This is a genomic window from Bordetella genomosp. 5, from assembly GCF_002261475.1.
Classification (GTDB): Bacteria; Pseudomonadota; Gammaproteobacteria; order Burkholderiales; family Burkholderiaceae_B; genus Bordetella.
The window spans coordinates 683,512-739,720 of sequence record NZ_NEVN01000004.1 but is presented as its reverse complement, the minus strand read 5'-3'; the positions used below and the strand labels follow the sequence as shown (position 1 = coordinate 739,720).

Here is a 56,209-nt window from a genome sequence, read left to right as displayed (position 1 = left end):
GGCGGGGATCGTGTTGACGTAGGCGGTGTTGGCCGAATACGGGATGTGCGCACCGGAGCGGCGAGCCTCGTCGATCAGGCGCTCGAGCAGGTAGTGAGCGCGTTGCGGGCCCTCGCGATCGAGGACTGCCGCCAAGGCTTCCAGCCACTCCTGAGTCTCTTGGGAGTCTTCGTCGTTGGCAGCCAGAAGGCCGCCGGCCTGGTCGATAGAGGACATCGTGTGTCTCCTGATGGGGTTTTCGGTACCACACCCCGGCTTGTGAGGTAGCGGGGTTTGATATGCGGACGCGGTCCGTCGATGCCTGCTCCCACGCGGTGGCGGCTCTGACGGACTGCTGAAGCCCGCATTCTAAGAAACAAGAATCGCCCGCCGCAAGCGATATTTCATGTTGCGATACGGCATTTCATAATATGAAAATAGCCGCATCAGAAGCGATCTGCCCGCGAGAATGCTGCGTATTGCCCGGGAAACGGCCGCTATCGTGCACGGCCAGGCAGGCACAGGCAGCCTCAACCGTGCCACAACCGGCCCCTCCCTGCCAAGCGCGGCAAGGTGACAACCGGCCCCGGCTCCAGGCGTGGCGCGGGTTTCCGGGCAGTTCCCCGAAAGAATGCGAGCAGCCATCCTTCTATACTGCAGCGCAGCATCGATAGTTGGGAGGGGCGCCGCCGACTGAGGCGCCGCCCGCGCCACGCACCGTGGCGGCCGCCCTGCCCCGCGCCGCCGCAATTCCGGCGTCGTGCACCCGGCTTTGCCCGTAAAATAGGCGGTCTAACGGCCCGAAGTCCATGTCCAGCCCGCACAAGTCCAACATTCCGAACTCGTTTCACGACCACGCCCGCCTGCGCCGGCGTGGGCTGTACTGGGTGACCCCGGCGCTCGTGCTCATCCTCTATATATGTGTGATGGGCATGTTCTTCTGGCTGCAGCGCATCCACGATGACAGCGTGATGTTCGTCACGATCGATCAGGAGCTGCGCCAGCAACGCCTGATCTGGGTCGTGCTCGCGCTCTCGTGCGTGATCATCATCAGCCTGCTGATGCTGTGGCGCTACACCCGCTTCCGGTCCGAGGCCGAGGCCGCGCTGATCGCCGAGACCGGTTTTCGCCGCGCCATGGAAAACTCCATGTCCACCGGCATGCGCGTGCTCGACATGGAAGGCCGCATCGCCTACGTCAATCCCGCCTTCTGTCGCATGATCGGCTGGAACGAAGCCGATCTGATCGGCCGCAGCCCGCCGTTCCCGTATTGGGTGCCCGGCCGCCACGAGCAGCATCAGCACACGCTCGATGTGCTGATGTCCGGCAAGACGCCCTCCAGCGGCCTGGAGGTCGAGGCGCAGCGCCGCGACGGCTCGCGCTTCACGGCGCGCATGTATGTGTCGCCGCTGCTCGACCCTAACGGCAACCAGATCGGCTGGATGACCTCCATGACCGACATCACCGAGCCCAAGCGCATCCGCGAGGCGCTCACCGCCGCCCATGAGCGCTTCATGACGGTGCTCGAAGGCCTGGACGACGCGATCTCGGTCACCGCCGACACCCACGATGGCCTCGAGCTGCTGTTCGCCAACCGCACCTACCGCCGCGTGTTCGGCGCGCAGACCGGCGGCCACGACGAGCTCCTGGCCGGACGCCGCGGCCGCTTCACCGACGAATCCGTCGAAGTGTTCGCCCCCTCGGTGCAGCGCTGGTTCGAAGTGCATCACCGCATGCTGGCCTGGACCGACGGCCGCCGGGTGCGGATGCAGGTGGCGCGCGACATCACCGAGCGCCGCAGCCACGAAGAGGCCTCGCGCGTACAGCAGGAAAAGATCCAGCTCACCAGCCGTCTCACCACGATGGGCGAGATGGCCTCGTCGCTGGCGCACGAGCTCAACCAGCCGCTAACGGCCATCGCCAACTACAGCATGGGCGCGGTGGCGCTGGTCAAGGCCGGCCACACCAGCCCCAACATGCTACTGCCCGCGCTCGAGAAGGCCGCGTCACAGGCCGAGCGCGCCGGCAAGATCATCAGCCGCATCCGCGAATTCGTGAAGCGCAGCGAGCCGCGCCGTCAGCGCGTGGCCATCGGCCGCATCGTCGAAAACGCGATCGGCTTCGCCGAGATCGACGCACGCAAGCGCCGCATCCGCATCGACAGCTTCGTGCCGTCCAATGCGCCCGATGTGCTGGCCGATCCGATCCTGATCGAACAGGTGCTGCTCAATCTGCTCAAGAACGGCCTCGAGGCCATGGAAAAGAGCGAGTCCGACGAGCTCAAGGTGGCGGTGATCCCGCACGAGCAGCAGATCGAGGTCGCCGTGGTCGACCGCGGCCACGGTCTCGCCGAACCCGAGCGACTGTTCGAACCGTTCTTCAGCACCAAGTCTCAGGGCCTGGGCATGGGGCTGAATATTTGCCGTACCATTATTGAGTCTCACCACGGGCGCCTGTGGGCCGACCCGAATCCCGCCGGCGGTACTATCTTCCGCTTTACCCTGCCCTGCGCCGCGCCCCAGGCCAACGCGCAGAATGATCAGTCCGAGGAGTTGCACGCATGAACACCCCCCACCTGTCGAGCACGGTATTCATTGTCGACGACGACGAAGCCGTGCGTGATTCGTTGCGCTGGTTGCTCGAGGCCAATGGCTATCGCGTGCGGGCGTTCTCGAGTGGCGAATCCTTCCTCGACGAATACGATGCCTCGCAGGTCGGCGTGCTGATCGCCGACGTGCGCATGCCCGGCATGAGCGGCCTCGAACTGCAGGAACAGCTGATCGCGCGCAACGCGCCGTTGCCCATCGTGTTCATCACCGGCCACGGCGACGTGCCCATGGCGGTGTCCACCATGAAGAAGGGTGCGATCGACTTCCTCGAGAAGCCGTTCAACGAGTCCGATCTGCGCGAGATCGTGGCGCGCATGCTCGAGCAGGCGGTGCAGCGCGTGAGCAAGCACCAGGCCCAGAAAGACCACGAAGCCATGCTGGCGCGCCTGACCGCGCGCGAGCAGCAGGTGCTGGAGCGCATCGTCGCCGGCCGCTTGAACAAGCAGATCGCCGACGACCTGGGCATCAGCATCAAGACCGTCGAGGCGCACCGCGCCAACATCATGGAAAAACTTGAAGTGACCACCGTAGCAGATCTGATGAAGGTTGCTCTGGCCAAGCCGGAGACCCAGGCATGACCCAGGCAGTGAATTTCGCGGCCGCCCCGGAGGCCTCGCAACAATGACCGCAAGCATCATCGACGGCGCCGCCCTGTCGCAGCGCATCCGCACCGAAGTCGCCGAACGCGTCGCCGCCCTGGCCGAGCGCGGCCATCGTCCCGGCCTGGCCGTGGTGCTGGTGGGCGAAGATCCCGCCTCGCAGGTCTATGTGCGCAACAAGGTCGCCGCCTGCGAAAAGGCCGGCCTGCACTCGGTCAAGGAGCAGTACCCGGCCGACATGAGCGAGGCCGAGCTGCTCGCCCGCATCGATACGCTGAACCGCGATCCGTCCATCCACGGCATTCTGGTGCAGCTGCCGCTGCCCAAGCACATCGACGCCCACAAGGTGATCGAGGCCATCGCCGCCGAGAAGGACGTCGACGGTTTCCACATCAGCAACGCCGGCCTGCTCATGACCGGCCAGCCGCTGTTCCGTCCGTGCACGCCGTACGGCGTCATGAAGATGCTCGAGTCCGAAGGCACCGTGCTGCGCGGCGCCGAGGCAGTGGTGGTGGGCGCGAGCAACATCGTCGGCAAGCCGATGGCCATGCTGCTGCTGGCCGCGGGCGCCACGGTCACGCTGTGCAACTCCAAGACGCGTGATCTCGGCGCGCAGACGCGCCGCGCCGACGTGCTCGTGGTGGCCACCGGCCGTGCCGGCATGGTAACCGGCGACATGATCAAGCCTGGCGCCGTCGTGATCGACGTGGGCATCAATCGCGGCGCCGACGGCAAGCTCTGCGGCGACGTCGACTTCGCCAGCGCCAGGGAAGTGGCCGGCGCGATCTCGCCCGTGCCGGGTGGCGTGGGCCCCATGACCATCGCCATGCTGTTGGTGAATACGGTCGAGGCCGCCGAACGCGCGGCGGATGCCGTTGCCGGCTCGGCTGCCTGATCGCCCACGGGGCGCCGCCGCAAGCGGCGCCCCGGGCCGCGGCGATTCGGCCGGCCGCACCCCGCCCCAGGGGCCGCGCGCCTTGTTTTCTCCCTTCCCGCCCTCATCTGATCTGCAAGCCTGCCCGCTTGCGGGTCGTTTATTGTTTTCTGGAATCGCGCGATGACCAATCCCCTGCTCGCACCCGTGGCCGACCTGGTCGACTATGCCGCCGTCAAACCCGCGCACATCGTGCCGGCGATCGAAGACCTGCTCGCGTCGGCGCGCAAGGCCGTCGAACACGCCGCCGATCCGTCGCTCGAGGCCAGCTGGGAAGCCGTCGTCGAGCCGCTCGACAGCGCCTCCGAGCGCCTGTGGCGCGCCTGGTCGGTGGCCGGCCATCTGAATGCGGTGGTCAACACGCCCGAGTTGCGCGAGGCCTATAACGCCGCGCTGCCGCTGGTCACCGAGTTCTCGACCTGGGTGGGCCTGCACGAAGGGCTGTACCGCCAGTATCAACGCCTCGCCGCCGCGCCCGACTTCGCCAGCTGGGATCCGGTGCGCCGCCGCGTGATCGAGCTGGCGCTGCGCGACTTCCGCCTGAGCGGCGTGGAGCTCGTGGGCCCCGCGCGCGAACGCTACGCCGAGATCTCCGATCGCGAGGCCCAGGTCTCGCAGAAGTTCTCCGAAAACGTGCTCGATTCGATCGATGCGTGGTCGATCGTGATCGAAGACGAAAAGCGGCTCGACGGCATTCCGGGCGACGTCATCGAAACCGCCCGCCAGGCCGCCGCCGAAGACGGCAAGCCGGGCTACAAGTTCACGCTCAAGATGCCGAGCTATCTGCCGGTGATGCAGTACGCCCGCGATCGCGGCCTGCGCGAAACGCTGTACCGCGCGTACGGCACCGTGGCGTCCGAGCAAGGCGCCAGTCAGTTCGACAACTCGCCGCTCATCGAAGAGCTGCTGGGGCTGCGCGCCGAAGAGGCCCGGCTGCTGTCGTACGCCAACTTCGCCGAGCTGCGCCTGCAGACGCGCATGGCGAGCAACGCCGGCGAGGTCACGGACTTCCTGCGCAACCTCGCGGCGCGCGCCAAGCCCTATGCGCAGCGCGACCTGAACGAGCTGCGCGAGTTCGCCGCGCGCGAGCTCGGCCTCGACACCCTCGAACCCTGGGACGTGGGCTTCGCCTCCGAGCGCCTGCGCGAATCGCGCTATGCGTATTCCGAAGACGAGATCAAACAGTACTTCACCGAGCCGCGCGTGCTCTCCGGCCTGTTCGAGGTGGTCGAGTCGCTGTTCGACGTGCGCCTGCGCGAGATGCCGGTGTCGTCCTGGCACGCCGACGTGCGCGGCGTGCAGGTGCAGGCGCCCGATGGCCGCCTGATCGGCCATCTCTATCTCGATCTGTATGCGCGCGCCGGCAAGCAGAGCGGCGCCTGGGTCGACAGCGAACGCAGCCGCCGCCGCACCGCCAAGGGCCTGCAGACGCCGGTGGTCTACCTCACCTGCAACTTCTCGCGCCCGGCCGGTGGCAAGGCCGCCCTGCTCACGCACGACGACGTCATCACGCTGTTCCACGAGGCGGGCCATGCGCTGCACGCGCTGCTCTCCGAAGTCGACGAGCCCGGCGTGGCCGCGTTCTCGAGCGTCGAGTGGGACGCCATCGAACTGCCTTCGCAATTCATGGAGAACTTCTGCTGGGAGTGGGCCGTGGTGCAGAAGCTCTCGGCCCATGTCGACAGCGGATCGCCGCTGCCGCGCGCGCTCTACGACCGCCTCGTCGCCGCGCGCAACTATCAAAGCGGCATGCAGGCCGTGCGCCAGATCGAGTTCGCGCTCTTCGACATGTTGATGCACGACCGCGCCGAAGGCATGCCGATCGCCGACGTGCTCGCGCTGCTGCAGGACGTGCGCAAGGAAGTCGCCGTGCTGTTCCCGCCGGCCTGGCATCGCCTGCCGCATGCGTTCTCGCACCTGTTCGCCGGCGGCTATGGCGCGGGCTACTACAGCTACAAGTGGGCCGAAGTGCTGTCGGCCGATGCCTACGAGGCCTTCGAAGAAGCGGCCAGGGCGGCCGGCGAACAGGCCGACACGCTCGACACCGCCACCGGTCTGCGCTTTCGCAAGGAAGTGCTGGCGGTGGGTGGCGCCCGCCCCGCGGCCGACTCGTTCGCGGCCTTCCGCGGCCGCGCGCCCCGCATGGACGCCCTGCTGCGTCACAGCGGCATGAGCGACGCCCAGCCGGCCTGACGCGACGCCCGCCGGGATCGGGCGGGCTTGCTCCAGCGCAAGCGCCCGCCAGGCCGACGGCCGCGCAAGGCGGACGGGGTTGCTAGAATCGAGACAGCCCGTCCCCTTCACCGCGTTGCGCACCGTCGAGCCGATTTCATGTCCTTCGTGCCTGTTCCGCTGGTCCGTCCGTCTTCTTTCTCTCCCGCACGCCGGCGCGTGTTGCTCGGCGCCGCCGCGCTCGCCGCCGCCGGGATGCTGGCCGGGTGCAGCGAACGCTCGGCGGACTGGTCGCTCTACAACGTGCGCGGCCACCTGCCCGATCTCAAGTTTTCCTTGCAGGCGGCCAATGGCCAGACGGTGACGGCCGACGCGCTCGCCGGCAAGACCGTGCTGCTGTTCTTCGGCTATGCGAGCTGCCCCGACGTCTGTCCCACCACGATGGCGCAGCTCACGGCGGTGCTGGGCGAACTCGGCGACGCCGCACGCGATGTGCGCATCGTGTTCGTCAGCGTCGATCCCCATCGCGACACGCCCGAAATCCTGCAGGCCTATGTCAACGCCTTCAATCCCAACACGCTGGGCCTGACGGGCAATGAACGGCAGGTGGCCGATCTGGCGCGGCGCTATCGCGTCGCCTATCAGATCGAAAAGCCCAAGCCCGGCGACGACGCCGACACCTACGACGTCACGCACAGCCGCGGCGTATATATCTTCGACAACCGCGGCCGGGCACGGCTGCTCGCCTCCGACACGGACACCGTGGCGGCGATGGTCAAAGATTTGCGGCAATTGCTCGCGCAGACCGGTTGAGCCGCTGTCGCGGGCACGCTACGTGCGGAGGGAGCGCACCAGTTGTTACAACTGCCGCAACAAGGGGCTGAGTATCATGAGCTCACCCCTTCCCCACCGCACCAGGAGGTCGCATGAGCATCATCATCATGATCATCGTCGGGTTCATCGTGGGCTTGATCGCCCGCGCCATCATGCCGGGAGACCAGAGCATGGGCATCATCATGACCACGATCCTCGGGATCGTCGGTGCGGTGGTCGCCGGTTTCCTCGGTCAGTCGCTCGGCTGGTATCAGTCCGGCGAGCCGGCGGGCTGGATCGCCTCGGTCGTGGGCGCCATCATCGTGCTGTTCGTCGTGGGGCTCGTCACGCGCAAGCGCGCCTGACCCCGCCACGCTTCGGCACGAGAGCCCCGCGGTGTTCCGCGGGGCTTTTGCATTGGGCTGCGGGAATCGCCCGAATCGGGGCACGCAGGGTTGAGGGGCGACCAAGCGATGCCCATCCGGCGGGAGCCCTGCAAAGCGCAGGAACAGCGCTTGCGGATGAAGGCATGCGGCATCCGCACGCACCCCCCCATAGGAGATACGCCATGCATCTGAACCTCAATCGCAAACTGGCCATCGCCGCCCTCGCGGGCTTCGCCTTCACCGGCGCCGCCATGGCGCAAAGCGCCACCCCGGCCAGCCCGTCCAAGACGCCGAACGATTCGACCGCGGCACAGCCGAACCGTCCGCTGCCGGCCGGCCAGCAGGCTCCCGCCCCGGGCGAACCGTCCAAGACGACGACCACGCCCTCGCACAGCGGCACGATGTCGACCGACAAGGACAAGCGCATGGACCACAACAAGGGCATGGACGGCAAGAAGGGCATGGACGGCAAGACCATCCCCGCGCCCAATTCCAGCGCACCGCGTGACGTCAACCCGAACTCGCCGGGCACGAACTACCCGAACACCGGCGGCAAGTAATAGGTTCGGCTGATCCGGCCGCGCTCCTCGGGGCCGGGTCGGACGAGGGGCGTGTTCCATCGCGGAACACGCCCCTTTGTTCGTGCGCGAGGAATCACGCAACCGCGATCGCGGCCCTGCGACCCTCGCGTCTGCGGGATCCGCCCACGACGACTGGCGGAACTGGATACGGATCAGGCATATTTACCGGTCAGCCCGCCGTCCACCACGAGCTCGGTGCCGGTGATGTACGACGCGTCGTCGGAAGCCAGAAACGCCACGGCGTTGGCCACTTCCCATGGTGTGCCCATGCGGCCCATCGGCACCTGCCGATCCCGCGCGGCCTTGGCCGCCGCCAGATCATCGGGATCGAACATGCGCGCCACGTTCGCCGCCACGCGCGGCGTATCGATGAGGCCCGGAATTACCGTGTTCACCCGTATGCCGTCGGCCGCGTACTGCTGCGCCGCCATGCGCGCGAAGTGGATCACCGCCGCCTTGCTGACGCTATACGCCAGATGCGGATAGCCGGTGTAGCGGATGCCCGCGATCGACGAGACGGTAACAATGGCGCCGCCGCCCTGCGCACGCATGGGCGGCGCGATGAGCCGCGTGGCGATCAGCAGGCTGCTCACGTTCACGCGCTGAATCCGCTCCCAATCATCGAGCGAAATATCTTCCGGGCCACCGACCTTGCCGATGCCGGCGTTGGCCTGCCAGATGTCGATGCGCCCGTAATGCGCGAGCGCAGCCTGCACCGCCGCCTGCATGGCGTCGGGATCGGCCACGTCGGCGCGCACCGGCAACGCGCGGCCGCCCGCCGCTTCGACCTCGTGCGCCGCGTCTTCGGCGGCGGCCAGATCGGCGTCGAGCGCCACCACCGCTGCCCCATGGCGGGCGAGCGTGACGCAGCTCGCCTTGCCGATGCTCCATCCGGCCGCGGAAGCGCCGGCACCGGCCACCACCGCGATCTTGCCCGCGAGGCGGGGTTCCGTGGCGCCCGTCATGCCGCGTTCCCCAGACCGACCGTCATGCCGCCGCACACATACAGCACCTGTCCGGTGGTGAACCCGGCGCGGCTGTCGAGAAAGCCGGCCACGGCATGCGCCACTTCGGCGGGCGTGCCCATGCGGCGAACCGGAATGGTGTCGAGAATCTGGCGCGTCTGCGGCGCGTCGGGCGGATTCACGCGATCGAACAGCTCGGTGGCGATCGGGCCGGGGCCGATGGCGTTCACCGTGATGCCATGCGGCGCGGTTTCGAGGGCCCAGGTCCGCGTCAGGCCCAGCAGTCCGGCCTTGGTCGCGGCATAGGCACTGCGTCGCCCCTTGCCGAGCGCGGCACGGCTCGCGATGTTCACGACGCGGCCGAAGCGCGCCTCTCGCATGCCCGGCAGCAGCCCCTGCAACAGCAGCAGCGGCGCGGTGAGATTGAGCGCGCTGACCGCGGCGAGATCTTCGGGCGTGGTGTCTTCGAGCAGCGCGGGCTTCACGATGCCGGCGTTGTTGACCAGGCGCAGCACCCTGCCCCGGCCCGCCACCTCGCGCACCGCGTCGCGCAGCGCCTGGGCGTCGGTCAGGTCGACCGCGATATGCGTTTCGCCCGCGAGCGGCGCCTCGGGCGCGCGCAGATCCAGGTTGAAGACCGCATACCCGTCTTCGATCAGCCGCCCGGCGATCGCGCGGCCGATGCCCTGGCTTGCGCCGGTGACCAGCACATCGGACTTCATTCGCCCTCTCCCTGCGTCTGATGCGTGCGGCCCTTGCCCACATACGGGATCGCGTGGTCGATGGTCTCCCAGATGAAGCGCCCCGACGGATCGGTCTGCTCTTCGGCCACGTGCGACACCAGGCCGGCAGCGCGCGAAATCACCGCGAAGCCACGCATCAGCTCCGTGGGCACGCCGATCTCGCTCAGCAGGGCCGCCACCGCGCCGGTGGCGTTGATGGTGATGTGCTTGCCGTAGGTGCTGTCCACCGCCTCGGCGAGCAGGCGCAGCGCGCGCAGCGACTCGCCGCCCAGCTCCGGCTGTGCCTCGCCCAACGCGATCAGCTTGAGCGCGCGCGGATCGTCGGGCTTGTGCAGATGGTGGCCGAAGCCGGGCAAGGCGCGCCGGTTGGCGCGATGGTCCTGGGCAATGGCAAGGGCCTCGGCGCGCGGATCGCTGGCGTGGCGGATGCGGTCGAGCAGGCGCGAACAATTCTCCATGGTGCCGACAAACTGGCTGCCCACGGCCATCAGTCCCGATGCCACGGCACCCTGCAGGTTTTCCGGCGCGCTCATGTAGACGACCCGTGTCGCGATGGCGCTGGGCGTGAGGCCGTGCTCCATCAGCGTGACCAGCACCGCGTCCACGATGTGCACATCGACCGGACGCGCGTCGCGGCCAAGGATCTGCATGATCATCACTTCGGTGAAGCTCTTCTTGCCGATCAGGTCTTCGACCAGATCCACGTCGCGATACGACATGCCGGTCAGGTGGTGCGCGCACAGGCGCGTTTCAGGGGTCTTCATGATGTCTCCTCGCGGGCCGCGTCGCGCACGGCATTCTTGAGCACTTTGCCGACACTGGAACGCGGCAGGCTCTGATGGACATGGATGTGTTTGGGCGTGGCCACCGGCCCGAGCAGCGCGCGCACATGCGCCTTCAGCGCGTCGGCATCGGCCGACGCCTCGGGATGGAACTGCACGGCGGCATGCACCGCCTCGCCCCATTTGTCGTCGGGCAGGCCGAACACCGAGCATTCGTACACGGCGGGATGCGATGAGAGCGCGTTCTCGACATCGACCGGATACACGTTGAACCCGCCGGTGATGATCACATCGCGCAGCCGGTCTTTCAGAAACAGGTAGCCGCTCTCGTCGAGCAGGCCGGTATCGCCGGTGCGCAGCCAGCCGTCGACCAGGGTCTCGGCGGTCTTTTCGGGCAGGCGCCAATAGCCGGTCATGACCAGATCGCCACGCACCGCCACCTCACCGATCTCGCCGCGCGGCAGTTCGGTGCCGTCCGCGCCCAGGATGGCGACCTCCGACAGCCAGGTGAGACGCCCCACCGAACCGCGCCAGGCATCGCTCTCCAGCTCGGCGGGCCGCAGCGCCGTGACGATCTGCGGCGCCTCGGTCTGGCCGTAGGTCGTGCCGAGGACAGGCCCGAAGAAGGCGCGCGCCCGATCGATCTTCTCGACCGGCATGGGCGCCCCGCCGTAGATGAGATTGCGCAGGCGCGGAAAGTCCGCGCGCGTGACGCCCGGCTGCGCCATGATCATGTAGATCAGCGTGGGCGGCATGAAGCTCATCGTGCCGCCGCGTTCGCGAAAGGCCTCGGTCACCGCGGCCGGGCCCGCGCCATCGAGCAACAGAAGGCTGCCGCCCTGCGCGAGCACCGGCACCACGTAGGTGCCCGTGCCGTGCGTGATCGGCGCGGCCACCACATAGCGATCCTCCGGCGTGAGCGACCAGACGGCGATCTGATTCATGATGCCGGTGTTCCATGCGCGATAAGGCTGCATCACGCCCTTGGGCAGCCCGGTCGTGCCGCCCGTGAACTTGATCGCCTGAATCGCGTCGCGCGAGAGCGCGTGCCGCACCGGCGCCCGCCCGCTGAATCGCGCGAGCAGGTCGGACAAGGCCGAGACCGCGTCGGCCGCGCGGGCCGCCTCGTCCAGCGCCACACGGTGCACGCCCTGAGCAGACGGCAGCAAGGGATGGCCGAGCTCGTCGGCCACGACGATGCTCGGGGCGGTGGCCTCGATGATGCGGCCGAGTTCGGACACGGTGCTGCGGTAGTTCAGCGGCACCCAGATCTTGCCGCTCGCCAGCACGGCCAGAAAGGCCAGCACGTGCTCGGCGGTATTGCCCGCGCAGATGGCCACGCGGCTCTGCGGCTCGGGATCCAGCTCCTGCAAGGCCGCGGCCAGTGCCCGCACGTCGGCGGCCAGCTGCGCATAGCGGATCTGCCCCGCGGGACCATCGAGCGCCACCCGCTCGGGATGACGCTCGGCGGCCCGGAAAAAAAAGTCGATCGGGTACACCCTGGAACTCCTTGGACTAGTTTGCCTTGAGGCTGGCGCTCTTGACGACCGCGCCCCACTTATCGATCTCGCTCGCGATCTTGGTGGTGAAGGTGGCGGGCGTATTGGGCTGGGCCGGCAGGTAGAAGCCGCCCTGCTTGTACGAGGCCTGCAGCGCGGGGCTGGCCAGCGCATCGTTCAGGGCTTTGTTGAGGCGGTCGATGACCGGCTGCGGCGTGCCTTTGGGCGCGACCAGGCCGAACCACGACTCGACGTCGAAGCCGTCCAGGCCCGATTCGGCCAGCGTGGGCACGTCGGGCGTGGCCGGCAGGCGCTTGGGCGAGGTGACGCCGATGGGGCGCAGCTTGCCCGCCTGCACGTGCGGCAGCGAAGACGGCAGGTTGTCGAACATCGAATCGACCTGCCCGCCCAGCAGATCCGCCACGGCCGGCCCGCTGCCCCGATACGGCACGTGCAGGATGTCGGTGCCCGTGCGCATCTTGAACAGCTCGCAGGACAGATGGATCGACGAGCCGCTGCCCGACGAGGCGCAGGTGAGCTTGCCCGGGTTCGCCTTGGCATAGGCGATGTATTCCTGCACCGTCTTGACGGGCACCTTGGGATTCACGACCAGGATGTTCGGAATCGTGGCGATCATGCCGACCGGCGCGAAATCCTTGACGAAGTCGTAGTTCAGCTGGCTGTAGAGCGTGCGGTTGATCGTGTTGGCGATCGAGCCGACATAGAGCGTGTAGCCATCGGGCGCCGCCCGCGCCACGACCTCCGCGCCGATGTTGCTGTTGGCCCCGGTCTTGTTTTCCACCACGAAGGTCTGGCCCAGCGATTCGGACAGCGATTTGGCCATCAGCCGGGCCACGATGTCGGTGGCGCCGCCCGCGGCGTATCCCACCACCAGGGTCACCGGACGTTCGGGATAGGGTTTTGCGGCGGTGGCGGGCGCCCCGGCGAGCAAGGCGGCACTGAGCGCCGCCGCGGCGGATGCGATCCGCCCGGTCCATGCTTTCATTGTCTGTCTCCGTATTATTTGTCTAATATTTGGACAGCTCTTTGTCTGCCCGGTCCCATATTGGGCTGCCATGGCAAGACCGACAATCACGCTTGTCCAAAAAATGAACAACCCTGATTCCGACGCCTCCGGCCCGCGCATCCTGCGCCGAGGCCTGCGCATCCTGGGCGTGCTGCGCCAGGCGGGCGCCACGGGCCTGCATGTGGTCGACATCGCCCGCGAGGCCGGCATGCAGCGCTCGACGGTCTATCGGTATCTGGACGTGCTGGCCGACGAGGGCTATGCGGTGCGCGACGAAGGCGCGCCGCGCTGGCGCGTCGCCGAGGATGGCGCCGCGCCGGCGGCCGATCCTCATGCCGATGCGGTGCGGCAGTTGCGGCCGGTCCTGCGCGACATCAGCGACGTGACGGGCGACTCCGCCTTCCTGATCTGCCGCGCGGCCAACGACTCGCTGTGCCTGCATCGCGAGGTGGGCAACTATCCGGTGCAGGTGCTGGCGGTCACCATCGGCCATCGGCAGCCGCTGGGCGTGGGCGCGGCCGGGCTCGCCCTGCTGGCCGCGCTACCCGGAGACGAATGCGAGCAGATCGTGACGCAGAACGAGCGGGCGCTGCGGGCCTACGGCGGGATGACCGCCGAACAGATGCGGCGGCTGGTGCAGAACACCCGTCATCGCGGCTGGGCCGTGGTGGGCAACGCGGCCGTGCCGGGCGTGCTCGGCGTGGGTGTGCCGGTGCTGGATGCCGCCGGCTATCCGCGGCTGGCGGTCAGCGTCTCCAGCCTCATCGGGCGCATGCAGGCGCAGCGCCAGCGCACCGTCGCCGAGCTGATCCGCTCGCGGCTGGCGCGAGCGCAGACCGCGCGCTAGCGGCTCACGGCTCCGCCCGCCACGGTCTGCTCGGTCCAGCCGCCCCCGAGCGCCTTGTACAGATTGACCAGATTGGTCAGGCGCGCGAGACGCGTTTCGACCAGGGCCTGCTGCGAGGCGTACAGCGAGCGCTGCGAGTCGAGCACGCTCAGGTAGTTGTCGATGCCTTCACGAAAGCGTTGATCCGACACGGTGTAGGCGCGCTGGTTGGCATCCACCAGCAGGCGCTGCGCACGGATCTGCTCTTCGAGCGTGGCGCGGCCGGCCAGACCGTCGGCAACCTCGCGAAAGCCCGCCTGGATGGCTCGCTCGTACTGCGCGACCTCGATGCGCTGGCGCAGCTTGGACACGTCGAGCGCCGCCACCAGCGAGCCGCCCGCGAACAGCGGCACCGAGATCTGGGGCATGAAGCTCCAGGCGCCACTGCCGGCGTCGAACAGGCCGCCCAGGCTGTTGCTGGCCGTGCCGGCCGAACCGGTGAGCGTGATGGTCGGGAAGAAGGCCGCGCGCGCCGCGCCGATGTTGGCGTTCGCGCCGCGCAGCGTATGCTCGGCCGCGCGGATATCGGGACGACGTTCGATCAGGTCCGAGGGCAGGCCCGCGGGCAGATCGGCGATCAGCACCCGGTCGGGCAGCTGGGTCGCGCCATCGAGCTCGGCCTGCAACGGCGCGGGCAAGGATTGGCCCACCAGCAGCACGAGCGCGTTCTTGTCCTGGGCGGCCTGGCGTGTGTACTGCGACAGGTTGCGCTCGGCCGTGCGCAGCGACACCTCGGCCTGGCTGAGATCGAGCTCGGTGGCGACGCCCAGATCGTAGCTCTGCTTGGTCAGATCGAACGAATTCTGCTGGGCCACGAGCGTGTCGCGCGTGAGCTTGAGCAGCTCCTGGTCGGCGCGCAGCGTGAAATAGGCGATGGCCGTTTCCGCGACCAGCGACAACTGCGCCGCGTTGCGGGTTTCTTCCTGCGCGAAGTAGGTCTCGAGGGCTTGCTCCGACAGGCTGCGGATGCGGCCGAACAGATCGAGCTCCCACGAGGTGGTGGATGCGCCCACCTCGTAGCGACGCGAGATCGCGGACTCGCCCGTCGTCGTGAGCGAACCGGGCGTGCGCTGGACCGTGCCGGTGCCGCCCACGCCCACGCCGGGCAGCAGGTCGGCGCGCTGGATGCGGTACTGCGCGCGCGCCACTTCGACGTTGAGCGCGGCCACGCGCAGATCGCGGTTGTTGGCCAGGCTCAGCGTGATGAGCTGCTGCAACAGCGGATCGTTGAAGAAGTCGCGCCAGCCCAGATCGGCGGCCGACATGGCGTTGGGATCACCGGGCTGGCCGTAGGCCGGGCCGGTGGGATAGGCGGCGTCGATGGGCGCGGCCGGGCGCTCGTAGGTCGGTGCCAGCGAGCAGCCGGCCAGCGCGCCAGCCAGCGAAAGCGACAGCAGAGTTCTCATGAGTGTCATTGCGGCTTGCCTCCGTGCGAGGCATCCGATTCGGCCGCCAGCGCGGCGTCGTGGGCTTCTTCTTCGGCGCGCAGCTCGCTCTGGCGGCGCACCTTGAAGAGGCGCAGGACGATCACGAAGAAGGCCGGAACAAAGAAGATGGCGAGGAAGGTGCCCGACAGCATGCCGCCGATCACGCCCGTGCCGATGGCATGGCGGCCGCCCGAGCCCGCGCCCGTGGAGATCGCCAGCGGAACCACGCCCAGGATGAAGGCGAGCGAGGTCATCAGGATCGGCCGCAGGCGCTGGCGCGCGGCGTGCACCGCGGACTCCACCAGGCTGGCGCCGGACTCATAGTGCTCTTTGGCGAACTCGACGATCAGGATGGCGTTTTTGGCCGCCAGCCCGATCGTGGTGAGCAAGCCCACCTGGAAGAACACGTCGTTGGACAAGCCCCGGCCCAGCGTGGCGGCGAGCGCCCCCAGCACCCCGAGCGGCACGACCAGCATCACCGAGGTCGGGATGCTCCAGCTTTCGTACAGCGCGGCCAGGCACAGGAACACCACGATCAGCGAGATCGCGTAGAGCGCCGGCGCCTGAGCGCCCGACAGCCGCTCCTCGAACGACAGGCCGGTCCAGTCATAGCCGATACCGGCAGGCAGGGTACTGGCGATGCGCTCCATCTCGGCCATGGCGTCGCCCGAGCTGTAGCCGGGTGCGGCCTGGCCTTGAATGTTGAACGACGGCACACCGTTATAGCGGTTGAGCTTCTGCGGGCCGTAGGTCCATTCGGCCGACGAGAAGGCCGAGAACGGCACCATGTCGCCCGAGCTGTTGCGCACGTACCATTTGTCGAGGTCTTCGGGCAGCATGCGCGCCGAGGCCTCGCCCTGCACGAACACCTTCTTCACGCGGCCGCGGTCGATGAAGTCGTTCACGTACGACGAGCCCCACGCCGTGGCGAGCGTGCTGTTGATGTCGGCGATCGACACGCCCAGCGCACGCGCCTTTTCGCGGTCGATATCGAGCTCGTACTGCGGAGCGTCTTCGATGCCGTTGGGGCGCACGGCGGCCAGGATCGGGCTCTGGCGCGCCTCGCCGAGCAGCTGATTGCGCGCGGCCAGCAGCTGGTCATGGCCCAGACCGGCGCGGTCCACCAGCTGGAAGTCGAAGCCCGAGGCGTTACCCAGCTCCATCACGGACGGCGGCGCGAACACGGCCACCTGCGCATCGCGGATGTTTTTCGCGAAGAAGGCATTGGCGCGCTGCGCCACGGCGCCGGCCCGCAGGTCGTCGCCACCGCGATCACCCCAGTCGCGCAGTTTCACGAACAGGATGGCGGCATTCTGGCCCCGGCCACCGAAGGAGAAGCCCGACACGGCGAACACCGAGGTGACCGCGTCCTTCTCGTCTTCGAGCAGGTACTTGACCGCCTTGTCGATGCTTTCGCGGGTGCGCTCGGCGGTCGCGCCGGCCGGTGCCTGGACCTGGGCGAACAGGATGCCCTGGTCTTCTTCGGGCAGGAACGCGGTCGGGATGCGCGTGAACATCCAGACCATGGCGACCAGCAACGCGAGATAGATCACCAGCAGACGCTTGGTGCGGTTCATGCTGCGCGACACGGTGTTCGCATAGCGCTCGCTCGAGCGGTCGAACATGCGGTTGAACCAGCCGAAGAAGCCCTTCTTGGTGCCGTGATGGCCCTTCGGAATCGGCTTGAGCAGCGTGGCGCACAGGGCCGGCGTGAACACGATGGCCACGACCACGGACAGCACCATGGACGAGACGATGGTGATCGAGAACTGGCGATAGATCACGCCCGTGGAGCCGCCGAAGAAGGCCATGGGCACGAACACCGCCGACAGCACCATCGCGATACCGACCAGTGCGCCGGTGATCTGCCCCATGGATTTGCGGGTCGCCGCCTTGGGACTGAGCCCCTCCTCGGCCATCACCCGCTCGACGTTCTCGACCACCACGATGGCATCGTCCACCAGCAGGCCGATGGCCAGCACCATGCCGAACATGGTCAGGGTGTTGATCGAGTAGCCGAACGCGGCGAGCACGCCGAAGGTGCCGAGCAGCACCACCGGCACCGCCAGGGTGGGAATCAGCGTGGCCCGGAAGTTCTGCAGAAACAGATACATCACCAGGAACACGAGCAGCACCGCCTCGAACAGCGTGTGCACCACGCTCTCGATCGACAGGCTCACGAACGGCGTGGTGTCGTACGGATAGACGACCTCCATGCTGGGCGGGAAGAACGGCTTGAGGCTGTTGATCGTGTCGCGCACGGCCTGGGCGGTGTCGAGCGCGTTCGCGCCCGGCGCCAGCTTGATGGCCAGGCCGGCGGCCGGCTTGCCGTTGTAGTTACTGTCGATCGAGTAGGTCTGCGCGCCCAGTTCGATGCGCGCCACGTCGCGCAGGCGCACCTGCGAGCCGTTGGTGTCGACCTTGAGCAGGATCGCGCCGAAATCTTCCGGCGTCTGCAGGCGCGACGGGCCGATCACGGTGGCATTGAGCTGCTGGCCGCGCGCGGCCGGCAGGCCGCCCAGCTGACCGGCCGAGACCTGCACGTTCTGCTCGCGGATCGCGGCGGTGACATCCGCCGCGGTCAGGTTGAAATTGACGAGCTTGGACGGATCGAGCCAGATCCGCATGGCGTACGAGGCGCCGAAGAGCTGGAAGTCACCGACGCCCTTGGTGCGGCTGATCGGATCCTGCACGTACGAGGCCACGTAGTCGGCCAGGTCGGCGCGATCCAGCGAACCATCGGCGGAGACGAAGCCCGCCACGATCAGGAAGTTGCGCGTCGCCTTGGTGACCCGGATCCCCTGCTGCTGCACCTCTTGCGGCAGCAGCGGCTGCGCCACCGACAGCTTGTTCTGCACCTGCACCTGCGCCGTATCCGGATTGGTGCCCTGCGCGAACGTGAGCGTGATGCTCATGCTGCCGTCGGAGTTGCTCTCGGACGAGATGTATTGCAGGTTGTCGATGCCGTTCATCTGCTGCTCGATCACCTGCACCACCGTGTCCTGCACCGTCTGCGCGGAGGCGCCCGGGTAGGTCACGTTGATGGCGATCGAGGGCGGCGCGATGTTCGGATACTGCGCGACCGGCAAGCTCAGGATGGACAGCGCACCGGCCAGCATCAGCACGATGGCGATCACCCAGGCAAATACCGGCCTGTCGATAAAAAACTTTGCCATGCCTGGGTTTCCTTACTTTGCAGCCGTGTTTGCCGCTGCGTTTGCGCCGCCGGCGGCTTTGTCGGCGGCGGGCGCCGAGGCATCGGCCGGCGTGGCGTCCGCCGGCTTGGCTTCCGTCGCCGTCACTTCGACGCCGGGACGTGCGGACTGCAGACCTTCGACGATCACGCGGTCGCCCGCCTTCAGGCCATCGGTCACGAGCCATTGATCGCCGATGGCGCGGTCGGCGCTGATCTGACGCAGCTCGACCTTGTTTTCGGCATTGACCACCAGCGCCGTCGGCAGACCGCGCTGGCTGCGCGTCACGCCGCGCTGCGGCACGAGCAGGCCTTCGGCGGCCACGCCCTGCGCGAGCCGGGCGCGCACGAACATGCCCGGCAACAGCTGGCGATCGGGATTCGGGAACTCGGCGCGCAGGGTCACCGAGCCGGTGCCCGGGTCGACCGTGACTTCCGAGAACTGCAGCTTGCCTTCCTGCGCGTACTTCGTGCCGTCTTCGAGCGTGAGCGTCACGCGCGCTTCCTGGCCGTTGCTGCCCTGCTGCAGCAAGCCGCTGGCCATCGCGCTCTTCAGGCGCAGCAGCTGCACGCTCGACTGCGTGACGTCGACGTAGATCGGGTCGATCTGCTGGACCTGGGCGATGGCGTTGGTCTGGTTGGCGGTGACCAGCGCGCCTTCGGTCACGGCCGAACGACCGATGATGCCGTCGATCGGCGACAGCACCTTGGTGTAGACGAGATTGATGCGGGCCGTCTCGAGCGCCGCCTTGGCCGACAACACATCGGCATTGGCCTGGTCGCGGGTAGCCACGGCATCGTCGTAGGTCTGGCGGCTCACGGCACGGCTCTCGGTCAGCGGCTTGTAGCGCTGGACGAGCAGGTTGGCGGTGCGCAGCTGCGCCTGGACCCGGGCGAGCGCCGCCTGGCGGCTGTCGAACTCAGCCTGATAGAGCGAGGGATCGATCTGGTAGAGCTGCTGGCCCGCGCGCACCTCGCCGCCTTCGGTGAAAAGACGCTTCTGCACGATGCCGCTGACCTGGGGCCGGACTTCGGCGTTGCGATAGGCGGAGGTCCGGCCGGGCAACTCGGTCGTCAGCGAAACGGGCTGCGTCTTGAGCGTGACGACGCTGACCTGCGGCTTGCCCGCCGCGGGCGGCGCTTCCTGCTTGCCGCAGGCGGCCAGAGCCAGTGCCAGGGCGGTTGCCGACAGCGCAAAGGCGCCGCGACGGACCAGATTCTTCTTTTTCATTCCGTGCATATCCCGAACAAAAATTTGTATTGCGCCGAAAGCGGGGGGAGTGGGTGGGTGGGTTGCCCCCACGCTGCGCCTTCGGCTTGCTGCCCCCCGAGGGGGCTCCCTGCCTTGGGGCGGCCCGGCGGCAGGGGTGCCCCCACGCTGCGCCTTCGGCTTGCCGCCCCCCGAGGGGGGCTCGCCCCGCGGGTGATGCCTCTTATTCCAACTTCTACGAGTGACAAGATGGGCATCTTTGCTGCATTGCAAAACGCCACATTGTCCGTTATCCCGCCCGAGAAACAAAGTGCGCCCAAGCGAAAACATCATTCCAAATATGGGACAATAATTCCGCCTGGACGCCCGTTGCTGCCATCCCCGCAGCCGTCCTTCCGCCCTTCCCGACTCCCGCCATGAACACACGTTTGCAGGGCATGGAGCTGTTCGTCGAGGTCGCCAAGACCCGCAACTTCAGCCGTGCCGCCGAGAACCTGGGCATTCCCAAATCCACGCTGTCACGCCAGGTGGCCGAGCTCGAGCGTTCGGTCGGCCTGCAGTTGCTCGCGCGCACCACCCGCAAGGTGGAGCTCACGGCGGCAGGCCAGCTCTACTTCGAACGCTGCGAGCGCATCGTCGCCGAGGCGCAGGTGGTGCACGAAGAGCTGCAGAACCTGGTCGAGACCCCGTCGGGGCCGCTGCGCGTGAACATGCCGGCCGACTTCGGCACCGACTTCATGGCCGAAGCGTTCGTCGCGTTTTCGCAGAAGTACCCGGACGTGACGTTCTATCTGGACCAGGCCAGCCCGGAACACGCCAACCGCGTGTTCCAGACCTGCGACGTCTCGGTGGAGATCGGCGAACTGCCCGATTCGAACCAGATCGCGCGCCCGCTTGGCATGCTTCCGGCTTACCTGTACGCCTCGCCCGATTACCTGGCGCGCCATGGCGAACCGCGGCACCCCAGTGACCTGACCCGTCATGAGTGCCTGGAGTTCCGCGCCGGACGCGGCGGACGCGTGACGCGCTGGCCTTTGCACAATGGCGAACGCCACATCGAGATCACGCCCGGCCACCGCTATTCGGTGAACAGCATCTCGATGTTGCGCAGCCTGACCAACCTGGGCGCCGGCATCGCCATCCTGGCGCCCGTGCGTGCCGTGCAGGCGGATCTGGAGAGCAGCCAGCTCAAACGCATCCTGCCCGACTGGCACGCGGGGCCGTTTCCGGTCTATGCCGTCACGGACACCCGTCTGCTGCCGGCCAAGACGCGGATCTTCATCGAGTTTTTGATGGAACGCCTGCGGCTCGCGCCGCTGGGCCAGGATAGCGCCAGCCTGTTCCCGTAGCGGGAACGCTGAAACCGGCTGAAATGATTGTGTGAGCGCGCGCGACGGCGGAATGCGCCGCGCCGGACTCAGAAGCGCTCGTCTTCGCGCAGGTAGCGCCACTGCCCTTGCGGCAGATCGGCCAGATTGACGCGGCCGATGCGCACGCGCTTGAGCCCCACCACGCGCAGGCCGACCAGTTCGCACATGCGGCGGATCTGGCGCTTCTTGCCTTCGCGCAGTACGAAGCGCAACTGATCTTCGTTCTGCCACGACACCTGGGCCGGCCGCAGCGCCCGTCCGTCGAGCGACAGGCCGTGGTTGAGCAAGGCCAGGCCGCGCTCATTCAGGTTGCCCTGCACCCGCACCAGATACTCCTTGTCGACCTCGGATTCTTCGCCGATGAGCTGGCGCGCGACGCGGCCGTCCTGCGTGAGAACCAGCAGGCCCTGCGAATCGATGTCGAGCCGCCCCGCGACCGCCAGGCCGCGCAACTGGCTGCGGTCGAAGCGCAGCGGCGAGCGGTCGCCCGCCCAGTGGTTACGCGCCTCGACCAGCGCGACGGCCGGCGTGTAGCCGTCCTCGGCCTGACCCGACACATAGCCGATGGGCTTGTTGATCAGAATGGTGACGCGCGCGGTCTGCTGCGCGCGCGCGGCGCGTTCGAGCGTGATGACCTGATTGGGGAAGGCCTTGGCGCCGAGCTCGGACACCACCTCGCCATCGACCCGCACCCAGCCGCGTTCGATATAGCTGTCGGCCTCGCGGCGCGAACAGAGCCCCCGCTCGGACATGAGCTTGGAGATACGTACTTTTTCCATGGGCGCTATTGTAAGCGCGCCGGGCCGCCCGGGCCGGCCGCACCTCGCCGGCCGCACCTTGCCGGCCGCACCTTGCCGGCCGCACCTCGCCGGCCGCACCCGCCCCACCGCGGGAGACTTGGCATAATACGCAGCCATGACGCTTCCGCTGCACAACTCTCCTCCGCTGGCCGACGGCTGGCTCCGTCACTGCCCTCCCGTGTGCGGTGCGCTGATGCGCCACTGGCTGATGCGGCCGGGCGCGCTCACGGCCGGTCTGCGTCAGGTGGGCCAGGTCCGCCTGCGCGTGACGGGTGAATACGCGCAAGGCGCCCTGCCCGACGAGGCGCAAGCCATGCACATCGCCCCCGGCACGCCCGTGTGGGTGCGCGAGGTCCTGATGTCGGTCGATGGGGTGGACAGCGTGCCGGCGCGCAGCCTGGCGCCGCTCACCGCGTCGCATGGCGCCTGGCAGGGCATGCGGCGCCTGTCGACGCGGCCGCTGGCCGATATGCTCTATCACGATCGCACCGTCACGCGGTCGCCGTTCGCCGTGCGCCGGCTCGCCGCGCCCGTGCCTTTTTTCCAGAGCCTGCAGGGCCTGCTCGACGCGCAGCATGGTGAACACGCCGCGCGTCATCTCTGGGCGCGCCGCTCGGTATTCTGGCGCGCGGGCCAGCCGCTGTTGGTGGCGGAGTGTTTTTTGCCCGGCTTTTGGCCCGTGGCGGCGGCGAGCAATCCCTTCCCGCCGCTCAAGCGCCACGTCATCCGCCGCGGCTAGCCGCCAGCGCCGGCGGCAAACCTGCCTGGCCGACGCCGGTCGATCCGGCGCTCAGCGCCAGATCTCGGGCTCGATCGTGACCTGACCGAGCGCGCCCGACATGTACAGCACGCCGTCGGAGATATTGGCGTGCAGCTGCATCGAGCGTTCGGTGAGCGCCGCCAGCGCGTTGGTCTGGCCCGAGGGCAGATTGATCACCCGCAGATTGCGCGCGCGGTCGACCTTGTTGCGGATGCCATCCCACCAGATCTGCGAGGCATGGCCGCCGTAGCAATAGATCACCACCGAGTCGGCGCGGCCACAGGCGCGCAGCACACGGCGCTCTTCGGGCTGGCCGACCTCGATCCACTGCTCGATCGCGCCGGTCAGGTCCTTGCGCCAGAGATCGGGCTCGTCGGTGTCGCTCAGGCCCTTGGTGAAGGCCAGCTCGTCGTGCGCGTTCAGGGCAAAGGCCGCCACCCGCACCATCATGCGCTCGTCCGTCTCCGAAGGATGCCGGGCGATCGTGAGCTGATGGCTGCCGTAGTAATTGCGATCGGTATCGGCGACGTGCAGGTCGGCCTTGTAGATGGTGGCGCGCAGGGCCATGGGATAGAACTTCCGCGAAAGACGAAACAGGGCGGCAGTGTAACGCGAGCCGCCGCGTTACACTGCCGGCGCGCTGCTTCTGTCGGATCCCACACCATGACCACGACCACCGCTCTCATCGCCTTCGCGCTTGCCGCAGGCATCCTCACGATCACGCCTGGGCTGGACACGGCCCTCGTGCTGCGCACCAGCGCCATCGAGGGCGCACGCCGCGCACTGATGGCGGGCCTGGGCATCTGTGCCGGCTGCCTGGTGTGGGGCGCCGGCGCGGCGCTGGGTCTGGGCTCGCTGCTCGCCATGTCCACGCTGGCCTACGACATCCTGCGTATCGGCGCCGCGATCTATCTCTGCTATCTCGGCGCACGGCTGTTGTGGCGCACCCGGCAGGCCGCCCCGTCGGCATCGGCACGGACCCCGGCGGGCGAGCTGGCAATCGGTGAGCCCGCGGCCCCTGCCTCCCCCGTCGCCCACGACACCACGGCGATGGGCTGGTTTCTGCGGGGCTGCCTCACCAACGTGCTCAATCCCAAGGTAGGGGTGTTCTACATCACCTTTCTGCCGCAGTTCATCCCGCAGGGCGCCGATGTGCTGCAGTTCAGCCTGCTCCTGGCCGTGTTGCACGCGGCCATGGGCGTATTGTGGTTCGCCTTGCTGGTGGCCGCCACGCGTCCGGTGGCACGCTGGCTCGCCAGCCCGTCCGTGGCCCGCGGCCTCGATCGCCTCACGGGCGGCGTCTTCATCGCCTTCGGCCTGCGGCTGGCGCTCGAACGGCGCTGACGCGCCCCGCGGTGGTACAACGGCATGAGGCTGTCCTCCCGGAGACCCTCATGCCGCAGACCCTCGAAGTCGAATGGCGCGACGCTGTCGCGCGTGTCTGGCTCGCCCGCCCGGAATTGCGCAACGCGCTCGATCCGCGGCTCATCGCCGAGCTCACCGAAACCTTCATGACGCTCTCGCAGGACAACGCCGTGCGCGCCATCGTGCTGGGCGGCCGGGGCAAGGCCTTCTGCGCGGGCGCGGACCTGAACTGGATGCGCGCCAGCGCGCAGGCCGGCGAAGCCGAGAACCGCGACGACGCGCTGACGCTCGCCACGCTGCTGCAGACCATCGCCACCTGCCCCAAGCCCACCATCGCCCGCATTCACGGTCCGTGCATGGCCGGGGGCATGGGCCTGGCCGCGGCGTGCGACATCGCCATCGGCACGCCCGCGGCCCGTTTCGCCTTGAGCGAAGTTCGCCTGGGCCTCATCCCGGCCATGATCTCGCCCTACGTGCTGCGCGCCATCGGCGCGCGCGCGGCCAGCCGCTACTTTCTGACTGCCGAGGTCTTCGACAGCGAGACCGCGCGCCGGATCGGCTTGCTGCACGACTGGTGCGACGAAGACCAGCTCGACGTGCGTATCGAGCACCTGCTCGCGCAGTTCATGCAGGCGTCACCGGATGCGCTGGCGCAGACCAAGACGCTGATCCGCGAGGTGGCGGGCCGGCCGCTCGCGGCGGAATTGCTCGAAGACACGGCAACGCGCATCGCGCGCCAGCGCGCCAGTGCGGACGGCCGCGAAGGCATGGCGGCCTTCCTGGAAAAACGGCGCCCGAATTGGGCGCCGTCGCAGGATGAATGAAGCTCGGCGGCACTGAGCCCGCCGCCATTGGCGGGCAGGCGCAATGACGTCCGCCTAGTGCGTGTGCTCGTCGAGCACCAGATGGGCCAGGCCGCGCTCGGTGGCGACACCGATCTTGCGGCCGATGGGCAGCGTGGCCTTGGTGTCGATATGACCATACGGCAGGCCCGTGACGACCGGCACCTTGACCTCGCGGCGCAGCCACTTCACGACCTCGGGCATGTCGTAACCCTGGTCGTGCGGCGCGAGCCGATACTCGCTGAAGTGGCCCAGCACGATGGCCTTCTGGCGCGCCAGCACGCCCGCCTGATGCAACTGGATCAGCATGCGCTCGACGCGGTAGGGATGCTCGGCCACGTCTTCCAGGAACAGGATGCCACCGCGCACGCGCGGGAAATACGGCGTGCCCAGCAGCGCCACCAGGGTGGCGAGGTTGCCGCCCCACAGCACGCCGCGCGCATCGACCGGATCCGCGTCACGCGTCTCGAAGCTCAGGATCTCGAGTTCGCCGCGCATCAGTTCGCCGAACAGCGCGAGCGTCAGCTCGTCGGTTTTCTTCAGCCCGTAGTCGCGCACGGCCGTTACGCCGGAGTAGCTCTCGGCCCCGGTCTGCGCCAGCAGCGCCAGATTGAAGGCGGTGAAGTCGCTCATGCCGACGAAGCGCTTGCCGCTGTCGGCCATGGCTTTCCAGTCGATCTCCGGCAACAGGCGCGTCAGGCCGTAGCCGCCGCGGGTCGCCATCACGATCGGATGCTTTTGTTTGATCGCCCGCGCGAGACCCGCCAGGCGTTGTTTGTCGGTGCCGGCGAAGCGCTGGTGCTGCGCCAGGGCGGCGCGGTCGACCGCCGTCTTGAAGCCTTCTGCGGCCAGGCGCTCGCGCGCCAGCTCGAGCTCGGCGGCGTCGCGCACGGCCGACGAGGGCGAGACCAGATAGATGCCCGAGGAGGCGGCGTGGTCGTGGACGCAGTCCGGACCGCAGGCGTGAGCATGATCGTGCTCATGCGCATCGCCGTGCTCATGATCATCGTCATGGCCGTGCAGCGTGTCGTGCTCGTGACGGGTGGCCGGCTGCCGGGAGGCGGCGGCCTTGCTGGAGCGTTTGGATTTCTGGGTCATGCGCGGGGTTCCCGGGATACTTTCTGGCGGCGTTGACGGAAGAAATCGCGCAGCATCTCGCCGCAGGGTTCCGCCAGCACGCCGCCCACGATGGAGGTGTGATGGTTCAGTTGAGCGACCCCGCCGACGTTCAGCACGCTGCCACAGGCGCCGGTCTTGGGGTCGTGCGCGCCGTAGACGATGCGGTCGAGCCGGGCATGCAGCATGGCGCCGATGCACATCACGCAGGGCTCGAGCGTGACGTACAGCGTGAGCCCCGGCAGCCGGTAGTTGGCCAGCCGTGCCGCGGTGGCACGCAACGCCACCACTTCGGCGTGCGCGGTCGGGTCGTGATCGATGATGGTGCGATTGAAGCCGGTGCCCAGTACCTGGCCGCTGGCGTCGACCACCAGGGCCCCCACCGGCACCTCGCCGAGTGCCGCGGCCTCCTGCGCGAGCCCCAGCGCCTGGGCCATGAAGGCGGCGTCGCGCGCGGCCTGTTCGGCGTCGGCGGCGCTCACCTCGGGCTGCGCCACCGTGGCCGGGAGCAGATCCGACTCAGCCACCGTAGGCCCTCGACTTAAGCGAAAGATTGCCGGCCAGGCCCGTGAGCGCGGCCTCGAGCAGTTGGTAGAGCTCGGCTTCTTCGTCGTAGCGTGCGAAGTTCAGGTTGGACACCCGCCCCTGCTCCACGAAGCCCCAGGCCCGGCTGCGCTTGTCGCGGTGCTTCGGATCCCACACGCCGAAGGCGTAGCCATTGGCGCGCTTGATGAGCGAGAAGCACGGGATATCGGTATAGCCGTCGCCCACGAACACCATCTGGTCGAACGGCACGCGCAGGTGCTCCTGAGGCACCTTGCGGTTTACCTCGAAGGGCTTGTTGCGGAATTCCGGGCCGACCAGGCCTTTCTGAATGTGGAACAGGTAGCGCGTCTTGTCGGTAAAGCTCACGATCCGCCGGGGAAACGTGATGCCGCCGTCTTCGCCATAGACGAACTCCGATGCCCAGATGTCGGTGAACTCATGCGCGATCGGAGTGGAGCGCACGATATCGCCGATGCCGCTCGATATCAGATAGAACTCGAGCTGCACGCGCGGATGGCTGGCGCGCACCGCGGCCCGCAGCCGCGAAAACAGCGTCGTGACGCCCTCGTGCAGCGGCAGCCGCCGGCCCCAGTCCTGCAGGCGCTCGCGCGTGATGGGCCCGAGCGCGCCGCGCTGGCTGAGCTCGATCATCTTGTAGAGATAGGCCGGCACCGGATCCCAGTCGTCGCGCGTGAGCAGCGGATCGACCTCGTCTTTCCAGAACGACGCCGTATCGACGCCGATGCTGTCGAGAAAGCCGGTGGTGCTGTCCGGCGCGAGCGTATCGTCGAAATCGAATACCAGGGCGATGACGTCGGACATGGGGGAGCGCGGCGCGGCCGCGGAAAATCGAATCAGGCGTCATTTTGCCTGATTGCGCCGGGCGGCGCTGCCGGGCGGCGCGCAAGAAAAAACGGGTGGCGCGCGGCGAACCGCGTACCACCCGTCTGCCGTGAGGCTGGCGCGAGGGCTCAGCGCACCGGCATCGGCGCGGTGGCCGGCGCCGGCGCCGTCATCGGCGCGGCGGGCGCGGCCGGCGTGCCCGGCGTGGCGGCCGGCACCGGAATCACGGTCTCGCGCAGCATGCCGCCGCCCTTCACGCTGCCTTGCGTGTTGGTCGGCGCATTCATCTGCGTGATGCAGTCCTGGCGCTGGCCGGCCGGCAGATTGTCGCAACGGCGGGTCTGGTTGGTTTCGTAGGCAGGCTCGTTGAGCGTGCCACGGCCCGATTCCTGGCGGGCCGCACCGGCCTCGCGCAGGCAGGTGGCGCGGTCCTGGCCGCTCGTGCCGCTGTTGCAGCGGGCGACTTCGCGGTCATAGGCGCTTTGCGCCGGGCGCGGCGCGGTATTGGCGCTGGGGTCGGCGGCCTGGGCGGGCTGAACCATCCAGGTGGACGCCAGGGCCAGCGCGATCGCGCCGCCAGTGGTGCCCAGAATCGTGTACAGGCTGCTACGCATCGTGAACGGCTCCATGGTTTTCTCCTCTCGTGGCAGGGGTGACTGCCTCCCTTAGCAAGTTCCGGTCCCGGCCCGCGGCGCGGGTCCGGGCGCAGCCCTTGCGATCAAGATACGAAAAAGAGAAGACAGGCGGGCGACCGAATTGTTACAGCTCTGTCGAGTCGTATAGCGGGGCGCCCGCCCTGCCCGGTTCAGGGTTCCTGATGCGGTTCGTTCGGCCCGATTTCGGCCGAGCGGTTACGGTAGACGGCGGCGCGCATCAGCAGCATGCCCGTGACCGGCGAGGTCAGGATCAGCAGGATGACGATCACGACTTCGTGAAACACCGCGCGCGACGACAGATAGGAGAACACCAGCGCGGACGCGCCCAGCACGAAGCAGGCGCCCAGCGTGTTGCCCAGCGTGGGCGCGTGGATCCGGGCGTAGAAGTGGCCGAACCGCAACAGTCCGACCGCGCCCGTCAGCGCCAGGATGCCGCCCATGATGAGAAACAGGCTGGCCGGGACGGCGATCCACCAGGGGATTTCGGCTCCGATCATGGCTCGATCACCTCTCCGCGCAGCAGGAACTTGGCCAGCGCGGTCGAACCGACGAAGCCGAACAGCGCGATCAGCAGCGCGATGTCGAAATACACCCCGGTACCCGAGCGGATGCCGAATACCAGCATGATCAGCATGCCCTGGATATACATGGCATCCAGGCCGAGCACCCGGTCCTGGGCGGTCGGGCCCCGCACCACGCGCAGCGCCGCGCAGCCCATGGCAACGGCAAAGCACAGCAGCGCGAACGAGGCGGACCAGAAAAGCAGAACGTCCATTATTCGAATACCTCCTTGAGCGTGCGTTCGTAGCGGTTCTTGACCAGGTCGATCCACTCCTGCTCGTTCTGCAGGTCGAGCACGTGCAGGGTCATGTCGCCGCCCTCCGCGATGTCGACCAGCACGGTGCCGGGGGTGTAGGTCAGGATGCAGGCCAGGAACGCGAGGCCATGCGGATCGCGCATCTCGAGCGGAATGGTGATGAAGCCCGGCGCCATCTCGGCGCGCGGCACCCAGATGAGCTTGGCCACCGACCAGTTCGAATGCACGATGTCGACCACGACCTTGCAGAACAGGCCGGGCAACAACCAGAAGCGGCGCGGCTTGGCCCGCAACGGCCGCAGCCGGCTGGACGCCCAGCCGAGCCACAGCGCGAGCGCCAGACCCAGCAGCATCTGGCCCGCCGAGGCCGATTGGTTCAGCAGCAGCCACAGCACGAACATGCACAGCGGCAACAGCATTTTCAGGAAGGAGTCGCGCATCAGTTCACTCCTTCGAGGGGACGCACGGGCAGCTTGGACAGCACGGCGTCGATGTAGTGAGTGGGTTGATCCAGCGATTGCGCCGCTTGATCCAGATAGGCCGAAATCGGACCCGCGCCCGCGGCCAGCGCCACGCAGAGCAGGATCAGCACGGCCACCGGGCCGGCCTCGAGCACGCGCAGACGCGGCGTGCTGCGGTCGTCGGAGGCCCAGAACACACGGATACCGGTGCGCGAGAGCGCCATCAGACCGGCCAGGCCGGACAGCAGCACGGCCGCCACCAGCAGCCAGGCATCCATCGACGGCACCGCGGCCGAATCCGCCGCCGTCACGGCCGCCGACAGCAGCGAGAACTTGGCCACGAAGCCCGACAGCGGCGGCAGGCCCGTCACGAGCAGCGTGCAGGACACGAACGCCAGCCCCAGAAACGCCATCGCCGCGGGAATCGCCACGCCGACCACGTCGTCGGATTTGTTGGGCGTGGACGGGTCGTCGAGATCGAAGACGTCCATCGTGATGGCCAGCACGTTGGCCCCGAAGGTGCGGGTGCGCTCGATCAGCTCGATCAGCAGGAACAGCGCGCCGGTCGCGAGCACCGAGCTCACCAGATAGAACAGCGCCGGACCCGTGAGCGCGACGCCGGGCATGCCGAGCGCGGTCAGCAGCGTGCCGGCGGACACGATCACGCAGTAGCCGGCCAGCTTCTCGAGGCCCTGGGTCGACAGCAGGCCGATACCGCCGAACAGCAGCGTGGCCAGGCCGACCGCGAACATCCAGTCCAGGCTGAAGGCCGACGGCGCGCCCGTGGGCAGCAGCAGCGAGCCGATGCGCAGCAGCGAATAGATGCCGACCTTGGTCATGATCGAGAACATCGCGGCCACCGGCGCGCACGCCGAGCCGTAGCCGCGCACCAGCCAGAAGTTCAGCGGCCAGGCCCCGGCCTTGACCAGGAACGCCACCCCCAGGATCGCGCACCCCGCCTCGAACATGCTGCGGTCATTGCCCGCCAGCGTGCCGGCGCGCACGGCCAGATCGGCCATGTTGAGCGTGCCGGTCACGCCGTAGATCAGCGCGATGCTGATCAGCAGCAGGAACGACGCCACCAGATTCACGGCGATGTATTGCAGGCCCGCGCTGACGCGTGCCACGCCCGAGCCGTGCAGCATCAGGCCGTACGACGCGGCCAGCAGCACCTCGAAGAACACGAACAGGTTGAACAGGTCGCCGGTCAGGAAGGCGCCGTTCAGCCCCATCAGCAGGAACTGGAACAACGAATGAAAGTGCACCCCGGCGCGATCCCAGCGCGACAGCGAGTAGATCAGCGTGGCCAGGCCGAGCACGCCGGTGAGCGTGAGCATCACGGCCGCGAGACGGTCGACCACCAGCACGATGCCGAACGGCGCGGGCCAGTCGCCCGGCAGATAGACGCCGATGCCTTCGGGCCAGGCGCCGAGCGCGCCGCCCGCCATGGCCAGCAGCGCGATCGCGCTGCCCAGCTGGATCAGCGTGGATAAGACCGCGATGCCGGCGCGGACACGGCGACGCGTGTCGGCCAACAGCAGCATGATCGCGCCCGCGATCAGCGGGACGGCAATGGGGTAAATGGGAAGATGTTGCTGCCAATCAATCAAGATTCAGGCTCCCGGCCGTCGACGTGGTCGGTGCCCGTCAGCCCGCGCGAAGCGAGCAGCACCACGAGAAACAATGCGGTCGTTGCGAAACCGATCACGATGGCCGTCAGCACCAGGGCCTGCGGCAGCGGATCGGCGTAGAGGCTCGGATCGGCCGGCACGCCATTCTCGAGCACGGGCGGACGGCCCACGGTGAGCCGGCCCATGCTGAAGATGAAGAGGTTGACCGCATAAGAGAGCAACGACAGTCCCATGATGACCTGGAAGGTCCGGGGCCGCAGCAGCAGCCACACCCCGGATCCGGTCAGGACGCCGATCGCCAGCGCATATATCCATTCCATGTTCAAGCTCCTTCGGGCTGGGGTGCCGCGCCGCCCGCGGCGGGCAGGTCCACGGCAGCCTCGTCTTCGGCCTCGGCCTCGGCGGCCGCGCGGCGTTGTGCACGCAGCGATTGGTGAGCGAGCGCCACCAGCACCAGCACGGTCGCGCCCACCACCAGCATGTAGACGCCCAGATCGAACAGCAGCACGCTCGACAGATGCAGGTGACCGACCAGCGGCACATGCACGTCCCAGGCCAGCGCCGACAGGAACGGCCGCAGCGCGAACCACGACGACATCGCCGCGATCCCCGCCGCCGCCAGCCCCAGGCCGACCCAGTGCTGCGGGTTCAGGCGGCTGCGCGACTCGACCCAGTACACGCCGCCCACGATGTATTGCAGGATGATGGAGGTGGCCATGACCAGCCCGCCGACGAAGCCACCGCCCGGCAGGTTGTGACCACGCAGCAGCAGATAGACCGACACCAGCACCGCCACCGGCAGCAGCATGCGCACCAGCACGGCGGGCACGCGCATCTGGCCTTCGGGCAGCGGCGCCTTGATGTCGGGCGGCAGCAGCGCCGCGCGGCCATCCTGCTCGAGCTGCTGACGCGGCAGTTCCACGCTCTCCTGCGCCGGACGGAACCGCCGCAGCAGCGCGTAGACCGTGAGCGCCACGATGCCCAGCACGGTGATCTCGCCCAGCGTATCGAAGCCGCGGAAGTCCACCAGGATCACGTTCACCACGTTGGTGCCGCCGCCCTCGGGCAAGGCCTGCTCCAGGAAGAACGACGAGATCGTGTCGCCGATCGGACGCGTGAGCATCGCGTAGGTGATCGCGGTCAGGCTGACGCCGGCCACACCGGCGACCAGCAGGTCGCGCAGGCGGCGCGCCCGTGCCTTCAGGCCCGGACGGTCGTCATCGGTGCCGGCCAGCATCCGGCGCGGCAGCCAGCGCAGGCCCAGCAGCAACAGCACCACGGTCACGACCTCGACCGCCAGCTGCGTGAGCGCCAGGTCGGGCGCCGAAAACCACACGAAGGTCAGGCAGGTCATGAGACCGGCGCCGCCCGACAGCGTGAGCGCGGCCAGCCGGTGGTACTTGGCCTGGTAGGCCGCGCCCAGCGCGCAGCCGCCACCCACCAGCCAGAGAATGAGAAACACCGGGTCCGCGGGCGTGCGCGGACCGTCGCCCGAGAGCCAGCCGCCCACCCGCAGCGGCAGCCAGGCCACCGCGAGGGTTCCGATCACGATCACCAGCATCTGCACCTGCAGGCGCGACGAGGCCAGCACGCGGACCGCCCGGCTCGCCAGGACGGAGGCCGAGTCGACCAGATACTCGAAGCTGCGGCGGCCGTCGAAGCGATAGATGAACGGCACGCGGCCCGGGTGATTGCGCTGGTGCGCACGCAGCACCAGATAGAGGGCGATGCCCACCATCAGCGCGACGAAGCTCATCGCCAGCGGCAGATTGAAGCCGTGCCAGACGGCCAGGCTGTACTCTGGCATGCGCTCGCCCAGGATGCTCTGCGCCGCCAGGTGCAGGAACGGCCCGACGGTAAGGCCGGGAATGATGCCCACGATCAAACAGATCATGACCAGCAGACCGCTCGGGAACAGCATCCAGCGCGGCGGCTCGTGCGGCGCGCGCGGCAGGTCGGTGGCGGGCGGGCCGAAGAACACCTGCAGGATGAAGCGCAGGGAATAAGTCACCGAGAACGCGCCGGCCACGGTGGCCAGCAGCGGCAGGCCGATTTCGAGCGCGCGATCGCCCGAGATGAAGGTGGTTTCGGCGAAGAACATCTCTTTGGAGATGAAGCCGTTCATCAGCGGCACGCCCGCCATGGACGCGGCCGCCACCATGGCCAGCGTGGCCGTGATCGGCATCGCCTTGTACAGGCCCGACAGGCGGGTCATGTCGCGCGTGCCGGTTTCGTGGTCGACGATGCCGGCCGCCATGAAGAGCGAGGCCTTGAAGGTGGCATGGTTGACCATGTGGAAGATCGCGGCCACCAGGCCGAGCGTGCTGTTCAGGCCGAGCAGCAGCGTGATGAGGCCGAGATGGCTGATGGTGGAGTACGCCAGCACTCCTTTCATGTCACGCTGGAAAATGGCTGCGTAGGCGCCCAGGACCAGCGTGATCGCCCCGGCGCCGCCGATGACCCAGAACCACTCTTCGGTGCCCGCGAGCACCGGCCAGAAACGCGCCAGCAGAAACACCCCGGCCTTCACCATCGTGGCCGAGTGCAGATAGGCCGAGACCGGCGTGGGCGCCGCCATGGCGTTGGGCAGCCAGAACTGGAACGGAAACTGGGCGCTCTTGGTCAGGGCGCCCAGCGCCACCAGGGCAAGCACGGCGGGATACCAGGGATCCGCGCGGACCAGATCGCCCGAGGCCAGCACCCGATCCATGTCGTAGCTGCCGACGATATGGCCGAGGATCAGCACGCCGGCCAGCAGGCAGAGGCCGCCCGCGCCCGTGATGGTGAGCGCCATGCGGGCGCCGCGGCGGGCGTCGGCCCGGTGGTGCCAGTAGGCGATCAGCATGAACGAGGCCAGGCTGGTCATTTCCCAGAACATCACCAGCTGGATCAGGTTGCCGGAGAGCACCACGCCCAGCATCGCGGCCATGAAGGCCTGGAAGAAGGAGAAGAAACGCGGGACCGGGTCCTCGGGCGACATGTAGTAGCGCGCATACAGCACCACCAGCGTGCCCATGAGCGACACGATCAGCGAGAACAGCCAGGCGTAGCCGTCCATGCGCAGCGAGAACTGCAGGCCGAGCGCGGGGGCCCATTCGAAGTTCGCACGTACCACCTCGCCGGCCGCGATCTGGGGATACAGGCTGGCCACCAGGACGGTACAGACCAGCGCCGTGATGCCGGCCAGCCAGGATTCCGCATTGCGGGCGTTGGTTGGCAGCAAAGCGGCGCACAGACTGCCGATGAACGGCAGAGCGAGGATGAGAATCAGCGACATGGCGCTCCGGGGAAAATCCGGCTCCAGACGGCGTGGCGTGCACCGCGAGAGCATGAAGCCAGGGATGGCAGTCGGTAAATCCCTGGCACGAGACCACGCAACCGCCCACCGCCGGCCCCCGGCAGGGGCAGGCACCGCCCGCGGACGCGCCGCTGCGGCGACAGGATACGACAAGGGTTTCGGCGGAAAGCGCCAGGAATTCTTACGTGAAAAATATCAGATTCTTGTAAGTTGTGCACGGATAGCAGCCAATCGCTGCGGGATGCGCACCGATTCCCGCAAGAATCGAACAAGCGAATGACAGTGGATTGACAGCCCATTTCGGCACTCGGAATGTGTCAAATTCGCCCAACGTCGCTTTATTTCGCTCAGCTTACAAAAAGCTGGCCGGCGCAAGCGCGAAACCGGTGCCACCAGGCGGCAGATTGAGGGACGGAAAAGACCGGTTTTGCCGGCTTGATCGGGCTTTCGAATGCGGCCCGTCCGCGGCGTCGGACCGGTTCCCGGGCCAGCTTCCCCGGCCCCCGCGGCTCAGTATGGCGTCGCACCACCGCCGGGTCCATCCCGCCCTGTTTGTTGCGCTGCGGGTAGATACCCATATCGGGCACACCGCTTTTTCGCTGCAATGGCGCTCCCGCGACCTGCGGACCCGTGCCCCCGCGACCCGGCGGGCGCAACAACCCACGGCCAGCCGGCAGACAGACCGGACCCGTACCGAGGAGAGATGTCGAATGAAGTTGCCCAAGCTCAAGTTGCTGCTCGGCGCCGTCCTGGCGAGCACCTGCGTCATGGCTGGCGCCCAGGCCAAGTATCCCGACCGCCCGATCCGCCTCATCGTGCCGTTCGCGGCCGGCGGCACCACGGATATCGTGGCCCGGATCGTCGCCGAGGGCCTCGGCCGTGAGCTCGGCCAGGCCGTGGTGGTCGAAAACCGCGGTGGCGGCGGCGGCGCGATCGGCGCCGAAGCGCTCGCGCGCGCGAGCAACGACGGTTACACCCTGGGCATGGCCACGGTCAGCACCATGGCGACGAACCCGGCCACCAATCCGGCCACCCCGTACAACCCGCTCAAGGACTTCACGCCCATCATCAATCTGGTGAATGTGCCGAACGTGCTGACGGTCAATCCCAAGGTGCCCGCCGAGAACCTGCAGGCGTTCATCGCCCTGCTCAAGGCCAACCCGGGCAAATACAGCTACGCCTCGGCCGGCACCGGCGGCATCTCGCACCTGGATGGCGAGCTGTTCAAATCGCTCACCGGCACGGACATGATCCACGTGCCGTACCGCGGATCGGGCCCGGGCCTGAACGATACGATCGCCGGCCAGGTGAGCGCCCAGTTCGACAACCTGCCCTCTTCCATGCCGCACATCCAGGCCGGCAAGCTGCGCGCGCTGGCGGTGGCATCCACCGAACGCGTGAAGGGCGTGGACGCACCGACCTTCGCCGAGGCCGGCCTGCCCGCCATGAACAACATGGCCTGGTACGGTCTGGTGGCGCCGGCCGGTGTGCCCGCCGACGTGGTCGCCCGCGTGCACGACGCGGCGGTCAAGGCGCTCAAGGATCCCAAGACGGCCCAGCGTCTGATCGATGGCGGCTCGTTCATCGACGGCGGCAGCTCGCAGGAGTACGCGGCGCTCATCAAGCGCGAACTCGAACTGCGCCAGAAGATCGCGCGCGAGCAGAACATCAAGCTCACGCAGTAAATGAAACGGCGCGGGCCGCCTGCTGGCGGCCCGCGGCCATAAGCTTTCGACGGCGGCACGTCATGCAGACGCGCCGCCGTTTTGCTTGGCGGCGCTCAGGCGAGCTGGCGCTGCGGCACGCCCATGTCTTCCCAGGCACGGCCATGGCAGGTGAACAGCAGCACCTGGTGGCGCGTGGCCACGTCGAACAACGCGCGCTTCATCAGATCGCGGCGCGCATCGTCGGCGTGGACCAGCGCATCGTCGAGCACCAGCAGCGTGGGCCGGCCCGCCTCTCGCAGCAGATCGGCGTAGGCGAACCGCGCCAGCAGACCCAGCTGCTCGCGCGTGCCGAAGCTCAGGCTCGCGAGGTCTTCCTCGACCCCGCGGCTGAGCGCCACCGGTTGCAGGTGCGCGTCGAAGGCGAGGCGCGCGCCGGGCAGCAGCAGGCCCAGATAATGCTCGAGCCGCTGCGACAGCGGCGCGAGCAGGCGCTGCGTGGTCTGCTGGCGCGCCGACTGCAGCAGGCCCGCCAGCAGATCGAGCGCCTGGGCGCGTTCGCGCAACTCGTCGCGGCGGCGCGTCCAGCGCTCGCGCTCGGCGCGCGTGAGCGCGAGTTGCTCGCCCATGCCCTGGGCATTGGCCTGCTGCAGCCTGCCTTGCAGCTGCAGCAGCTCGGCCTGCCGTTCGGCATGCCGGTGCCGCGCCACTTCCGCCGAGCGGGTGAAACGCGCCAGATCCTGCTCCGCCACGTCGGGCCGCTCGGCCGCCAGCGTCTGCGCCTGCTGCGCGTGGTCGCGCTCCAGCGCCTCCTGCGCGGTGCGCGCGGCCAGCCACGCGTCGCCACGCGCCGCGCGCCGGGCGCTCTCTTCGGGCGCATCGAACGCTACACGGCGGGTGCGCAAGTCTTCGCCCAACATCTGTGCGCGCGCGGCGGCGGTGTCGTGCGCGGCCTGGGTCTGCCGAGCCTGTTGCGCCAGCTGCTGGTAGCGCTCCTGCGCCTGCGCGAGGGTGGCCGTGCCGGCCGGCGCGGCGGGCGCGGCCGCCGATTGTTGCGCGCGCAACGTGGCCAGTCGTTCCTGGTCGCGCGCGGCGGTCTGCTCCCGGCTCTGCAACTCGCGCCGCAGGGTGTCGAGCCCCTGCGGCGCGTGAATGGCCAGCGCCTTGTGCGCGTCGTTGAGGTCGCGCTCGGCCGCGGCGAGGCGCAGCCAGGCCTGCTCCGCCTGCGCGAGCGATTCGACGCCGAGCTCGCGCAGCAACTGCTGATGCGCTCCCTGCGCCTGCACCAGATCGCTGGCGAGGGCCTGCAGATCGCGCCCGCCCGGTTCGATGCGCAACCAGCCCACGCCCGGAATGTCGAGCCGCGCGGCCTCGGTGAGCAGCATGCTGCCCTCGCCGTCCAGCGGCTGCCCCTCGAGCCGGGCCCCGGGCGCCGAAAATGCATAGCTCAGCCGTGTCGCCACCGCTTGCTGCTGCACGCGCAAGGCATCGAGCGCCTGTTGCGCGCGGCGCAGCGCCTGCAAGCGCGGCTCCTCGAAACGAACCTGGCCCTCGCGGGCGGCGCTGGCCGCTTCGGCCGCGGCCTGAGCGGCCTCGGCCTGCGCCACCGCCTGGCGCAGCCGCGCGATATCCGCCTCGGCGTCGCGCACCCGCGCGGTCAGCGACGCCAGTTCCTGAGCGGCGGCCTCGGCCGCCGTGCGGGCCGCATGGTGCTCACGCGCGGCGGCCAGCTCCTGCTCGGCCTGCGCCAGCGCGGCGGCGGCCGTCTGCGCGTGTTGCGCCTGCTCGCTCGCCCGCTGCTGCTCACGGGCGAGCGTGTCGGCCAGCGCGGCGAGGGCCTGGGCGTCGTCCTGATCGCGTTGCACCTGGGCACGCGTCAGCGCGGCGGTCTCGCCCGCGCGCTGCGCATCGCTCTGCAGCCGCGCCACCTGTTCGCGCAGACGCGCCAGCGCTTCGAGCCGCTGGCGTGCCTGCATGGCCTGCGCCTCGTGACCTACCCACGGCGCCTCGCGCTCATCCCGCTCGTGCTCGCCACGCAGCCGCGTCAGGCGATCGACATCGGCCTCGAGCGCGGCCAGCGCGCGCGCCTGCTCGTCTTCCTGCTGGGCGAGGCGGGCGAGCTCGGCCTCGGCGTCGCGATAGGCGGCGCGCGGTTTGCCGCGCGCATCCAGCAACTCGGCGCGATCCGCCTGTACCTGCTCGTAGAGCCGGTCGCCGTCCTGGCTGGCGAGCTCGCCGCTGATGCCGGTGAGGGCATCGCGCAGATAGGTGTCCGCATGGCCGGCCGGGCCGGCCAGCAGCTGTCCTTCGCCCTGCTCGATCCACAGCAGCCCCGGGATGCCCGCATGTTCGGGTTTGCTCAGGCCTTTTTTCGGCAGGTCGAAACCCAGCAGGGTCGCCAGCACCTGCTCCGCGTCCTCGCCCTCGTGGCGCTGCCGGCCGCCGTCGATCAACAGCTCGCAGCGCGCCCTGGACAGGAAGTGCTTGCGCAGCAGGTAGTCATGGCCGTCGTGCTCGAAGGCAACCTCGACGGACGGACGCGCTCCGGCCACGCCGCGCGGCGCGAGGTGCGACACGGTCGACGTGCCATAGCGCTCGAGAAACGCCGCCCGCAGCGCCGCCGCATACGTGCTCTTGCCCGCCTCGTTGGCGCCGACGATGATGTTGAGCCCGGGTTCGAGCCCGTCGAGCTCGGCCGCGCCGTGAAACTTGCGGAACTCGGCCAGTGCGATGCGCGAGACCTTCATGCGGCCTCCCGCGCCAGGTTGCGCTGGTACTGCAGCAACAAGCGCAAGGCCGTACGCGCCACCGCGCCCTCGGCCGCTTCCGTCGCGTTGCCGGCCCGCGCCTGCATGGCTTGCAGACGCTCGGCCACCTCGGCCACATAGCCATCCAGGCGCAAGGCCGCGAGGTCGGCCTCGGCCGGCGCGATGGTCAGCGCGGCGGTGTCGATGTCGAGACTGCGGGCACGCGCCGCGGCCTGGCCCACGGCCTGCTGCAAGCCATCCCAGTCGGCGAGCGTGACGCTGCCACTGACCTCCAGCCGCAGCACGTCGTCGGCGCCGAGCTGCGCGAGCCGCACGGCCAGCGTTTCCAGATCGCTCGGCAGCGCCAGCGGCGTCTGCCATAACTGCCAGCGAAACCGGCCTATCGCGACGCGCTCGACCTGCGGCGCCTGCCCCGGCGCCGCGATGCGCACGTCGAGCACATGGCCCGGATCGTTGCCGCGAAAGCGGTCCTGCTCCGGTGTGCCGGCATACCAGGTGCGCGCATCGATCTCGAGGCACCCGTGCCAGTCGCCGAGCGCCAGATAATCGAGGCGGGCCCGCGCCGCGCGGTCGGGCGCGATCGGATTGGCGGCGTCGGCCGATTCGGGCAGGCGGCCGCTGACGCTGCCGTGGGCCAGACCCACGCGGGGCAGCCCGTCCGGCGTATCCAGATGATCGAAGGCCGCGCTCACGTCGTCATAGGTATGACGCTGCGTAAGCGGCGCGGCGAGCACGCTGAACGTGTCCAGCAGCACGGTCTGCGTGGTGAGCGGAATATGCACGTTGGCCGGCACGCAGTTCAGCTGGCGCGCACGCGACCAGACACTGTCGGCCAGCGCCGCATCGTGGTTGCCGGCGATCATGACCCACGGGCCATCGAAGGCGGCAAGCGCGTCGAACAGGCGGCGAATGGTGCGATCGGAGACCGCCTGGGTATCGAACACGTCGCCCGCGACCAGCACGGCGTCGACCCGGCGCTCGCGGGCCAGCGCCGCGATGCGCGCCACGGTTTCGATGCGCGCTTCCGCCAGCACGGCGGCGTCGTCGGACTCGAACTGACCGTAGACCCGGCCGATCTGCCAATCGGCGGTATGTAGAAAATGAGCCAAGGCGGACCTCAGAAGTACCCGGTTTGGTGCGATTGTGGCATAGGCGCACGCGGCGGCCGGCCTGCCCGGCTTTCGCCCGGGCCGGGGCTTGGCAAGGGAGGCGCGGAAGCGGCGCGCCGCAATGAAACAGCGCCCGCGGCCGGGAGGCGGCGGGCGCTGCGCGAGACGCTGCGGCGATCAGGCCGGACCGGCCACCAGCGCGCGCGGCGCGGCGCGCTCCTTGCCGTAACGCGAGAGCGCGAGGTCGTCGGCGCGGATGCCCGGCTGACGGCCCATCACGAGGTCGGCGGTGAGCTTGCCCGAGCCGCACGACATGGTCCAGCCCAGCGTGCCATGACCGGTATTGAGGATCAGATTGTCGTAGCGCGTGGCGCCCACGATCGGCGTGCTGTCGGGCGTCATGGGCCGCAGGCCGGTCCAGAACTCGGCACGGGCTACGTCGCCGGAATCGGGATAGAGATCGTTGACGACCAACTCGAGCGTGGCGCGGCGCGCGGGCTTGAGGCGCAGGTCGAAGCCGGAGATCTCGGCCATGCCGCCCACCCGGATCCGCTGATCGAAGCGCGTGACCGCGACCTTGTAGGTTTCGTCGAGCACGGTGGAGACCGGCGCGGCCGATTCGTCGGTGAGCGGAATCGTGAGCGAGTAGCCCTTGACCGGGTACACCGGCAGGTCGAGGCCGAGCGGCTCGAGAAAACCACGGCTGTAGCTGCCGAACGCCGTCACGTAGCAGTCCGCGGTGAGGACTTCGTCGTTGGCCAGACGCACGCCGGTGATGCGGTTCTTCTGGCGCAGCAGGCCCTTGACGGGCGTGTTGAAGCGGAACTGCACACCGAGCGAGCGGGCGATGTCGGCCAGCGCGAGCGTGAAGCGGCGGCAGTCACCGGTTTCGTCGTTGGGCAGGCGCAGGCCGCCGGCCAGCTTGTGCAGCGAGCGCGCCAGCGCCGGTTCGGCCACCGGCAGCCGGTTGGCGTCGAGCAGCTCGTAAGGCACACCCACTTCTTCGAGCACCGCGATGTCGCGTCGCGCCGCTTCCATCTGCTTTTCGGTACGGAACAACTGCAGCGTGCCTTGCGTGCGCTGCTCGTACTGGATACCGGTGTCGGCGCGCAGGCTGCGCAGGCAATCCCGGCTGTACTCGGCCAGGCGCAGCATGCGCTCTTTATTGACCGAGTAGCGGTCGGCCGAGCAGTTGGCCAGCATCGCAGCGAGCCAGCGCCACTGGAACAGGGTGCCATCGGGACGCAATGCAAGCGGCGCATGCTTCTGGAACAGCCACTTGAAGGCCTTCGTCGGGATGCCGGGCGCGGCCCAGGGCGTGGAGTAGCCCGGCGACACCTGACCCGCATTGGCATAACTGGTCTCGTCGGCCGGACCGCCCTGGCGGTCGATGACCGTGACGCTCGCCCCCTGGCGAGCCAGATAATAGGCGGTGGTGATGCCGATGACGCCGCTGCCCAGGACGATGACGTGCATGAGAGGTCTCGCTCGTTATTGCGTTTACGTGAATTCTTGTAGTCTAGGAGTCATATGCCAGGGAAAACCACTAAAATTGGCCCAGCCAACCCGATTTAATCCTGCCGACTCCGGCTTTTCCGCCGTCCCAAAGTGAAAATGCGCGAGCTCGACCGTACCGACCGCAAAATCCTCGAAATCCTGCAGCGCGAAGGCCGGATTTCGATCACCGAATTAGCCGACCGCGTGAGCCTGTCGGCCACGCCCTGCTCCGAGCGCGTCAAGCGCCTGGAACGCGAGGGCGTGATCACCGGCTACCATGCGCGCATCAACCCGGCGGCCCTGGGCAAGACGCTGCTGGTCTTCCTCGAAATCCGGCTCTCGGCCAAGTCGGGCGACGTGTTCGACAAGGTCAAGCAAGAGCTGATGTACGTGCCCGAAGTGATGGAATGCCATCTGGTCTCGGGCGATTTCGACTATCTGGTGAAGGCCAGGCTTTCGGAAATGAACGAATACCGGCGCCTGCTGGGCGAGATCCTCAAGCGCCTGCCAGCCTCGGCCGAGTCCCACAGCTACGTGGTGATGGAAGAAATCAAGGAGTCGCTCTATCTACCGACGGACCGCTGAACCCCTCCAGGTGCGCCGGCGCCGCACCCTCGCGCCAGGCGTCGAACTTGCGCAGCGCGGCCTCGAACAGCGGCGCCTGCGTGAGCGCGTCCAGCCAGGCGATGGCGGCGGACCAGGGCTGAGCGTCGAACCAGTCACGGTCGGTATGGGCATACTGCCGCACGAACGGCATCACGGCGAAGTCGGCCAGACGCGGCCGGGCGCCGCCCAGCCAGGGCGCCACCCGCAGCGCGGCGTCGATGTCTCGCACCAGGGCCGCGGCCTGCTCCCGGTGTACGGTGGCGTCGGCGCCCGGGTAGCGTCCGGCATACTTATAGCGGTCGAGGTGATGCTTGAAGTCGCCGTCGCAGCGCGCGATCCAGTCCGCGCCCGCGCCGCCTTCGAGCCAGCCTTCGGGGTCGTGCCGGCCCAGCGCCCAGTGCATGATGTCCAGACTCTGTTCCAATACGTGGCCGCCGGGCAGTACCAGCACCGGCACCGTCGCCTTGGGCGACGCGGCCAGCAGCGCGGGCGGTTTGTCGCGCAGCACCACCTCGCGCAACTCGCAGCGCTGGCCCGCGATCAACAACGCCATGCGCGCCCGCATGGCGTAAGGACAACGACGGAACGAATACAGGATGGGCAGCACGAATAACCTCTAGAACAACACGGCGGCAGCCTGCCGGAATCCCGCTCGCGGCTTCCCGACCCTGACAGCTGCCGCTTTATTGTCGCCCAAGACAAACAAGCCCCCCGGGGGCAGCAAGCCGAAGGCGCGGCGTGGGGGTACTTTTTTATCGCCGGGCCGCCCCAAGATAAAAACGCCCCCTTGGGGGGCAGCAAGCCGTAGGCGCAGCGTGGGGGTACTTTTTATCGCCGGGCCGCCCCAAGATAAAAACGCCCCCTTGGGGGGCAGCAAGCCGAAGGCGCAGCGTGGGGGCGCTTTTTATCGCCGGGCCGCCCCAAGATAAAAACGCCCCCTCGGGGGGCAGCAAGCCGAAGGCGCGGCGTGGGGGTACTTTTTTATCGCCGGGCCGCCCCAAGATAAAAAGCGCCCCCTCGGGGGGCAGCAAGCCGTAGGCGCAGCGTGGGGGCGCTTTTTCTGTACCATTCTGCCGTGTCCGACCTCGCCGCGCTCGTGCGGCCCGGCCGCCGCCTCCCGTGCGCGGCCCTGGAGCCCGATTCATGTCCAAATTGATGTCCAAGCTTTCCCGTTACTTTTTCCGTGGATTGATCACGGTCCTGCCGATCGCGCTCACGCTCTATCTGCTGTTCATTTTCCTGGCCTGGACGGAGTCGTTCGCGTTGGCGTTCCTGCGCCCGTTCATCGGCAACTTCTACTTTCCCGGCCTTGGCCTGATGCTGGGCATTCTTGCGATCCTCGCGATCGGCTATCTGGTCTCGCTCGAGCGCGTGCAGCGCTTCATGACCTTCCTCGAGATGCCGTTCACCAATCTGCCGGTGATCAAGAGCATCTATTCCTCGCTCAAGAGCTTTGCCGACTACTTCACGCCTTCCGCCAAGACCACCAACCAGCAGGTGGTGGTGCTGCGTCTGCCGAACCAGCCGCTCGAGGTGGTGGGCCTGATCACCCGCCGCGGCGCCGACGGCCTGCCCGAGGGCTTCCTGCCGGGCGAGCGCGTCGCCGTCTATCTGCCCATGGGCTACATGATCGGCGGCTATACGGTATTCGTGCCGCAGGAATGGGTCACGCCGATTCAGATGTCGGTCGAGGAAGCCATGCGCTCGTCCCTGATCGCCTGGATGGCGCGCGCCGAAGCGCAGGGCCCGGCGGCCGCCGAGGCCGCGGGTGCCATGCAGAAAGAGATCGACGCGCATAGCCGCCCGCCGGCGGCGCCCGGCGTAGCGACGCCCGGCGTGGCGACGCCCGGCGCAACGGCGCCCGGCGCGGTAGCGCCTGGCAGTGCCGCTCCCTCCGCGCCGACCTCCGGCGTGGCGACGCCCGGCGTGGCGACGCCCGGCGTACCGACGCCCGGCGCATCGACGCCCGGCGCAGCGACGCCCGACATCCCTCCCCGTCAGCCCTGACCCCGTCCAAAACGGACGACAGCCGGGGCGGTTTGTCATCACAGGCTTGCCCCAGTTGCACCGCAGCAACGCATTGGCAATGATAGCGATGGGCGCACGATGCCCACGCTCCCGGCCAGGCGCCGGCACCTGAGGGAGCGAGACTCGCCCCCTGCCGGCTCGATGCCCGGCACTCGCCGGGCCCTGGAGCCGTTTCCGATGTCGTCCCCCCTCCTTTCCACGCCCGAGCGCGCCGACCACGGCGGCATCCGCATCGACAGTGCCGATGCGGCGAGCGCCGCGCTGGCCCTGCAGCAAGCCGGCCAATTCGTGCGCGCGCTCGATCTGGCCGCGTGGGTCAGCGTCACCCCGCAAGACGGTGCCCCCGGCGTGCGCATCCAGGCCATGCCCGCCTTCGCCTCGCGCTATCTGCCCGACGGCGACACCACGGGTCTGGCCGAAGCGCTCAAGCTGCGCACCGACACCGTCGAAGCCGATCTCGACCGCGAGATCGTGCTCGCCATGCTGGCCTGCCCGGTCGCTTTCGTGTTTCCCGACGTGGCCGAGCTCGAATCGGCCGTGCGCATCAGGCGCTATACCGTGCAGGCCGCCCGCAAGACCGCGCTGGCCTTCGATACCGAGCAGGCGGAGCGCCCGGCCGGCTACTGGACCTACGACGAAGCCCGCGGCTTCACCATCCTGCCCGGCCAGTCGCTCATCGAAGGGCTGCGGCGCGCCACCCAGCCGGAAGCCTCCGGCGAGCTCTACGCCTTCTCGTGCTATCGCGCCACCGAATACGTCACCGTGCTCGGCATCGCGCAGGAGCTCGAGGCCGCCAACCCCGAGATGGCGCGGCGGCTGCAGCGCCAATGGGAAACGCGCGCCGTGATGTCGGGCCGCTTCCACGATGCCTTCCTGCGTGAATACGGCTCGCTGGCCCAGCCCCTGCCGCCGCGCTTCTATGTGCCCGGCGACCGGCTCTGGTTCCGCAACCCCGACGAGCACTCGTCCAACGTCGAAGGCTACGAAGGCTCGTGGGTCTTCTACCTGGGCAACGGGCTCTTCAATAATTTCTGGAAGCGCGACAAGCCGTTCACCTTCACCGGCAAGTGCGTCGAAATTTTCCACTGGCGCCACGGCGCGCAGTACGACGCCAACGGCAAGCTCTTCATCAACGAAGACATCGTCGAAGCGCGCGTCGCCGAGACCCTCGCCGACCCCGACGCCACCGCGCGCATTCTCGAGCGCATGGTGCGCATCCGCGATCAGCAGGGTGTATACGCCGAAGGCGGCTGCATCGACGCCACCCGGGAATGCGCCCGCTGGGTCCGCCCCGGCCACGCCGACGTCACCTTGCCGGAATACCCGACGCCGGGCTCGGCGGATTGAAAAGCCGGGCGGGGGCCGCATTGCCGCTCCTTACTGGCCTTGGGCGGCATGACCAGCCCTTGGCCAGATAAGGCGCGATTATCCCCGCCCGTCGCGTCGCTTCCGCGATGCGCACTTCGTTCAGCGACCGACGACCAATCGCACGGATTTACCGATGCGCCCCGTCATCTCGACCAGCGCGTCGAGCGTGAACTTTGCCGTTTTTCGATTCACAACGTCCGACACCCTCGGCCGCGACACCATCAAAATCTCGGCGGCATCGGCCTGCTTCAAGTGGTGGCGCTCGATCCACGACGCCAACTCCTTCATCAGTTCTTCTTTGAGCTGCCTGGTGTCGTTGATCTGCTTCTGTGAAGCCAGATACAAACGTCTCGCCTCCTCCGGAGGGAACCCGAGGTCCAGGAACACGTTCGCGCCCGCCTTGGTGACGTGACGAATCTCGGTATCGATCTTCATGGGCTGACCTTTCGTGCGTTGGCGAGAGCGCGATAGCGCGTCTGGGCGATTTGCTTGTCGTGCAAACTTGTTGCCGGCGTCTTTTTCTGGAAGCAGTGCAGCACGTAGATCGCCTCCTTGAACTTGGCGATATACATCACACGAAATGCACCCGCGGGCTCCCGGATGCGAATCTCGCGTGTACCGGGCCCCACCTCATCGAACGGCTTCCAATCGTCCGGGTCGAGGCCCGCTTGAACGCGGCTGAGTTGAAACCCCGCCAAGCGGCGCGACTCAACAGGAAAATCCATAAGGTCCGCATAGGCGGACCCCACCCAGCAGATCGCTTTGTCCATGTCGCAATGTGTATAAAATTTTATACCGCACGCCTTGGCTTGGTAAAGCCCGGTGGAACGGGAATCGGACATTTCCGATCTACCGCGCGGCGAACGGCAAGAGGCGCACGCCGACGGACACGGCATGACGAATCACGCGCCCTCGGCTTACCCCGAGGCTCGCTCGAGGTTGGGGCCCGCAATAAAAAAACCGCCGCGTCAGACGCGGCGGTTCACGCATCGTCCGGACGGCACTCCGCTTGTGCAGGAGCTCCCTCGCCGTCCGGTACGGCCGTGATCAGCGCACCTTGCCCTCCTTCCAGGCCTGCAGCAGCTTGTCGTACGGAATCGTCTCGCCCTTGGGCTTCTCGTTGGCGAGCTTTTTCCACGGGGCGTGCTCATCCGAGAGCCACTTGCCCGGATCGCTTCGGGCGTTGAGCTTGGGCGCGCATTGCGCCATGCCGGCACGCTCCAGGCGGGCCATCACCTGGTCCATCTCGTTGGCGAGCGTGTCCATGGCCTGCTGCGGCGTCTTCTCGCCCGTCACGGCCGTGGCCACGTTCTTCCACCACAGCTGCGCCAGCTTGGGATAGTCGGGCACGTTGTTGCCGGTGGGCGTCCAGGCCACGCGCGCGGGGCTGCGGTAGAACTCGATCAGCCCGCCATAGTTGTCGGCATTCTTCGTGAAAAACTCGCTGTTGATGTCGCTGTCGCGGATGAAGGTGAGGCCGGTGATCGACTTCTTCAGCGACACGGTCTTGGACGTCAAGAACTGCGCGTAGAGCCAGGCGGCCGCGAGCCGGTTGGGATCGGTCGATTTGAAGAAGGTCCAGGAACCCACGTCCTGGTAGCCGTTCTGCATGCCCTGCTTCCAGTACGGCCCGTATGGCGACGGCGCCATGCGCCACTTCGGCGTGCCGTCGGCGTTGACCACGGGCAGGCCCTTCTTGGTCATGTCGGCCGTGAATGCCGTGTACCAGAAGATCTGCTGCGCGATCTGCCCTTGCGCCGGCACCGGACCCGACTCCGAGAACGTCATGCCCATGGCCTGCGCCGGGGCGTACTTCTTCATCCAGTCGATGTACTTGGTGAGCGCATAGACCGCCGCGGGGCTGTTGGTCGCGCCGCCGCGCGCCACCGACGCGCCCACCGGCGTGCACTTGTCGTCGGCCACGCGGATGCCCCACTCGTCGACCGGCATGCCGTTGGGCAGGCCTTTGTCGGCGGCGCCCGCCATCGAGAGCCACGCATCGGTGAAGCGCCAGCCCAGCGACGGGTCTTTCTTGCCGTAGTCCATGTGGCCGTAGACCTTCTTGCCGTCCAGCTCCTTCACATCGTTGGTGAAGAAATCGGCGATGTCTTCGTAGGCCGACCAATTCGTGGGCACGCCCAGGTCGTAGCCATACTTGGCCTTGAACTTCTCCTGCAGGTCCTTGCGGGCAAACCAGTCCGCGCGGAACCAGTACACGTTCGCGAACTGCTGATCGGGCAGCTGGTAGAGCTTGCCGTCGGGCGCCGTCGTGAACTTGGTGCCGATGAAATCCTTCAGGTCGAGTTCGGGGTTGGTCCACTCCTTGCCCGCGCCGGCCATGTAGTCCGACAAGGGCAGGATCGCGCCGTAGCGGTAATGCGTGCCGATCAGGTCGGAATCGGAAATCCAGCCGTCGTAGATCGACTTGCCCGACTGCATCGAGGTCTGCAGTTTCTCGACGACGTCGCCCTCCTGGATCAGATCGTGCGTGACCTTGATGCCGGTGATCTCGGTGAAGGCGCGCGCCAGCGTCTTGGACTCGTACTCGTGCGTGGTGATGGTCTCGGACACCACGCTGATCTCGTTCACGCCCTTGGCCTTGAGCTTGGCGGCGGCCTCGATGAACCACTTCATCTCGGCCAGTTGCTTGTCCTTGGAAAGGCTGGAGGGCTGGAACTCGCTGTCCACCCACTTCTGCGCCTCGGGCTCGCCGGCCCAGGCGGCCGAGGAACCGATGAGCGCGATCGCGGCCACCATGGCGCGCACGCGGAACTGCATCACCCGCACTTTCATGACTGTCTCCTCGTTGGGCTTTCCCGTGTTGTGCTGCCGGACGCGGGCCGGGAAGGCGGGGCCGTGGTCCTGGTAATCCTCACTGACTGCGGCGGTGCATAGCGTCCGCCGCCCTCATCCCTTGCGCATCACCACCACCAGCATCACCATCGAAATCACGAACCCCAGCCACAGCGTCGGCGGCTGGTCCAGCGTGAACCACGTTACGAAGTGCTCGCCCAGCCCCACATACGCCAGGTTGATCCATGCCGCCAGCATCAGGCCGATGAAGAGCCGGTCGCCGCGCGTGGTGGCGATCGGCAGAAACCCCTTGCGCAGGCGGGTGGGCGACTTCAGCTCCCAGAGCGTCATGCCGGCCAGCATGAGCACCACACACGAAAAAAGGATCGCCACCGGCAGCGTCCAGACCATCCAGTCGAACATCGCGTGTCTCCCTGCGCCTAGACGCGGCCCATCGCGAAGCCCTTCGCGATGTAATGCCGCACGAACCAGATCACGATGGCGCCCGGCACGATCGTGAGCACGCCGGCGGCGGCCAGCACGCCCCAGTCCATGCCGGACGCCGACACCGTGCGTGTCATGGTGGCGACGATGGGCTTGGCGTTCACCGAAGTGAGCGTGCGCGCGAGCAGCAGTTCGACCCAGCTGAACATGAAGCAGAAGAAGGCGGCCACGCCCACGCCCGCCTTGATCAGCGGCAGGAAGATCGTGAGAAAGAAGCGCGGAAACGAGTAGCCATCGACATAGGCCGTCTCGTCGATCTCGCGTGGCACACCGGACATGAAGCCTTCGAGGATCCACACGGCCAGCGGCACGTTGAACACCAGGTGCGCCAGTGCCACCGCGAGGTGCGTGTCCATCAGCCCGACCGAGGTGTAGAGCTGGAAGAACGGCAGGAGAAACACCGCGGGCGGCGTCATGCGATTGGTGAGCAGCCAGAAGAACACGTGCTTGTCGCCGATGAAGCGATAGCGCGAGAACGCATACGCCGCGGGCAGCGCCACCGCCAGCGAGATCACCGTGTTGATGAGCACATAGATCAGCGAGTTGATATACCCCGAATACCAGGCCGGATCCGTGAAGATCGTGCGGTAATGCTCCAGCGTGAACTCGCGCGGAAACAGCGTGAGCTCGCCCACGATTTCGGTATTGGTCTTGAACGACATGTTCAGCATCCAATACAGCGGCAGGATGGCGAACAGCAGATACAGGATCAGGAACAGCGGCCGCCAGGCCGAACGCGATTCAGACATGATCGGTCTCCGAGCCCGTGCCCGCGCGCTGCATCCAGTTGTAGAGGATGAAGCACAGCAGCAGGATGATGAGAAAGTAGATGATCGAGAACGCGGCCGCCGGCCCGAGGTCGAACTGCCCCACGGCCTTCTGGGTGAGGTACTGCGACAGGAAGGTGGTGGCATTGCCCGGCCCGCCACCGGTGAGCACGAACGGCTCGGTGTAGATCATGAAGCTGTCCATGAATCGCAACAGCACCGCGATCATCAACACCCCGCGCAGCTTGGGCAGCTGAATGTAGCGGAACACCGCGAAGCGGCTCGCGCCATCGATGCGCGCCGCCTGGTAATAGGCATCGGGGATGGCGCGCAGCCCGGCATAGCAAAGCAACGCGACCAGCGGCGTCCAGTGCCACACGTCCATCACCAGCACCGTGAGCCAGGCGTCGAGCGCATTGCCGGTGTAGTTGTAGTCCAGGCCGAGCGCCGCGAGACTGGCGCCGAGCAGGCCGATATCGGTGCGGCCGAACACCTGCCAGATGGTGCCGACGACGTTCCACGGAATCAGCAGCGACAGCGCGATGATCACCAGCACCGCCGAGGCGCGCCAGCCATGCGCCGGCATCGCCAGCGCGAGCAGGATGCCCAGCGGAATCTCGATCCCCAGCACCGCCAGCGAAAAGCCGATCTGGCGCCACAGCGCGCCGTGCAATTCCTCGTCCTGCAAAGCGGCCGCGTACCACTCCGTGCCCACGAACACCCGCCGATCCGGCGAAATGATGTCCTGCACCGAGTAGTTCACGATGGTCATCAGCGGCAGGATGGCCGAGAACGAAACGCACAACACCACCGGGAGCACGAGGAACCACGCGCGATGATCGAGGGGTTTCATTGGATCAGCTCCTCGTTGCGGTAGAAGCAGGTGTGATGATTGATCACGGCAAGCCAGACGGTCTGGCCGACCGCCGGCAGGCCCGGCTCGAGCGGCACGCGGGCGCGCAGCGTCGTGCCTTCGAATTCGCCGGTGAGCAGGCCATAGGTGCCCACGTCCTGCACCCGCGCGAGCCGCACCGGCACGGCGCCCGGCGTGCCCGGCGCGACCTGGCGCAGGTAGTCGGGCCGCACGCCGAGCGTGACGGGCCCCTCGGCGTCGAGCCGCAGCGCCTGGGCGGCGGTGAGCCCGTCCAGGCGATACTCGCCGACCTGCAGCGTGCCGTCCTGCCACACCGCGGCCAGAAAATTCATGCCCGGCGAACCGATGAAATGCCCCACGAAGGTGTGCGCGGGCCGTTCGAACAGATCGTCGGCGGTGCCGACCTGCACCGCCTTGCCGCGCGACATCACCACCACCTGATCGGCGAAGGTCAGCGCCTCGGTCTGGTCGTGCGTGACGTAGATCAGCGTCAGCCGCAGCTCGTGGTGAATTTCCTTGAGCTTGCGCCGCAGCTCCCACTTGAGATGCGGGTCGATCACCGTGAGCGGCTCGTCGAACAGCACGGCCGACACATCGTTGCGGACCAGGCCGCGGCCGAGCGAGATCTTCTGCTTGGCATCGGCGGTGAGGTTGCTGGCGCGCCGGTCGAGCACGTTCGAGAGTTCGAGCATCTCGGCGATGCGGCCGACCCGCTCGCGCACCTGGGCCGCCGGCACGCCGCGGTTGCGCAGCGGAAACGCCAGGTTCTGCGCCACCGTCATCGTGTCGTACACCACCGGAAACTGGAACACCTGGGCGATGTTGCGGGCCTGCGGCGAGAGCGCCGTCACGTCGCGCCCGTCGAACATCACCTTGCCGCGCGAGGGGCGCAACAGCCCGGACACGCAGTTGAGCAGCGTGGTCTTGCCGCAGCCCGAGGGGCCGAGCAGCGCGTACGCGCCGCCGTCCTCGAACGTAGAGCGCAGGGGCAGCAGCGCGTAATCCTCGTCGCGCTGGGGATGCGGCACATAGGCGTGTGCGAGGTCGAGGTCGATACGTGCCATCAGCGCATCTCCCGCCGCGCCGAGGGCGCGGCCAGCAGCCAGCCCGCCGCATCGAAGGCGTAGGTGTCGGCCGGATCGACGTGCAGCGTAAGCGGCGCCTGCAGGGCGTGGCGATGCACGCCGGGCAACTGCGCCACGATCGATCCGGCGGCGGTGTCCAGATGCAGGAAGGTGTCGGAACCCGATATCTCGGCCAGGGCCACCGTCCCGGGCAGGGCCACGTCGCCCGGACGCGGCGCCAGCCGGAACGCGCCGGCGCGAATGCCGGCCGTCAGGGTCTGGCGCGAGGCATCGGGCGTCGGAGCGACGGGTGCCGGAGCGCCGGCCGCCGCTGCGTCGGGCGCCGGAGCGCCGCGCGCCGATGCGCCGGGCGCCGATGCGCCGGGCGCCGCCGCGCCGGCCGCCGCCTCGGGCAGCGCGCGCGCCAGGAACAGCCCGCCTGGCAGGCGCAGGCCACCCGCCTCGCGCTCGGCCGCGAACAGATTCATGGGTGGGTCGCTGAATGCGCGCGCCACGCGCAGCGAGGCCGGCCGGTGAAAGACCTCGACCGTGGGCCCGTACTGCAGCAGTTCGCCGGCGTCCAGCACCGCGGTGTGGCCGCCCAGCAACAGCGCCTCGGCCGGCTCGGTGGTGGCGTAGACCACCGTCGAGCGGCCCTCGGCAAACAGGCCGGCGAGCTCGTCGCGCAGGGATTCGCGCAGCTTGTAATCCAGATTGACCAGCGGCTCGTCGAGCAGCACCAGCGGCGCCTGCTTCACGAGCGCCCGCGCCAGTGCCACGCGCTGCTGCTGCCCGCCCGACAGCTCCGCGGGCAGGCGCTCCAGCAGGTGATCGATGCGCAGGCGGGCCGCCATGGCGCGCACGGCGGCGTCGATGTCGGCACGCTTGCCGCCGCGCAGGCGCAGCGGCGAGGCGATGTTGTCGGCGACGGTGAGCGAGGGATAGTTGATGAACTGCTGATACACCATCGCCACGTTGCGCTGGCGCACCGGCACGCCGGTGACGTCGTGGCCATCGACGCGCACGTGGCCGCCGCTGGGGCGGTCGAGCCCGGCCATGACGCGCATCAGCGTGGTCTTGCCCGCCAGGGTGGCCCCCAGCAGCACCGTCATGGCGCCCGGCACGGGCGCCAGGCTCATGGGATACAGGTGGACCTGAGACCCGGCATGCACTTCGATGCCATCCAACACCAGCTCCATCCGGCCTCCTCCAGCCATCGGCGATGCTGCGACTTCAAGGGTGCTGCGTGCGCTTTCTTTTGTTTTTTTGCGTTTTACAGAAGAAACGAACCAAAAACAATCCCGCACTGCGTCATCATTTTTCGGTTTTGTTGTTTTATGATGCAACCATGACACTCAATCCACGACAAAGCGCCCTGGTCGAGCTGGTCCGAAGCCAGGGATCGGCTTCGATCGAGGCCCTGGCGCGCCATTTCGACGTCACGCTGCAAACCGTGCGGCGCGACGTCAATCTGCTGGCCGAGGCTGGCATGTTGGCACGCTTTCATGGCGGCGTCCGGATCGAAGCCTCCACCATCGAGAATATCGCGTATCGCAAGCGCCAGGGGCTTCATGCCGACGGCAAACGCCGCATCGCCGAGGCCGTGGCCCGCGCCGTGCCCGATGGCTGTTCGCTTCTGATCAATATCGGCACCACCACCGAAGCCATCGCGCGCGCGCTGCTGCGCCATCGCGGCCTGCGCGTGATCACCAACAACCTGCACGTGGCCGACATCCTGTCCGACAACCCGGATTGCGAGGTGATCATCGCCGGTGGCGTGGTGCGCCCGCGCGACCGCGGCATCACCGGCGAGGCCACGATCGATTTCATCCGCCAGTTCAAGGTCGACATCGGCCTGATCGGCATCTCGGGCATAGAGGCCGATGGCACGCTGCGCGACTACGACTTCCGCGAAGTGCGCGTGGCCCGCAGCATCATCGAGCAATCGCGTGAGGTGTGGCTGGCTGCCGACAGCAGCAAGTTCCAGCGCCAGGCCATGGTCGAGCTGGCCCACATCTCCAAGATCGACCGCTTCTTTACCGATGCCCGCCCGCATGCGCAGCTCGCGCAGGCCCTGAGCGAAGCCGGCGTGCGCTGCGAGATCTCCGACGCCGGCCCCGGCGAGGATGTCCTGCACGCCACCGACGACTTCAACGACACCCCTTGAGCCGGCCGCATCGGCCCGTCCCTCTCATACTCCGCACGCCCATTCCATGACTGAACACGCCTCTCCTGCCCTGCCCCACCGCGCGGCCCTCCTAGACACCCTGCGCCAGCCCCAGACCTGGGACGTGATCGTGATCGGCGGCGGCGCCACGGGCCTGGGCACCGCGGTCGACGCGGCGGCACGCGGCCTGCGCACGCTGCTGGTCGAAGGCGCCGACTTCGCCAAAGGCACCTCCAGCCGCGCCACCAAACTCGTGCACGGCGGCGTGCGCTACCTGGCCCAGGGCAACATCAGCCTGGTGCGCGAGGCCCTGCACGAGCGCGGTCTGCTGGCGCGCAATGCCCCGCACCTGGCCTGGCCGCTGGGCTTCGTGGTGCCCGCCTACACGCTGCTGGACCAGCCGTTCTACGGCATCGGCCTCAAGGTGTACGACATGCTGGCCGGCAAGCTGAATCTCGCGTCCAGCCGCTGGCTCTCGCGCGCCGACACGATCGCTCACGCGGCCACCGTCGCGCCCGAGGTCAATGGCAAGCGCCTGCGCGGGGGTGTGCTCTATTACGACGGCCAGTTCGACGACGCGCGCCTGGCGCTGGCGCTGATGCGCACGCTGTTCGACCAGGGCGGCACCGCGATCAACTACATGCGCGCCGAAGGGCTGACGCGCACGGACGACAAGATCGACGGCGTGACGCTGCGCGACGATATCGGCGGCGGCCAGTACACCGTGCAGGGTAAATGCATCATCAACGCGACCGGCGTCTGGGTGGACGCCGTGCGCCGCATGGACGATCCGCAGGCCCAGACCATGGTCGCCCCCAGCCAGGGCACGCACCTGACGCTGCCGCGCGAATTCCTGCCGGGCGACGACGCCATCCTGATTCCCAAGACCGACGACGGCCGCGTGCTGTTCGTGGTGCCGTGGAACGGCCACACCATCGTCGGCACGACCGACAGCCCGCGCTCGGACCTGCCGCTCGAGCCCAAGGCCGATGAGCGCGAAATCGACTTCATCCTGGAAACCGCGGGCCGCTACCTGACCCGCAAGCCGACGCGCGCCGACGTCACCAGCATCTGGGCCGGCCTGCGTCCGCTGGTGAAGGCCACCGGCGATGCCGCCACCAAGTCCCTGTCGCGCGAGCACACCATTCTGGTGTCGGCCTCGGGTCTGGTCACGGTCACGGGCGGCAAGTGGACGACCTATCGCCGCATGGCCCAGGACGTGATCGATACCGCCATCGAAAAACAGTTGCTGCCGCAACGACCCTGCGCGACGGCCGCCCTGCCGCTGCACGGCGCGCCGCGTCCGGGCACCGCGCTGCCGGCGGCCCAGGGCACGCCCGACAGCTACTACGGCACGGACCTGGCCACGGTGCGCGCCCTGCCGGGTGCCGACCGCATGCTGGTCAAGGCCAGCGGCCTGACCGAAGCTCACGTACGCTACGCCGCCCGCGCCGAGCTGGCGCGCACGGTCGAAGACGTGCTGGCGCGGCGCAACCGCGCGCTGTTCCTCGATGCGGCGGCCGCCGAAGCGGCCGCGCCCGAAGTGGCCCGTCTGCTGGCTGAAGAGCTGGGCCACGATGCCGTCTGGCAGCAGGCCCAGCAGACCGCCTTCGCGGCCGTCGCGGCGGGCTACCGCCTGCACTGAGGCCACGGAGGGCCCCGCCGCGTTCGCGACTTGGTTGATTCCTGACTCAGTTCTCGAGCGCGGCGAGCAACGCGCGGGCCGCCGCTTCCGACGAGGCCGGGTTCTGACCGGTGATGAGCAGGCCATCGCTGGCCACGTGCACGGCCCAGTCGGGTCCGCGCGTGTAGTGCCCGCCCAGCCGCTTGAGCTCGTCTTCCACCAGGAACGGCACCACCTTCTCGAGTTGCACCGCCCGCTCTTCGGTATCGGAGAAGCCCGTCACGTGCCGTCCCGCCACGAGCGGACGGCCATCGGCGGCCTTCGCATGGCGCAGCACGCCCGGCGCATGACAGACCGCGGCCACGGGCTTGCCCGCCGCGAGCAGCGTCTCGATCAGCGAGATCGAGCGGCGGTCTTCCGCCAGATCCCACAGCGGCCCATGGCCACCGGGATAGAACACGGCGTCATGCTCGGCCGCGTCGACCTGCGCGAGCGGCACCGTGGCGGCCAGGCGTGCCTGGGCCTCGGCATCGGCATCGAAACGGCGCGTGGCCTCGGTCTGCGCGTCCGGATCACTGCTCTTGGGATCGAGCGCCGGCTGCCCGCCCGCCGGCGAGGCCAGCACCAGCTCGGCGCCCGCATCCTTGAAGACGTAATAAGGCGCGGCGAACTCCTCGAGCCAGAAGCCCGTCTTGCGGCCCGTGTCGCCCAGCCGGTCGTGCGAGGTCAGCACCATCAGGATCTTCATCATGCACTCCCTTCGTCCGTGCCGACGCGCACGATGCGCTTGCCGGCGTTTTCTCCTCGCAACAGGCCGATGAGGCCCTGCGGCGCGGCCTGCAATCCCTCGACCACGTCCTCGCGATACTTGACCTGGCCTTGCTCCAGCCATCCCGTCATCTCGCGCCGGAACGCGCCGAATCCATCGGGATAGTCCTGCATGATGATGAAGCCCTGCACGCGCAAGCGCTTGGTCAGAATGGTACGCGTCAGCAGCGGCAGTCGATCCGGACCGTCGGGCAGCGACGTGGCGTTATAGGCCGAGATCAGGCCGCACACCGGAATA

General features: G+C 68.0%; 52 protein-coding genes and 1 pseudogene (2 of these 53 running past the window's edge). 18 read left to right on the top strand and 35 right to left on the bottom strand.

Translation table 11 applies throughout. The features are described 5' to 3' along the window. Window positions 1-216, bottom strand: the 5' end (the start) of a protein-coding gene (gene aceE / locus CEK29_RS09860) for a pyruvate dehydrogenase (acetyl-transferring), homodimeric type (protein ID WP_094799398.1). The gene continues 2,493 nt to the left of window position 1, outside the view; the window shows 216 of its 2,709 coding nt (coding positions 1-216); the start codon lies at window positions 214-216; the stop codon falls past the left edge of the window. Window positions 217-788: 572 nt separating this feature from the next. Between aceE and CEK29_RS09855 the strand changes: the two genes are divergently transcribed. The 7 genes from CEK29_RS09855 to CEK29_RS23860 all read left to right on the top strand — a co-directional run bounded on the left by CEK29_RS09855 (window position 789) and on the right by CEK29_RS23860 (window position 8,052). Next, a complete protein-coding gene (locus CEK29_RS09855; RefSeq protein ID WP_094799397.1) occupies window positions 789-2,543 on the top strand; it encodes a PAS domain-containing sensor histidine kinase in 1,755 nt (584 codons plus the stop codon). After that, window positions 2,540-3,166 carry a response regulator transcription factor gene (locus CEK29_RS09850; protein WP_094799396.1) on the top strand — a complete coding sequence of 209 codons (627 nt, stop codon included), beginning with the start codon at window positions 2,540-2,542 and terminating at the stop codon, window positions 3,164-3,166. Before CEK29_RS09855 ends, CEK29_RS09850 begins: the two co-directional genes overlap by 4 nt. Window positions 3,167-3,209: 43 nt before the next feature. Beyond that, window positions 3,210-4,082, top strand: a complete 873-nt coding sequence (gene folD, locus CEK29_RS09845) for a bifunctional methylenetetrahydrofolate dehydrogenase/methenyltetrahydrofolate cyclohydrolase FolD (protein ID WP_094857967.1) — start codon at window positions 3,210-3,212, stop codon at window positions 4,080-4,082. 162 nt (window positions 4,083-4,244) lie between these two features. Continuing rightward, on the top strand, window positions 4,245-6,314 hold the full coding sequence (locus tag CEK29_RS09840; protein ID WP_094857966.1) for a M3 family metallopeptidase: 2,070 nt from the start codon (window positions 4,245-4,247) through the stop codon (window positions 6,312-6,314). Window positions 6,315-6,548: 234 nt separating this feature from the next. Then, complete coding sequence (locus CEK29_RS09835; protein WP_094799493.1) at window positions 6,549-7,106, top strand: SCO family protein; 558 nt, start codon at window positions 6,549-6,551, stop codon at window positions 7,104-7,106. Between the two features lie 113 nt (window positions 7,107-7,219). Beyond that, a complete protein-coding gene (locus tag CEK29_RS09830) occupies window positions 7,220-7,471 on the top strand; it encodes a GlsB/YeaQ/YmgE family stress response membrane protein (RefSeq protein ID WP_094799393.1) in 252 nt (83 codons plus the stop codon). Between the two features lie 203 nt (window positions 7,472-7,674). Continuing rightward, window positions 7,675-8,052, top strand: a complete 378-nt coding sequence (locus CEK29_RS23860) for a hypothetical protein (RefSeq protein WP_176456871.1) — start codon at window positions 7,675-7,677, stop codon at window positions 8,050-8,052. A gap of 173 nt (window positions 8,053-8,225) precedes the next feature. Here CEK29_RS23860 and CEK29_RS09820 read toward each other — a convergent pair whose 3' ends face one another. From CEK29_RS09820 to CEK29_RS09800, 5 genes are read right to left on the bottom strand one after another with little or no spacing between them, the layout of a single operon-like run. Beyond that, window positions 8,226-9,038: an SDR family NAD(P)-dependent oxidoreductase gene (locus CEK29_RS09820; protein ID WP_094799392.1), complete on the bottom strand. Its 813-nt coding sequence runs from the start codon at window positions 9,036-9,038 to the stop codon at window positions 8,226-8,228. Then, complete coding sequence (locus tag CEK29_RS09815; RefSeq protein WP_094857965.1) at window positions 9,035-9,760, bottom strand: SDR family oxidoreductase; 726 nt, start codon at window positions 9,758-9,760, stop codon at window positions 9,035-9,037. Before CEK29_RS09815 ends, CEK29_RS09820 begins: the two co-directional genes overlap by 4 nt. Next, window positions 9,757-10,545 carry a citryl-CoA lyase gene (locus tag CEK29_RS09810; protein ID WP_094857964.1) on the bottom strand — a complete coding sequence of 263 codons (789 nt, stop codon included), beginning with the start codon at window positions 10,543-10,545 and terminating at the stop codon, window positions 9,757-9,759. The genes CEK29_RS09815 and CEK29_RS09810 overlap by 4 nt, the downstream gene beginning before the upstream one ends. Further along, window positions 10,542-12,062 carry a class I adenylate-forming enzyme family protein gene (locus CEK29_RS09805; RefSeq protein WP_094857963.1) on the bottom strand — a complete coding sequence of 507 codons (1,521 nt, stop codon included), beginning with the start codon at window positions 12,060-12,062 and terminating at the stop codon, window positions 10,542-10,544. Before CEK29_RS09805 ends, CEK29_RS09810 begins: the two co-directional genes overlap by 4 nt. Window positions 12,063-12,078: 16 nt before the next feature. Then, window positions 12,079-13,068: a tripartite tricarboxylate transporter substrate binding protein gene (locus tag CEK29_RS09800; RefSeq protein WP_094857962.1), complete on the bottom strand. Its 990-nt coding sequence runs from the start codon at window positions 13,066-13,068 to the stop codon at window positions 12,079-12,081. Window positions 13,069-13,171: 103 nt separating this feature from the next. On the opposite strand from CEK29_RS09800, the gene CEK29_RS09795 reads away from it, so the two are divergent. Then, window positions 13,172-13,936: an IclR family transcriptional regulator gene (locus CEK29_RS09795; RefSeq protein ID WP_094857961.1), complete on the top strand. Its 765-nt coding sequence runs from the start codon at window positions 13,172-13,174 to the stop codon at window positions 13,934-13,936. On the opposite strand, the gene adeC is transcribed toward CEK29_RS09795, so the two are convergent. Genes adeC through CEK29_RS09780 form a run of 3 tightly spaced genes read right to left on the bottom strand, consistent with a single transcriptional unit; the run spans window position 13,933 to window position 19,826 of the window. Further along, window positions 13,933-15,390 carry an AdeC/AdeK/OprM family multidrug efflux complex outer membrane factor gene (gene adeC, locus CEK29_RS09790; protein WP_094857960.1) on the bottom strand — a complete coding sequence of 486 codons (1,458 nt, stop codon included), beginning with the start codon at window positions 15,388-15,390 and terminating at the stop codon, window positions 13,933-13,935. The genes CEK29_RS09795 and adeC overlap by 4 nt on opposite strands. Then, window positions 15,387-18,578: an efflux RND transporter permease subunit gene (locus CEK29_RS09785; protein ID WP_094799385.1), complete on the bottom strand. Its 3,192-nt coding sequence runs from the start codon at window positions 18,576-18,578 to the stop codon at window positions 15,387-15,389. The genes adeC and CEK29_RS09785 overlap by 4 nt, the downstream gene beginning before the upstream one ends. A 12-nt stretch (window positions 18,579-18,590) precedes the next feature. Continuing rightward, window positions 18,591-19,826 carry an efflux RND transporter periplasmic adaptor subunit gene (locus CEK29_RS09780; RefSeq protein ID WP_094857959.1) on the bottom strand — a complete coding sequence of 412 codons (1,236 nt, stop codon included), beginning with the start codon at window positions 19,824-19,826 and terminating at the stop codon, window positions 18,591-18,593. Window positions 19,827-20,242: 416 nt separating this feature from the next. Between CEK29_RS09780 and CEK29_RS09775 the strand changes: the two genes are divergently transcribed. After that, entirely contained in the window at window positions 20,243-21,154 is a 912-nt protein-coding gene (locus CEK29_RS09775; RefSeq protein WP_094799492.1) for a LysR family transcriptional regulator, read from the top strand. 68 nt (window positions 21,155-21,222) lie between these two features. Here CEK29_RS09775 and CEK29_RS09770 read toward each other — a convergent pair whose 3' ends face one another. Beyond that, complete coding sequence (locus CEK29_RS09770; RefSeq protein ID WP_094857958.1) at window positions 21,223-21,954, bottom strand: pseudouridine synthase; 732 nt, start codon at window positions 21,952-21,954, stop codon at window positions 21,223-21,225. Between the two features lie 136 nt (window positions 21,955-22,090). Here CEK29_RS09770 and CEK29_RS09765 point away from each other — a divergent pair, with 136 nt between their 5' ends. Next, complete coding sequence (locus CEK29_RS09765; protein WP_094857957.1) at window positions 22,091-22,714, top strand: chorismate--pyruvate lyase family protein; 624 nt, start codon at window positions 22,091-22,093, stop codon at window positions 22,712-22,714. A gap of 51 nt (window positions 22,715-22,765) precedes the next feature. On the opposite strand, the gene CEK29_RS09760 is transcribed toward CEK29_RS09765, so the two are convergent. Next, on the bottom strand, window positions 22,766-23,302 hold the full coding sequence (locus CEK29_RS09760; protein WP_094799381.1) for a YaeQ family protein: 537 nt from the start codon (window positions 23,300-23,302) through the stop codon (window positions 22,766-22,768). A gap of 96 nt (window positions 23,303-23,398) precedes the next feature. Here CEK29_RS09760 and CEK29_RS09755 point away from each other — a divergent pair, with 96 nt between their 5' ends. Beyond that, window positions 23,399-24,079: a LysE family translocator gene (locus CEK29_RS09755; protein WP_094857956.1), complete on the top strand. Its 681-nt coding sequence runs from the start codon at window positions 23,399-23,401 to the stop codon at window positions 24,077-24,079. A 50-nt stretch (window positions 24,080-24,129) separates the two neighbouring features. Further along, entirely contained in the window at window positions 24,130-24,924 is a 795-nt protein-coding gene (locus CEK29_RS09750) for an enoyl-CoA hydratase/isomerase family protein (RefSeq protein ID WP_094857955.1), read from the top strand. Window positions 24,925-24,978: 54 nt separating this feature from the next. Here the strand turns inward: CEK29_RS09750 and CEK29_RS09745 are convergent, their stop codons facing one another. The 10 genes from CEK29_RS09745 to CEK29_RS09700 form a co-directional block, all read right to left on the bottom strand. Beyond that, window positions 24,979-26,040, bottom strand: a complete 1,062-nt coding sequence (locus CEK29_RS09745; protein ID WP_094857954.1) for an LD-carboxypeptidase — start codon at window positions 26,038-26,040, stop codon at window positions 24,979-24,981. Then, entirely contained in the window at window positions 26,037-26,495 is a 459-nt protein-coding gene (tadA, locus tag CEK29_RS09740; RefSeq protein ID WP_440588317.1) for a tRNA adenosine(34) deaminase TadA, read from the bottom strand. The genes CEK29_RS09745 and tadA overlap by 4 nt, the downstream gene beginning before the upstream one ends. 82 nt (window positions 26,496-26,577) lie before the next feature. Beyond that, on the bottom strand, window positions 26,578-27,426 hold the full coding sequence (locus CEK29_RS09735) for a haloacid dehalogenase-like hydrolase (RefSeq protein WP_094857952.1): 849 nt from the start codon (window positions 27,424-27,426) through the stop codon (window positions 26,578-26,580). A 149-nt stretch (window positions 27,427-27,575) separates the two neighbouring features. Continuing rightward, the gene (locus CEK29_RS09730) at window positions 27,576-28,076 is read right to left on the bottom strand and encodes a hypothetical protein (protein ID WP_432759228.1); all 501 of its coding nucleotides are present in this window, start codon (window positions 28,074-28,076) and stop codon (window positions 27,576-27,578) included. A 176-nt stretch (window positions 28,077-28,252) separates the two neighbouring features. Further along, entirely contained in the window at window positions 28,253-28,600 is a 348-nt protein-coding gene (mnhG, locus tag CEK29_RS09725) for a monovalent cation/H(+) antiporter subunit G (RefSeq protein ID WP_094799375.1), read from the bottom strand. Further along, window positions 28,597-28,878 carry a K+/H+ antiporter subunit F gene (locus CEK29_RS09720; RefSeq protein WP_170948428.1) on the bottom strand — a complete coding sequence of 94 codons (282 nt, stop codon included), beginning with the start codon at window positions 28,876-28,878 and terminating at the stop codon, window positions 28,597-28,599. Before CEK29_RS09720 ends, mnhG begins: the two co-directional genes overlap by 4 nt. Beyond that, window positions 28,878-29,363: a Na+/H+ antiporter subunit E gene (locus CEK29_RS09715; protein WP_249278995.1), complete on the bottom strand. Its 486-nt coding sequence runs from the start codon at window positions 29,361-29,363 to the stop codon at window positions 28,878-28,880. The genes CEK29_RS09720 and CEK29_RS09715 overlap by 1 nt, the downstream gene beginning before the upstream one ends. Further along, window positions 29,360-30,991, bottom strand: a complete 1,632-nt coding sequence (locus CEK29_RS09710) for a monovalent cation/H+ antiporter subunit D (protein ID WP_094857951.1) — start codon at window positions 30,989-30,991, stop codon at window positions 29,360-29,362. The genes CEK29_RS09715 and CEK29_RS09710 overlap by 4 nt, the downstream gene beginning before the upstream one ends. Beyond that, window positions 30,988-31,332, bottom strand: a complete 345-nt coding sequence (locus CEK29_RS09705) for a Na+/H+ antiporter subunit C (protein ID WP_094799372.1) — start codon at window positions 31,330-31,332, stop codon at window positions 30,988-30,990. Before CEK29_RS09705 ends, CEK29_RS09710 begins: the two co-directional genes overlap by 4 nt. A 2-nt stretch (window positions 31,333-31,334) precedes the next feature. Further along, a complete protein-coding gene (locus CEK29_RS09700; RefSeq protein WP_094799371.1) occupies window positions 31,335-34,289 on the bottom strand; it encodes a monovalent cation/H+ antiporter subunit A in 2,955 nt (984 codons plus the stop codon). 788 nt (window positions 34,290-35,077) lie between these two features. Between CEK29_RS09700 and CEK29_RS09695 the strand changes: the two genes are divergently transcribed. Beyond that, window positions 35,078-35,995, top strand: coding sequence for a tripartite tricarboxylate transporter substrate binding protein BugE (locus CEK29_RS09695; RefSeq protein WP_255176121.1), 918 nt, complete (start codon window positions 35,078-35,080; stop codon window positions 35,993-35,995). A 95-nt stretch (window positions 35,996-36,090) separates the two neighbouring features. On the opposite strand, the gene CEK29_RS09690 is transcribed toward CEK29_RS09695, so the two are convergent. The 3 genes from CEK29_RS09690 to CEK29_RS09680 form a co-directional block, all read right to left on the bottom strand. Further along, window positions 36,091-38,721 carry an AAA family ATPase gene (locus CEK29_RS09690; RefSeq protein WP_094857949.1) on the bottom strand — a complete coding sequence of 877 codons (2,631 nt, stop codon included), beginning with the start codon at window positions 38,719-38,721 and terminating at the stop codon, window positions 36,091-36,093. Continuing rightward, entirely contained in the window at window positions 38,718-39,851 is a 1,134-nt protein-coding gene (locus CEK29_RS09685; protein ID WP_094857948.1) for a metallophosphoesterase family protein, read from the bottom strand. The genes CEK29_RS09690 and CEK29_RS09685 overlap by 4 nt, the downstream gene beginning before the upstream one ends. 177 nt (window positions 39,852-40,028) lie before the next feature. Continuing rightward, entirely contained in the window at window positions 40,029-41,327 is a 1,299-nt protein-coding gene (locus CEK29_RS09680; protein ID WP_094857947.1) for a D-amino acid dehydrogenase, read from the bottom strand. A 138-nt stretch (window positions 41,328-41,465) separates the two neighbouring features. Here CEK29_RS09680 and CEK29_RS09675 point away from each other — a divergent pair, with 138 nt between their 5' ends. Beyond that, window positions 41,466-41,933, top strand: coding sequence for a winged helix-turn-helix transcriptional regulator (locus CEK29_RS09675; RefSeq protein WP_094799366.1), 468 nt, complete (start codon window positions 41,466-41,468; stop codon window positions 41,931-41,933). Here the strand turns inward: CEK29_RS09675 and CEK29_RS09670 are convergent. Further along, window positions 41,899-42,561 (bottom strand): glutathione S-transferase, encoded by a 663-nt coding sequence (locus CEK29_RS09670; protein WP_094857946.1) that lies wholly within the window; start codon window positions 42,559-42,561, stop codon window positions 41,899-41,901. The genes CEK29_RS09675 and CEK29_RS09670 overlap by 35 nt on opposite strands. 548 nt (window positions 42,562-43,109) lie before the next feature. On the opposite strand from CEK29_RS09670, the pseudogene CEK29_RS09665 reads away from it, so the two are divergent. Together CEK29_RS09665 and CEK29_RS09660 are read left to right on the top strand one after the other, a co-directional pair. Continuing rightward, window positions 43,110-43,775, top strand: a pseudogene (locus CEK29_RS09665) (DUF502 domain-containing protein); the annotation flags it as partial. Window positions 43,776-44,159: 384 nt separating this feature from the next. After that, window positions 44,160-45,329: a hypothetical protein gene (locus CEK29_RS09660; protein ID WP_094857945.1), complete on the top strand. Its 1,170-nt coding sequence runs from the start codon at window positions 44,160-44,162 to the stop codon at window positions 45,327-45,329. A 120-nt stretch (window positions 45,330-45,449) separates the two neighbouring features. Here the strand turns inward: CEK29_RS09660 and CEK29_RS09655 are convergent, their stop codons facing one another. From CEK29_RS09655 to CEK29_RS23855, 8 genes are all read right to left on the bottom strand, one after another. Further along, the gene (locus tag CEK29_RS09655; protein WP_094857944.1) at window positions 45,450-45,785 is read right to left on the bottom strand and encodes a helix-turn-helix domain-containing protein; all 336 of its coding nucleotides are present in this window, start codon (window positions 45,783-45,785) and stop codon (window positions 45,450-45,452) included. Next, complete coding sequence (locus CEK29_RS09650; RefSeq protein WP_094857943.1) at window positions 45,782-46,120, bottom strand: type II toxin-antitoxin system RelE/ParE family toxin; 339 nt, start codon at window positions 46,118-46,120, stop codon at window positions 45,782-45,784. Before CEK29_RS09650 ends, CEK29_RS09655 begins: the two co-directional genes overlap by 4 nt. Before the next feature lie 277 nt (window positions 46,121-46,397). Beyond that, window positions 46,398-48,128, bottom strand: a complete 1,731-nt coding sequence (locus CEK29_RS09645) for an ABC transporter substrate-binding protein (RefSeq protein WP_094858015.1) — start codon at window positions 48,126-48,128, stop codon at window positions 46,398-46,400. 129 nt (window positions 48,129-48,257) lie between these two features. Beyond that, window positions 48,258-48,566, bottom strand: coding sequence for a DUF2160 domain-containing protein (locus tag CEK29_RS09640; protein WP_094857942.1), 309 nt, complete (start codon window positions 48,564-48,566; stop codon window positions 48,258-48,260). Window positions 48,567-48,583: 17 nt separating this feature from the next. Next, window positions 48,584-49,396 carry a carbohydrate ABC transporter permease gene (locus CEK29_RS09635; protein WP_094799362.1) on the bottom strand — a complete coding sequence of 271 codons (813 nt, stop codon included), beginning with the start codon at window positions 49,394-49,396 and terminating at the stop codon, window positions 48,584-48,586. After that, window positions 49,389-50,267: a carbohydrate ABC transporter permease gene (locus CEK29_RS09630; protein WP_094857941.1), complete on the bottom strand. Its 879-nt coding sequence runs from the start codon at window positions 50,265-50,267 to the stop codon at window positions 49,389-49,391. The genes CEK29_RS09635 and CEK29_RS09630 overlap by 8 nt, the downstream gene beginning before the upstream one ends. Continuing rightward, window positions 50,264-51,352, bottom strand: coding sequence for an ABC transporter ATP-binding protein (locus CEK29_RS09625; RefSeq protein WP_094857940.1), 1,089 nt, complete (start codon window positions 51,350-51,352; stop codon window positions 50,264-50,266). Before CEK29_RS09625 ends, CEK29_RS09630 begins: the two co-directional genes overlap by 4 nt. Beyond that, window positions 51,352-52,551: an ABC transporter ATP-binding protein gene (locus CEK29_RS23855; protein ID WP_176456870.1), complete on the bottom strand. Its 1,200-nt coding sequence runs from the start codon at window positions 52,549-52,551 to the stop codon at window positions 51,352-51,354. Before CEK29_RS23855 ends, CEK29_RS09625 begins: the two co-directional genes overlap by 1 nt. A 149-nt stretch (window positions 52,552-52,700) precedes the next feature. Here CEK29_RS23855 and CEK29_RS09615 point away from each other — a divergent pair, with 149 nt between their 5' ends. Beyond that, window positions 52,701-53,519: a DeoR/GlpR family DNA-binding transcription regulator gene (locus CEK29_RS09615; protein WP_170948427.1), complete on the top strand. Its 819-nt coding sequence runs from the start codon at window positions 52,701-52,703 to the stop codon at window positions 53,517-53,519. Between the two features lie 46 nt (window positions 53,520-53,565). Further along, entirely contained in the window at window positions 53,566-55,164 is a 1,599-nt protein-coding gene (locus CEK29_RS09610) for a glycerol-3-phosphate dehydrogenase/oxidase (RefSeq protein ID WP_094799357.1), read from the top strand. Between the two features lie 46 nt (window positions 55,165-55,210). On the opposite strand, the gene CEK29_RS09605 is transcribed toward CEK29_RS09610, so the two are convergent. Together CEK29_RS09605 and CEK29_RS09600 are read right to left on the bottom strand one after the other, a co-directional pair. After that, complete coding sequence (locus CEK29_RS09605) at window positions 55,211-55,891, bottom strand: type 1 glutamine amidotransferase domain-containing protein (RefSeq protein WP_094857939.1); 681 nt, start codon at window positions 55,889-55,891, stop codon at window positions 55,211-55,213. Beyond that, a protein-coding gene (locus CEK29_RS09600) for an NADP-dependent oxidoreductase (protein WP_094799355.1) crosses the window boundary here: on the bottom strand, window positions 55,891-56,209 show its final stretch. It continues 734 nt past the right edge of the window; 319 of the gene's 1,053 nt are visible here — the last part of the coding sequence; its start codon lies beyond the right edge, outside the window — the gene reads right to left on this strand; it ends in the stop codon at window positions 55,891-55,893. Before CEK29_RS09600 ends, CEK29_RS09605 begins: the two co-directional genes overlap by 1 nt.

Coding starts and splice junctions, on each gene's coding strand:
- CEK29_RS09850 (WP_094799396.1), top strand. CDS start 2,540: ATGAACACCCCCCACCTGTCGAGCACGGTATTCATTGTCGACGACGAC.
- CEK29_RS09635 (WP_094799362.1), bottom strand. CDS start 49,396: ATGTCTGAATCGCGTTCGGCCTGGCGGCCGCTGTTCCTGATCCTGTAT.
- CEK29_RS09615 (WP_170948427.1), top strand. CDS start 52,701: ATGACACTCAATCCACGACAAAGCGCCCTGGTCGAGCTGGTCCGAAGC.
- CEK29_RS09760 (WP_094799381.1), bottom strand. CDS start 23,302: ATGGCCCTGCGCGCCACCATCTACAAGGCCGACCTGCACGTCGCCGAT.
- CEK29_RS09675 (WP_094799366.1), top strand. CDS start 41,466: ATGCGCGAGCTCGACCGTACCGACCGCAAAATCCTCGAAATCCTGCAG.
- CEK29_RS09800 (WP_094857962.1), bottom strand. CDS start 13,068: ATGAAAGCATGGACCGGGCGGATCGCATCCGCCGCGGCGGCGCTCAGT.
- CEK29_RS09605 (WP_094857939.1), bottom strand. CDS start 55,891: ATGAAGATCCTGATGGTGCTGACCTCGCACGACCGGCTGGGCGACACG.
- CEK29_RS09770 (WP_094857958.1), bottom strand. CDS start 21,954: ATGGAAAAAGTACGTATCTCCAAGCTCATGTCCGAGCGGGGGCTCTGT.
- CEK29_RS09815 (WP_094857965.1), bottom strand. CDS start 9,760: ATGAAGTCCGATGTGCTGGTCACCGGCGCAAGCCAGGGCATCGGCCGC.
- mnhG (WP_094799375.1), bottom strand. CDS start 28,600: ATGATCGGAGCCGAAATCCCCTGGTGGATCGCCGTCCCGGCCAGCCTG.
- CEK29_RS09650 (WP_094857943.1), bottom strand. CDS start 46,120: ATGGACAAAGCGATCTGCTGGGTGGGGTCCGCCTATGCGGACCTTATG.
- CEK29_RS09660 (WP_094857945.1), top strand. CDS start 44,160: ATGTCGTCCCCCCTCCTTTCCACGCCCGAGCGCGCCGACCACGGCGGC.
- CEK29_RS09625 (WP_094857940.1), bottom strand. CDS start 51,352: ATGGCACGTATCGACCTCGACCTCGCACACGCCTATGTGCCGCATCCC.
- CEK29_RS09695 (WP_255176121.1), top strand. CDS start 35,078: ATGGCTGGCGCCCAGGCCAAGTATCCCGACCGCCCGATCCGCCTCATC.
- CEK29_RS09700 (WP_094799371.1), bottom strand. CDS start 34,289: ATGTCGCTGATTCTCATCCTCGCTCTGCCGTTCATCGGCAGTCTGTGC.
- CEK29_RS09645 (WP_094858015.1), bottom strand. CDS start 48,128: ATGCAGTTCCGCGTGCGCGCCATGGTGGCCGCGATCGCGCTCATCGGT.
- CEK29_RS09785 (WP_094799385.1), bottom strand. CDS start 18,578: ATGGCAAAGTTTTTTATCGACAGGCCGGTATTTGCCTGGGTGATCGCC.
- CEK29_RS09745 (WP_094857954.1), bottom strand. CDS start 26,040: ATGACCCAGAAATCCAAACGCTCCAGCAAGGCCGCCGCCTCCCGGCAG.
- CEK29_RS09680 (WP_094857947.1), bottom strand. CDS start 41,327: ATGCACGTCATCGTCCTGGGCAGCGGCGTCATCGGCATCACCACCGCC.
- folD (WP_094857967.1), top strand. CDS start 3,210: ATGACCGCAAGCATCATCGACGGCGCCGCCCTGTCGCAGCGCATCCGC.
- CEK29_RS09750 (WP_094857955.1), top strand. CDS start 24,130: ATGCCGCAGACCCTCGAAGTCGAATGGCGCGACGCTGTCGCGCGTGTC.
- CEK29_RS09820 (WP_094799392.1), bottom strand. CDS start 9,038: ATGACGGGCGCCACGGAACCCCGCCTCGCGGGCAAGATCGCGGTGGTG.
- CEK29_RS09765 (WP_094857957.1), top strand. CDS start 22,091: ATGACGCTTCCGCTGCACAACTCTCCTCCGCTGGCCGACGGCTGGCTC.
- CEK29_RS09840 (WP_094857966.1), top strand. CDS start 4,245: ATGACCAATCCCCTGCTCGCACCCGTGGCCGACCTGGTCGACTATGCC.
- CEK29_RS09775 (WP_094799492.1), top strand. CDS start 20,243: ATGGAGCTGTTCGTCGAGGTCGCCAAGACCCGCAACTTCAGCCGTGCC.
- CEK29_RS09755 (WP_094857956.1), top strand. CDS start 23,399: ATGACCACGACCACCGCTCTCATCGCCTTCGCGCTTGCCGCAGGCATC.
- CEK29_RS09810 (WP_094857964.1), bottom strand. CDS start 10,545: ATGAAGACCCCTGAAACGCGCCTGTGCGCGCACCACCTGACCGGCATG.
- CEK29_RS09705 (WP_094799372.1), bottom strand. CDS start 31,332: ATGGAATGGATATATGCGCTGGCGATCGGCGTCCTGACCGGATCCGGG.
- CEK29_RS09835 (WP_094799493.1), top strand. CDS start 6,549: ATGCTGGCCGGGTGCAGCGAACGCTCGGCGGACTGGTCGCTCTACAAC.
- CEK29_RS09830 (WP_094799393.1), top strand. CDS start 7,220: ATGAGCATCATCATCATGATCATCGTCGGGTTCATCGTGGGCTTGATC.
- CEK29_RS09690 (WP_094857949.1), bottom strand. CDS start 38,721: ATGAAGGTCTCGCGCATCGCACTGGCCGAGTTCCGCAAGTTTCACGGC.
- CEK29_RS09795 (WP_094857961.1), top strand. CDS start 13,172: ATGAACAACCCTGATTCCGACGCCTCCGGCCCGCGCATCCTGCGCCGA.
- CEK29_RS09720 (WP_170948428.1), bottom strand. CDS start 28,878: ATGGACGTTCTGCTTTTCTGGTCCGCCTCGTTCGCGCTGCTGTGCTTT.
- CEK29_RS09630 (WP_094857941.1), bottom strand. CDS start 50,267: ATGAAACCCCTCGATCATCGCGCGTGGTTCCTCGTGCTCCCGGTGGTG.
- CEK29_RS09780 (WP_094857959.1), bottom strand. CDS start 19,826: ATGAAAAAGAAGAATCTGGTCCGTCGCGGCGCCTTTGCGCTGTCGGCA.
- CEK29_RS09640 (WP_094857942.1), bottom strand. CDS start 48,566: ATGTTCGACTGGATGGTCTGGACGCTGCCGGTGGCGATCCTTTTTTCG.
- CEK29_RS09735 (WP_094857952.1), bottom strand. CDS start 27,426: ATGTCCGACGTCATCGCCCTGGTATTCGATTTCGACGATACGCTCGCG.
- adeC (WP_094857960.1), bottom strand. CDS start 15,390: ATGACACTCATGAGAACTCTGCTGTCGCTTTCGCTGGCTGGCGCGCTG.
- tadA (WP_440588317.1), bottom strand. CDS start 26,495: ATGGCCCAGGCGCTGGGGCTCGCGCAGGAGGCCGCGGCACTCGGCGAG.
- CEK29_RS09730 (WP_432759228.1), bottom strand. CDS start 28,076: ATGGAGCCGTTCACGATGCGTAGCAGCCTGTACACGATTCTGGGCACC.
- CEK29_RS09655 (WP_094857944.1), bottom strand. CDS start 45,785: ATGAAGATCGATACCGAGATTCGTCACGTCACCAAGGCGGGCGCGAAC.
- CEK29_RS23855 (WP_176456870.1), bottom strand. CDS start 52,551: ATGGAGCTGGTGTTGGATGGCATCGAAGTGCATGCCGGGTCTCAGGTC.
- CEK29_RS09855 (WP_094799397.1), top strand. CDS start 789: ATGTCCAGCCCGCACAAGTCCAACATTCCGAACTCGTTTCACGACCAC.
- CEK29_RS09610 (WP_094799357.1), top strand. CDS start 53,566: ATGACTGAACACGCCTCTCCTGCCCTGCCCCACCGCGCGGCCCTCCTA.
- CEK29_RS23860 (WP_176456871.1), top strand. CDS start 7,675: ATGCATCTGAACCTCAATCGCAAACTGGCCATCGCCGCCCTCGCGGGC.